This window comes from Tropicimonas sp. (assembly GCF_047971885.1).
GTDB lineage: Bacteria > Pseudomonadota > Alphaproteobacteria > Rhodobacterales > Rhodobacteraceae > Tropicimonas.
Genome location: NZ_JBKEAE010000019.1, coordinates 1 through 42140, shown reverse-complemented (window position 1 = coordinate 42140; position 42140 = coordinate 1). Strand labels below are relative to the sequence as shown.

General features: G+C 65.0%; 36 protein-coding genes and 1 pseudogene. 20 read left to right on the top strand and 17 right to left on the bottom strand.

Annotated features, from left to right (window positions below; all coding sequences use genetic code 11):
* Positions 1-1015 (top strand): dihydroxyacetone kinase subunit DhaK (locus ACK5IR_RS02100; protein WP_416925426.1); only part of this gene is annotated, 1015 nt, incomplete at its 5' end.
* 56 nt (positions 1016-1071) lie between these two features.
* On the opposite strand, the gene ACK5IR_RS02095 is transcribed toward ACK5IR_RS02100, so the two are convergent.
* From ACK5IR_RS02095 to ACK5IR_RS02070, 6 genes are read right to left on the bottom strand one after another with little or no spacing between them, the layout of a single operon-like run.
* Complete coding sequence (locus ACK5IR_RS02095) at positions 1072-1920, bottom strand: ROK family protein (protein ID WP_416925424.1); 849 nt, start codon at positions 1918-1920, stop codon at positions 1072-1074.
* Positions 1913-2590, bottom strand: a complete 678-nt coding sequence (locus tag ACK5IR_RS02090; protein WP_416925422.1) for an N-acetylmannosamine-6-phosphate 2-epimerase — start codon at positions 2588-2590, stop codon at positions 1913-1915. The genes ACK5IR_RS02095 and ACK5IR_RS02090 overlap by 8 nt, the downstream gene beginning before the upstream one ends.
* Entirely contained in the window at positions 2587-3861 is a 1275-nt protein-coding gene (locus tag ACK5IR_RS02085; RefSeq protein WP_416925420.1) for a TRAP transporter large permease, read from the bottom strand. The genes ACK5IR_RS02090 and ACK5IR_RS02085 overlap by 4 nt, the downstream gene beginning before the upstream one ends.
* On the bottom strand, positions 3858-4343 hold the full coding sequence (locus tag ACK5IR_RS02080) for a TRAP transporter small permease (protein ID WP_416925418.1): 486 nt from the start codon (positions 4341-4343) through the stop codon (positions 3858-3860). Before ACK5IR_RS02080 ends, ACK5IR_RS02085 begins: the two co-directional genes overlap by 4 nt.
* A 52-nt stretch (positions 4344-4395) precedes the next feature.
* Complete coding sequence (locus tag ACK5IR_RS02075) at positions 4396-5352, bottom strand: sialic acid TRAP transporter substrate-binding protein SiaP (RefSeq protein ID WP_416925416.1); 957 nt, start codon at positions 5350-5352, stop codon at positions 4396-4398.
* The gene (locus ACK5IR_RS02070) at positions 5349-6092 is read right to left on the bottom strand and encodes an FCD domain-containing protein (RefSeq protein ID WP_416925414.1); all 744 of its coding nucleotides are present in this window, start codon (positions 6090-6092) and stop codon (positions 5349-5351) included. The genes ACK5IR_RS02075 and ACK5IR_RS02070 overlap by 4 nt, the downstream gene beginning before the upstream one ends.
* A gap of 111 nt (positions 6093-6203) precedes the next feature.
* On the opposite strand from ACK5IR_RS02070, the gene ACK5IR_RS02065 reads away from it, so the two are divergent.
* The 8 genes from ACK5IR_RS02065 to ACK5IR_RS02030 all read left to right on the top strand — a co-directional run bounded on the left by ACK5IR_RS02065 (position 6204) and on the right by ACK5IR_RS02030 (position 18372).
* Entirely contained in the window at positions 6204-7094 is an 891-nt protein-coding gene (locus ACK5IR_RS02065; protein ID WP_416925412.1) for a dihydrodipicolinate synthase family protein, read from the top strand.
* Between the two features lie 197 nt (positions 7095-7291).
* Positions 7292-8872 carry an FGGY-family carbohydrate kinase gene (locus ACK5IR_RS02060; RefSeq protein ID WP_416925410.1) on the top strand — a complete coding sequence of 527 codons (1581 nt, stop codon included), beginning with the start codon at positions 7292-7294 and terminating at the stop codon, positions 8870-8872.
* Entirely contained in the window at positions 8862-10379 is a 1518-nt protein-coding gene (locus tag ACK5IR_RS02055) for a glycerol-3-phosphate dehydrogenase (RefSeq protein ID WP_416925408.1), read from the top strand. The genes ACK5IR_RS02060 and ACK5IR_RS02055 overlap by 11 nt, the downstream gene beginning before the upstream one ends.
* 9 nt (positions 10380-10388) lie before the next feature.
* On the top strand, positions 10389-11324 hold the full coding sequence (locus ACK5IR_RS02050; RefSeq protein ID WP_416925406.1) for a sugar phosphate isomerase/epimerase family protein: 936 nt from the start codon (positions 10389-10391) through the stop codon (positions 11322-11324).
* A gap of 363 nt (positions 11325-11687) precedes the next feature.
* A complete protein-coding gene (gene dgcN, locus ACK5IR_RS02045) occupies positions 11688-12689 on the top strand; it encodes an N-acetyltransferase DgcN (protein ID WP_416925404.1) in 1002 nt (333 codons plus the stop codon).
* 4 nt (positions 12690-12693) lie between these two features.
* Entirely contained in the window at positions 12694-13659 is a 966-nt protein-coding gene (dgcA, locus tag ACK5IR_RS02040) for an N-acetyl-D-Glu racemase DgcA (protein ID WP_416925402.1), read from the top strand.
* Between the two features lie 26 nt (positions 13660-13685).
* A complete protein-coding gene (locus ACK5IR_RS02035) occupies positions 13686-14546 on the top strand; it encodes a D-amino-acid transaminase (protein ID WP_416925400.1) in 861 nt (286 codons plus the stop codon).
* Between the two features lie 502 nt (positions 14547-15048).
* On the top strand, positions 15049-18372 hold the full coding sequence (locus tag ACK5IR_RS02030) for an autotransporter outer membrane beta-barrel domain-containing protein (protein WP_416925398.1): 3324 nt from the start codon (positions 15049-15051) through the stop codon (positions 18370-18372).
* A gap of 116 nt (positions 18373-18488) precedes the next feature.
* On the opposite strand, the gene ACK5IR_RS02025 is transcribed toward ACK5IR_RS02030, so the two are convergent.
* Complete coding sequence (locus ACK5IR_RS02025) at positions 18489-19292, bottom strand: undecaprenyl-diphosphate phosphatase (protein WP_416925396.1); 804 nt, start codon at positions 19290-19292, stop codon at positions 18489-18491.
* 220 nt (positions 19293-19512) lie between these two features.
* Between ACK5IR_RS02025 and ACK5IR_RS02020 the strand changes: the two genes are divergently transcribed.
* The 8 genes from ACK5IR_RS02020 to ACK5IR_RS01985 all read left to right on the top strand — a co-directional run bounded on the left by ACK5IR_RS02020 (position 19513) and on the right by ACK5IR_RS01985 (position 30065).
* The gene (locus ACK5IR_RS02020; protein WP_416925394.1) at positions 19513-20949 is read left to right on the top strand and encodes an NAD(P)-dependent oxidoreductase; all 1437 of its coding nucleotides are present in this window, start codon (positions 19513-19515) and stop codon (positions 20947-20949) included.
* Between the two features lie 73 nt (positions 20950-21022).
* A complete protein-coding gene (locus tag ACK5IR_RS02015) occupies positions 21023-21757 on the top strand; it encodes a hypothetical protein (protein WP_416925392.1) in 735 nt (244 codons plus the stop codon).
* A 123-nt stretch (positions 21758-21880) separates the two neighbouring features.
* Complete coding sequence (gene gltB / locus ACK5IR_RS02010; RefSeq protein ID WP_416925390.1) at positions 21881-26419, top strand: glutamate synthase large subunit; 4539 nt, start codon at positions 21881-21883, stop codon at positions 26417-26419.
* Between the two features lie 177 nt (positions 26420-26596).
* Positions 26597-27130, top strand: a complete 534-nt coding sequence (locus tag ACK5IR_RS02005; protein WP_416925388.1) for a DUF1269 domain-containing protein — start codon at positions 26597-26599, stop codon at positions 27128-27130.
* 242 nt (positions 27131-27372) lie between these two features.
* Positions 27373-28014 (top strand): monofunctional biosynthetic peptidoglycan transglycosylase, encoded by a 642-nt coding sequence (gene mtgA, locus ACK5IR_RS02000; protein ID WP_416925386.1) that lies wholly within the window; start codon positions 27373-27375, stop codon positions 28012-28014.
* A 58-nt stretch (positions 28015-28072) separates the two neighbouring features.
* Positions 28073-28738: a glutathione S-transferase family protein gene (locus tag ACK5IR_RS01995; protein ID WP_416925384.1), complete on the top strand. Its 666-nt coding sequence runs from the start codon at positions 28073-28075 to the stop codon at positions 28736-28738.
* A gap of 15 nt (positions 28739-28753) precedes the next feature.
* Positions 28754-29782, top strand: coding sequence for a tRNA epoxyqueuosine(34) reductase QueG (gene queG / locus ACK5IR_RS01990; RefSeq protein ID WP_416925382.1), 1029 nt, complete (start codon positions 28754-28756; stop codon positions 29780-29782).
* A gap of 85 nt (positions 29783-29867) precedes the next feature.
* Positions 29868-30065 carry a hypothetical protein gene (locus ACK5IR_RS01985; RefSeq protein WP_416925380.1) on the top strand — a complete coding sequence of 66 codons (198 nt, stop codon included), beginning with the start codon at positions 29868-29870 and terminating at the stop codon, positions 30063-30065.
* 72 nt (positions 30066-30137) lie between these two features.
* Here ACK5IR_RS01985 and ACK5IR_RS01980 read toward each other — a convergent pair whose 3' ends face one another.
* Together ACK5IR_RS01980 and ACK5IR_RS01975 are read right to left on the bottom strand one after the other, a co-directional pair.
* Positions 30138-30608, bottom strand: a complete 471-nt coding sequence (locus ACK5IR_RS01980) for a hypothetical protein (protein WP_416925378.1) — start codon at positions 30606-30608, stop codon at positions 30138-30140.
* Between the two features lie 51 nt (positions 30609-30659).
* Positions 30660-31529, bottom strand: a pseudogene (locus ACK5IR_RS01975) (branched-chain amino acid aminotransferase).
* Positions 31530-31686: 157 nt separating this feature from the next.
* Here ACK5IR_RS01975 and ACK5IR_RS01970 point away from each other — a divergent pair.
* Together ACK5IR_RS01970 and ACK5IR_RS01965 are read left to right on the top strand one after the other, a co-directional pair.
* A complete protein-coding gene (locus ACK5IR_RS01970; RefSeq protein ID WP_416925376.1) occupies positions 31687-32196 on the top strand; it encodes a MarR family winged helix-turn-helix transcriptional regulator in 510 nt (169 codons plus the stop codon).
* Positions 32193-32912: a response regulator gene (locus tag ACK5IR_RS01965; RefSeq protein WP_416925374.1), complete on the top strand. Its 720-nt coding sequence runs from the start codon at positions 32193-32195 to the stop codon at positions 32910-32912. Before ACK5IR_RS01970 ends, ACK5IR_RS01965 begins: the two co-directional genes overlap by 4 nt.
* 420 nt (positions 32913-33332) lie before the next feature.
* Here the strand turns inward: ACK5IR_RS01965 and ACK5IR_RS01960 are convergent, their stop codons facing one another.
* From ACK5IR_RS01960 to ACK5IR_RS01945, 4 genes are all read right to left on the bottom strand, one after another.
* Complete coding sequence (locus ACK5IR_RS01960) at positions 33333-34214, bottom strand: sugar phosphate isomerase/epimerase family protein (protein ID WP_416925372.1); 882 nt, start codon at positions 34212-34214, stop codon at positions 33333-33335.
* A 24-nt stretch (positions 34215-34238) separates the two neighbouring features.
* Entirely contained in the window at positions 34239-35201 is a 963-nt protein-coding gene (locus ACK5IR_RS01955) for an ABC transporter permease (RefSeq protein WP_416925370.1), read from the bottom strand.
* On the bottom strand, positions 35191-36702 hold the full coding sequence (locus ACK5IR_RS01950; protein WP_416925368.1) for a sugar ABC transporter ATP-binding protein: 1512 nt from the start codon (positions 36700-36702) through the stop codon (positions 35191-35193). Before ACK5IR_RS01950 ends, ACK5IR_RS01955 begins: the two co-directional genes overlap by 11 nt.
* A gap of 143 nt (positions 36703-36845) precedes the next feature.
* Positions 36846-37793, bottom strand: a complete 948-nt coding sequence (locus tag ACK5IR_RS01945) for a substrate-binding domain-containing protein (protein WP_416925366.1) — start codon at positions 37791-37793, stop codon at positions 36846-36848.
* Between the two features lie 171 nt (positions 37794-37964).
* Here ACK5IR_RS01945 and ACK5IR_RS01940 point away from each other — a divergent pair, with 171 nt between their 5' ends.
* Positions 37965-38513, top strand: a complete 549-nt coding sequence (locus ACK5IR_RS01940) for an SIS domain-containing protein (protein WP_416925364.1) — start codon at positions 37965-37967, stop codon at positions 38511-38513.
* 40 nt (positions 38514-38553) lie between these two features.
* On the opposite strand, the gene ACK5IR_RS01935 is transcribed toward ACK5IR_RS01940, so the two are convergent.
* The 4 genes from ACK5IR_RS01935 to cysP form a co-directional block, all read right to left on the bottom strand.
* Entirely contained in the window at positions 38554-39288 is a 735-nt protein-coding gene (locus ACK5IR_RS01935; RefSeq protein ID WP_416925362.1) for an ABC transporter ATP-binding protein, read from the bottom strand.
* The gene (gene cysW / locus ACK5IR_RS01930) at positions 39285-40112 is read right to left on the bottom strand and encodes a sulfate ABC transporter permease subunit CysW (RefSeq protein ID WP_416925360.1); all 828 of its coding nucleotides are present in this window, start codon (positions 40110-40112) and stop codon (positions 39285-39287) included. Before cysW ends, ACK5IR_RS01935 begins: the two co-directional genes overlap by 4 nt.
* A 3-nt stretch (positions 40113-40115) precedes the next feature.
* A complete protein-coding gene (gene cysT, locus ACK5IR_RS01925; protein WP_416925358.1) occupies positions 40116-40961 on the bottom strand; it encodes a sulfate ABC transporter permease subunit CysT in 846 nt (281 codons plus the stop codon).
* A 75-nt stretch (positions 40962-41036) separates the two neighbouring features.
* A complete protein-coding gene (cysP, locus tag ACK5IR_RS01920; RefSeq protein WP_416925356.1) occupies positions 41037-42059 on the bottom strand; it encodes a thiosulfate ABC transporter substrate-binding protein CysP in 1023 nt (340 codons plus the stop codon).
* Positions 42060-42140: the final 81 nt, after the last annotated feature.

Below are 42140 nucleotides of genomic sequence, written 5' to 3'. Positions count from 1 at the left end.
GGATCGCTCGCTGGTCAAGAAGTTCCTCAACAACCCCGAGGATGCGCTCGACGAGGCGCTCGAAGGCGCGGTGATGGAACTGGCCGCGCATGTCGTGCCGATCCGCGGGTCCAACCGGGCGCTGGTTGCGCGCGACGGGCCAAGGGCGGGAAAGGTCGGTCTGGTCGTCGGCGGCGGCGCCGGTCACGACCCGTATTTTCTGGGCTATGTCGGGCGCGGGATGGCCGATGCCGTTGCGGTCGGCAATATATTCGCCTCGCCACCGCCCGGTCCGATCCTCGAATGCACGCGCGCGGCGGATGGCGGGGCGGGGGTTCTGCACGTTTTCGGCAATTACTCGGGCGATATCCTGAATTTCGAAATGGCGGCCGAGATCGCGCAGACCGAGGGGATCGCGGTCCGGTCGGTGATCACCACCGACGATATCGCCTCGTCGCGGGTCGAAGACCGCGAAGGGCGCCGGGGGGTCGCGGGCAACATATTCGTTTTCAAGATTGCCGGCGCGGCCTGTGACCGCATGCTGCCGATAGACCGGGTCGAGGCGCTGACCCGCAAGGCGAATGCCTGTACCTTTACCATGGGCGTGGCGTTGGAGCCCTGTTCGATGCCCGAAACCCGGCGGCCGCTTTTCGTGCTGGGGGCGGACGAGATGGAGGTCGGCGTCGGCGTGCACGGCGAGCCCGGCATCGCCCGCCAGCCGCTGGTCAGCGCCGACGATACCGCCGATGTCATGATCGACCGGATCCTTGCCGAGATGGACCCCGCACCGGGGGCGCAAATCGCCCTGCTGGTCAATTCGCTGGGCGCGACGCCGTTGATGGAGCTTTACATCGTCGCCAGACGGGTTCGTCACCGGCTGAGGGCGCGGGGTGTCAGCGTCGCCAGAAGCTGGGTTGGCCGCTACTGCACCTCGCTGGACATGTCCGGCGTTTCGATCTCGATGATGCTGCTCGATGCCGAACTGACCGAGCTTCTGGATCACCCCAGCGACACGGCAGCCTTTCGGGTCGGCTGACCGTCACGGCAAGGCAGTATGCGGGGTTATTGCCGTCGGGAGCTTCGCCGCTGCCGTCAGCCACCAGGGATCGCACCCAGAAGTGCGCTGTTCTGGCCCAGTGTCGCGGGTACCAGCGGTACCCGGAACAGGGAAGGCTCCCTGTCCAGATGGGCCGATACGCGCGGCAGATATCCCGCCGCCAGACCGACGCTCCCGCCAACCGCGATACGGTCGAGCCCGAAGATGGCGTTCAGATCCGCGCAGAGCCGGGCGATCGCCATCGCCGAGCGGTCGATTGCCGCAAGCGCCCTGACAGAGCGCGAGGCGAAGGCTTCCCTGGAATCTCCGGTTCCGGCCAGCCGCGCGATGGCGCGTCCCGAGGCGATGGATTCGACCGTTCCAGTCCGGCCCGAGCCGCAGCAGGCATCGCCATGCGGGCTGGAGAGGAAACCGACATGTCCGGCCAGTCCGTTGCGGCTGTTCAGCAGGCGGCCGTCCAGCACTACCCCGCCGCCGACCCCCGTCGAAACGGTGAGATAGGCGAAATGACCGGCGCCTGCCCCGGCGCCGAGCGTGGCTTCGGCCAGCGCGGCCGCGGCGGCATCGTTCATGAGGCTGACATTCCGGCCGAAGCTGGTGCGCAGGATGCCCAGCAGCGGCTCGCCGCCAATTTGCGGCAGGGTTTCGGAATTGACGGCGTACCAGTTTCCCGCCGCATCGACGCGGCCGGAAACCGCAACCCCGAGCCTGTCGTCCCTTCGGAACCCCATTTGGCCGAGATGCCGCGCCAGAATGTCGATCTGTTCCGAAATCCCGGCAAGCCGGTCGGTCGGAAACTGCAGGCGCGCCTCGATCCGGCCGGCGGCGATGCGCGCCAGCGCGGTTTTGGTGCCGCCCAGATCGACCGCGAAACCGTCAGTCATCGCTACCCCGCACGGCATCTGCGAACCAGCGGGTGACCATCTCCAGCCGCGTCAGCGCGCTGCCGACCGTGACTGCATCGGCGCCGGCCCCGATCGCCTGCGCGGCAAGGTCGGGCGTGTTGAACCGGCCCTCGGCCATCACGAAACCGCCCAGCTTGCGGAACCGGCGGATCAGGTCCAGATCCGGGCGTTCATCGGCGCGCGCCGTCTCGCTGGTATAGCCCGACAGGGTGGTGCCGATGATCGCCGCGCCGCGTTTCAGCGCCTCCTGTCCGTCGGCGAATGTGGCGCAATCGGCCATCGCGATTGCTCCGCCGGCGATGATCGCCGCGAGGATATCGTCGCGCGGGTCGGTGCGCGGGCGCGGTGTTGCGTCATAGGCGACGATATCGGCACCGGCCGCGATCAGATCGTTCACGTCCCCGACCGTGACGGTGATGCGCACGGGGCTGCCGGGGATGTCGCGCTTGACGATGCCGATGATCGGAACATCGACCAGCGGGCGTGCTCTGCGCAGGTTGCCGACGCCCTCGACCCGCAGGCCCGCCGCGCCACCGGCGACCGACGCCTGCGCCATCGCGGCGACAATTTCGGGCCGGTCCATCGGGCCGCCGTCGACCGGCTGGCACGAGGCGATCAGCCTGCCGCGCAACCGGCCGAGCACCTTCATTTCATCAGCCCCGGCAGGCCGGTGGCGAGGATCGGGAAGGCGCAGACAAGCAGCAGCACGACGAATGGCGGGATCAGCCAGGGCAGGATTGCCCGGGCGAGTTTCTGGAACGGGATGCCGCCGACCTGCGCGACGACAAACAACGCCATCCCCATCGGCGGCGTCAGGATCGAGATCATCAGGTTCAGCACCACAATGATGCCGAAGTGAATGGGGTCGATGCCGAATCCCATGGCGATGGGAACCAGGATCGGAACGACGATCAGCAGGATCACCAGCGATTCGATGAACATGCCGAGCACGAAGATCATCAGGTTGACCGCGATCAGGAAACTGACCGGACCGTCGGCAATCGACAGGAACATCGTGGCGATCTGCTGCGGTGCCTGTTCGCGCGCCAGCACGTATCCCAGCAGCGAGACGCCGGCGATGATCGTGGCGATGCTGGCCGAGGTCGCCGTGGTCTCATAGACGGCATCCCACAACCGGCGCAGGGTCAGTTCGCGATAGAAGATCACGTCGATCACGACGGCATAGAGAACCGTCACCGCAGCCGCCTCGGTCGGCGAGAACCATCCGCTGAAGATGCCGCCCACGATCACCGCGGGGGTGAGCAGTGCGGGAAAGGAACGCACGAACAGGCGGGCGAGTTCGCGAAGCCCGGGCCACGGATCGCGCGGATAATCGCGGCGCAGCGCAATCGCATATACCATCACCATGAGCGAGAACGCGCACAGTACACCCGGCACCACCCCGCCCAGAAACAGCTTTCCGATCGAAGTGTTGGAAATGACACCATAGAGCACCATGGTGATCGACGGTGGCACCAGCGGACCGATCATCGAGGATGCCGCGGTCACCGAGCCGGCGAATTCGTCGTCGTAGCCCGCCTTGCGCATCGCCTCGATTTCCATCTTGCCCAGTCCGCCGGCGTCGGCGAGCGCCGAGCCTGACATGCCCGAGAAAAAGAGGCTGGCCAGAACGTTCACATGCCCCAGTCCGCCCCGGATGTGACCGACACAGGCGCGGGCGAAACCGAACAGCAGGTTGGTGATGCCCGCCCCGTTCAGGATCGCGGCGGCGAGGATGAACAACGGAACGGCGAGCAGCGGAAAGCTGTTCAGCCCGTCGATCATGCGCGACAGCGCAAAGGCAAGGCCCATGCCGGACCAGTAGAAATAACCCATCGAGACGAAGATCATCGCCACTCCGATGGGCACACCGACCAGCACCAGCAGCAGCCAGCCGATCGCTATGACGGCAAGGGTCATTGCGCGACCTCCGTTTCGGCGGAATCGTTGCGATAGCCGATGCCGGCGATACGGCGGAAGATGCGGTTCGCGATCAGGATCATGGCGACGAAACCCGAGGCGTAGAGAACCGCATCGCTCACCGGAAGGGTGACGGCCTCGTTCGACCAGGTTCGCACGATTGTCTTCCAGCCGATCCACACCAGATCGAGGACGATGCCGAGATAGACGATGTCTATCGCGGTGAACACGGCGAGCCGCGCCCGGCGGCGCAGGGTTTCGACCAGAAATCCCATGCGAAGCTGGCTGTCGGTGCGCTCCACCTCGGCGATGCCGATCATTGCCATCCACACCCAGAGCCAGCGCGCCGCCTCCTCGGTCCAGACCGGGCCGGTAAAGAGTGGCGTCCTGCCGAATATCTGGATCATCAGCACGACGAACAGCGCGATGAAAAAGACCGATGCCACGGTCCCTTCGGGACTGTATTTGCGAAGGGGTTTCAATTGGCCGCTCCCTGCAATGGGGCCGGGGGCAGGGCCCCCGGACGAGAACCTGTTACCTGGCCGTGACCGCCGCGATGGCACCCTCGCCGAATTCCGCTTCGAGCGTGTCGTAATAAGGCTGCATGGCGGCCCTGAACGGCGCGAGATCGGGATGGGTGATGGTCAGCCCCCGCTCCTCGAACGCCCTGACCAGTTCTTCCTCGCCGCGTTGCAGAAGCTCGTCGTTCATGGCGCCGCCGGCCTGAAGCGCAGTGGCGACCCACTCCTTCTCCTGATTGGACAGGCCGTCCCATGTGACCTTGCCGATCAGAACCGCCGACGAGGCAACGAAATGGCTGGTCATGGCGACCGAGCTTTGCACCTCGTAGAATTTCTGGGCATCGATGGTTGTCAGCGGATTTTCCTGCGCGTCGACCTGGCTGGTCTGAAGCGCCAGATAGACCTCGGGGAAGGCCACGGGCGCCGGCGTTGCGCCAACCGCTTCGGCATAGGCGATCAGGAACGGAACGTTGGGGGTGCGCAGGCGCAGGCCCTTCATGTCGTCGATCGAGTTGATCGGCTTGTTCGCCGTGGTCTGGCGCGTGCCGTAATACCAGACGTCGAGGACGTGGATTCCCTTGTCCTCGAACTTCTTTGCCATCTCCTGCCCCCAGGGGCCGGCGACGATCTCCTTGAGCTGGGGATAGTCGCTCACCACATAGGGCGCGCCGATCAGCTTCAGTTCGGGAATGGTATAGGACATGTCCGGATAGCCGGTGATGACCATGTCGAGCTCGCCGGCCTGCGCCTGCTGCACCATCGCCTTGAAATCGCCCAGCGTGGCGGACGGGAAGAGCTTGACCGTCATCTCGCCGCCCGAGATTTCGCCAAGCTTGCTGGCGAATTCCGCCGCGCCCTTGTAGACCGGCGTCGCCTCGTTGTCCTGCGTGCCCAGGGTCAGTTCGCGCGCCTCGGCAATTGTTGCCATGGCCAGCGCGGCAGCACCCGCCAGAAGGGTCTTCGTCATCATTGGTTTTTCCTCCTTGTTTGTCGTGTTTGCGGCACGTCGCCGGGCCGCGTCATGATCAGCCGCGCGCGGTACGACCGTTCAAGGTGATGGTCCATCACATCGGCTGCGGTTGCCGCGTCGCCATTCAGGACCGCGTCGTATATGGCGCGGTGTTCGCCGTGGGCCGTGGCATTGTGCCGGGCGGGTTCGTCGACAGCCGGCTGCTGGGCAAGCAACCCCGTGACGAACATGTCGTGAAGCGCCAGGAGAACCGGATTGCCGATGATCGAGACGAGCGCCCGGTGAAACGCGATGTCCGTCTGTGCAAAATGCGGCGTTCCTATCGCGGCCTCGTTCTCGTCCAGGGCGTCGCGCAATCTGGCGATCTGAATGCGATCCCCCCGCAGCGCGGCGTCGCGCGCGGCGCCGGTTTCGATGAACTGACGCATCTGCTCCAGATGGGCGCCGGCTTCGGCATTACCCAGAAGATCGCGGATATGGCCTGCGGCCGAATGGAGAATGGTCTGAAGCGACGGGCGCGCCGCTCGCGGCCTGCGCCCGCCGCCCGCTTTCAGGAAACCCTGCATCTGCATCAGCGCCAGCGCCTCGCGGACCGTCGGGCGCGAGGCTTCGAAACGATCGCACAACTCGCGCTCGGGCGGCAGGGTGTGATCCACCGGGATCGTGCCGTCGCGAATCTCGGCGATCAGGGTTTCTGCAATGACATTCGGCATGCGCGTCGACGGCGTCGGTTCGGTCACAACGCCCTCCTCTGGCGTGTTTGCCGGTTATTTTGGTAATACCAGAAATTGCTCTTGTCAAACAGAAATGGCGGCTTATTCTGGTCGGGCAGCGCGCCTCGGGGGATCGCCATGACCAGACAACTTGCCGGAATGTATGCGGCCCTCATGACGGGGCTAAAGGACGATGGAAGTTTCAGCCCCGAGCGCCAGCGCGCGCTCGACGGATACGTTCTGCGCCAGGGTCTGACCGGTCTCTACGTCGGTGGCAGCAGCGGGGAATCGGGCCTTCTGGATACCGAGGAACTGCTGGAGCAGCAGCGCATCGTGGCGGACGACGCCAGGGGCGCCACCCTGATCGCGCATGTCGGTGCGCCGTCGCTGCGCGATTCGATCCGGCTGGCAAGAAACGCGGCTGCACTCGGATATTCCGGGCTGTCGGCGCTTCCGCCCCATTCCTATCCCTTTTCGGACGAGGAGATCCTCGCCTATTATTCCGACCTGCAATCGGCGACCGACCTGCCGCTGATCGTTTACGAGGTCCCGGTGCGCACCGGCCGCCCCATAGGGCTGGAAACGCTGGTGGCAATCATGGAATTGCCGAAGGTCGCCGGGCTGAAATTCACCTCGACCGACATGTTCAAGTTCTCGATGCTGCGTCGCCGGTGCCGGAAATCCACCCTTTTCTTCGGTTTTGACGAAATCTACCTGACCGGGGCGGTGCTGGGGGCGGATGGCGGGATCGGAACCACATACAACCTGCTTGGCCGGCTCTATGCGGCGCTGGACCGGGCGGTGCGCTGCGGCGATCTGGCGGAAGCGCGGCGGTTGCAGGAAATCTCGGCCATCTTTGTCGAGGCGCTGCTGGAAACCGGCGTATTGCCGGGCATGAAGGCGGCGTTCCGGGCTATCGGGATAGACCCGGGCCCGACCCGTGCACCGATGCATATGCGCGTCGACGATGGTGAGGCGCGGATTGCGGCGGCGATTGCCCGGCCCGGCATCGCCGAATGGATCGGGTGAAGACCTGCATGCGCCAACAGGCCCCATGAATAATGCGGTAACTTCCGGATAAAGCGGGAAATACATCTTGCCGCCCGAACCGCACCGTTCTTGACTCGGTGGAAAGCGCATGAACGATGTGGGCGGCAATCACCGTGCAATCCGGAGAGGGTCAGTGGACAGAGGCTTTTGCAACCGAGGTGGTGGGATAATGCACCGTGCCCGGCGCTGACGTTCTGATCGGGATCGATGCCGGAACCTCGGTGATCAAGGCGGTGGCGTTCGATCTGTCGGGGCGGCAGATCGATATCGCCTCGGTCCCGAACCGCTATCATGCGGGGGCGGACGGGTCGGCCACGCAGAACCTGTGGCGGACGTGGGACGATTGCGTGATTGCCCTGTGCGGATTGGGCGAGCGGATCGAAAACCTGGCAGCCCGCGCCGCCGCGCTGTCGGTCACCGCGCAGGGCGATGGTACATGGCTGGTCGGCCGCGACGGCCCGGTCTGCGATGCATGGCTGTGGCTGGATGCGCGGGCCGCCCCCACCGTGGCGCGGATCGCGGCGAGCGCTGCCGAACGCGGCCGTTTCGAGGCGACGGGAACGGGGCTGAACACCTGTCAGCAGGGCAGCCAGATGGCGCATATGGACGTTCACATGCCGGAGTTGCTCGACCGGGCCGAGGTGGCGCTGCACTGCAAGGACTGGCTCTATCTCAATCTTACCGGGGTACGGGCGACCGACCCCTCGGAGGCGAGCTTCACCTTCGGGAATTTTCGCAACCGACGCTACGACGATAGTGTCATCGGCGCCCTTGGGCTGGGCCATCGCCGCGCCCTGTTGCCCGATATCGTCGACGGCACACAGACCACCCATCCGCTGACCGAAAGCGCGGCCCGCCAGACCGGATTGCGGGCGGGAACGCCTGTCAGCCTCGGCTATGTCGACATGGTGATGACGGCGCTCGGCGCAGGGGTTCACGGGGGCGGGGCGGGCGATGTCGCCTGTTCGACGGTCGGCTCGACGGGGGTGCACCTGCGCGCCGCGCGTGCGGGGGATGTGCATCTGAACGACCAGGGAACCGGCTACGTGATCTGCCTGCCGGTTCCCGGAATGGTGACGCAGGTTCAGACCAACATGGCGGCGACGCTGAATCTCGACTGGGTGCTGGGGCTGGCTGCCGGGGTTCTCGCCGATTTTGGCCGGCCGGCGACCCATGGCGACCTGATCGCCCGTATCGACGGGTGGCTGGCGCGATCCGGGCCGGGCCAGATCGTCTATCATCCCTATATCTCGGAAGCGGGCGAGCGGGGCCCGTTCGTCAACGCCGAGGCCCGGGCGGGTTTCGTCGGCCTTTCGGCGGCGCATCGGTATCCCGATCTGGTTCGCGCCGTGGCCGAGGGGCTGGGCATGGCGATGCGCGATTGCTATGCCGCGATGGGGCCGTTGCCGTCGGAGTTGCGGCTGACCGGCGGGGCCGCGCGCTCGCCGGGTCTTCGTGCCATTCTCGCCGCTGCGCTGAACGCGCCGGTGCGCGTGTCGCGGCGCGACGAGGCCGGAGCCGCCGGCGCGGCGATGATGGCGGCAGTGGCGATCGGGGCCTGTCGCGACATGGAAAGCTGCATCGCCGAATGGGTGACGCCCCTGCTCGGCGAAGCCGAATCGCCCGACCCCGATCTTGTGGTGGCATACGAACGGTTGTTTCCGGCCTTCGTAAAATCGCGGCAGGCGCTGCCTTCGGCGTGGCGCATGCTGGCCAATGTCCGCCCGGCCCCGGAAGGAGACAGAAATGACAACTGACGGCGAAACGTTCGATCTTTTTGTTATTGGCGGTGGCATCAACGGGGCCGGTTTCGCGCGCGACGCCGCCGGACGCGGTCTCAGCGTCGTTCTGTGTGAAAAGGACGATCTGGCCGAGGGCACCTCGTCGCGCTCCGGCAAGCTGGTTCATGGCGGCCTGCGCTATCTGGAATACTACGAGTTCCGGCTGGTGCGCGAGGCGCTGATCGAGCGCGAGGTGCTGCTGCGCGCCGCCCCGCATATCATCTGGCCGATGCGTTTCGTCCTGCCGCACAGCCCGCAGGATCGCCCGGCATGGTTCATCCGGCTGGGCCTGTTTCTCTACGATCACCTCGGCGGCCGCGAGAAGCTGCCGGGCACCCGCACGCTGAACCTGCGCCGCGACCCGGAGGGGGCGCCGCTTCTCGATCAATATACCAAGGGTTTCGAATATTCCGACTGCTGGGTCGACGATGCGCGGCTGGTGGTGCTGAACGCGGTCGATGCCGCCGAACGCGGTGCGGTGGTGCTGACCCGCAGCCCGTGTGTATCGGCCCGCCGCGAGGGCGGTACCTGGACGGTGGAGGTACGGAACGGGGCGACGGGCGGGGCGCGAACCTTCCGTGCCCGCTGTCTGGTCAATTGCGCCGGGCCATGGGTCGGCGATGTCATCAATCGGATCGAGGGGGCCAAGACCAGTCGCAGGGTCCGTCTGGTCAAGGGCAGCCATGTCATCGTTCCCAGGTTCTGGCCGGGCAACAACGCCTATCTGTTTCAGAACGACGACAGGCGGGTGATCTTCATCAACCCCTACGAAGGCGACATGGCGCTGATCGGCACCACCGATATCGCCTATGAGGGCCGCCCCGGGGACGTGGAGGCTGACGAGGCCGAGGTCGAATACCTGCTGGCTGCGGTGAACCGCTATTTCAAGGAGAAGCTGCGGCGCGGGGACGTGCTGCACAGCTTCTCGGGTGTGCGGCCGCTGTTCGACGACGGCAAGGGCAACCCGTCGGCGGTCACGCGTGACTATGTGTTCGACCTCGACCGGAGCGGCGGGGCCCCGCTGCTCAACGTGTTCGGCGGCAAGATCACCACCTATCGCGAGCTTGCCGAACGCGGGATGCACCGGCTGGCGGAGTTCTTTCCCGGCATGAAGGGCGACTGGACCGGAACCGCGCCGCTGCCGGGCGGCGACATGCCGGATGCCGACTACCAGACCTTCTCCAACCTGCTGCGAGAGCGCTATCCGTGGATGCCGCGCAAGCTGGTCCAGCACTACGGCCATCTCTACGGCACGCGCATCGGCGATGTGGTGGCCGGAGCGACTTCGGTGGCGGGGCTGGGGCGGCATTTCGGCGCGCAGTTCTACGAGGCCGAGGCACGCTATCTGGTGAACAGGGAATGGGCGCTGCGCCCGGCGGATATCCTGCTGCGCCGTACCAAGCACTACCTGCACCTGACCGACGACGAACGCGCCGCCTTCGAGGCGTGGTTCGACCGCTCCGGCCTCGTCGCCGCCGCCTGAGGACCTGCGATGCCCCTGACCCTGTCTCTGAACACCAACCCGCTGGTCAACCGCTTTGCCGATCCGGACGATCTGATCGATACGGTGGCGCGCGACCTGCGTATCCGCGACCTGCAACTGACCCACGAATTCATCAACCCGTCCTGGCCCGCGCCGGTAATCCGGCGGCTGACGCGACGGATGCGCTCGGCCCTTGAACGGACCGGTGTCCGTGTGACCAGTGGCATGACCGGGCCCTACGGGCGGCTCAATCACTTCGGCCATCCCGATCGCGACGTGCGGCGCTACCATGTGGACTGGTTCAGGACCTTCGCCGACATCATCGCCGATCTGGGCGGGGTATCGGTGGGTACGCAATTCGCGATCTTCACCTACCGGGATTTCGACGATCCCGCCCGCAGAGAGGAGATGATACGGATTGCCATCGACTGCTGGGCCGAGGTGGCCGAACACGCCCGCGCCGCCGGGCTGGACCATGTCTTCTGGGAGCCGATGAGCGTGGGGCGCGAATTCGGCGAGACAATCGCCGCCTGCATGGCCCTGCAGGACAGGCTGACAGCAGCGGACATGGCGGTGCCGATGTGGATGATGGCCGATATCGACCATGGCGATGTGACCAGTGCCAACCCCGACGATCACGATCCCTATGTCTGGGCACGGACGGTGCCCGGGGTCAGCCCCATCATCCACATAAAGCAATCGCTGATGGACAAGGGCGGCCACCGCCCCTTTACCGCCGAGTTCAACGCGCGGGGCCGCATCCACCCCGAACCCCTGCTGGCCGCCCTTGCCGAAGGCGGTGCGACCGACAACGAAATCTGTCTCGAACTCAGCTTCAGGGAACGCGAGCCGAACGACAGGCAGGTCATTCCGCAGATCGCCGAAAGCGTCGCATTCTGGGCACCCCATATCGACACCGGCGCGGGCGGGTTGCATGTAATCTGATACCAGCGGCGAAATGGGCGCCCCGCTCGTGAGAGTCGGTTTTGCGGAAGAAGCTGCCGGCGACTGAAGCGCAAGTCGCGCCGGCGCATGGCCGGGGCAGGCGCTCCGCCCTTTGGCCTTGTTCCGCGCCCGGTTGCCCTTCCTGGCCGGAGTTCTCTGGGGGCTTTGCCTCGGGAATCATCCGGCGCAAACGCCGCATTGGCCGTTTTCAATCTGCATAAAAGCTGAGCATCGTCGAATGTGTTCGATTTTATAATGAAATCTCAGGAAATTTTCCCGATTCCCTCTTATTGGGTCAGCAACTCTGACAATTCTTGTTTGCGGCGTCATGTTAGCGTTCGCCCGATCAAGGAGATGCACCCGATGATAAAGACCCCCTACCTGCTTTTTCTGGGCGATGCGCCGGACCAGCTTGCCGCCAAGGTGGCGCAGGGCATCAGGGACTGGCGCCCCGAATTCGCCATCGGCCAGTACCGGATGGAGGGCTGCCGGGCCGACATGGGCCTGCCCGACATGACGCTGTCCGAAGCGCGCGATGCCGGGGCCGAGACGCTGGTGATTGGTGTGGCCAACCGCGGCGGGGTGATCTCGCCCGAGTGGCGCCATGTTCTGGCCGAGGCGCTGCTGTTGGGGTTCGACCTCGCCTCGGGTCTGCACAGCCTGTTGCGGGACGAGCCCGAACTGGCCGCGATCGCCAGCGCCGAAAGGCGCCTTCTGCACGACGTGCGGGTTCCGCCGGTAAGATATCCCATCGCCAATGGCGTGAAACGCAGCGGCAAGCGCTGCCTTGCGGTCGGCACCGATTGTTCGGTCGGCAAGATGTATACCGCGCTGGCGATGGATGCCGAGATGCGGACGCGCGGCATGAAGGCAACCTTTCGCGCCACCGGGCAGACCGGCATTCTTATCACCGGCGACGGCGTGCCGCTCGACGCGGTGATCGCCGATTTCATGGCCGGTTCGATCGAATGGCTGACGCCCGACAACGACCCCGACCACTGGGACCTGATCGAGGGTCAGGGAAGCCTGTTTCACGCCTCGTATTCGGGCGTTACCATGGCGCTGATCCACGGCGGGCAGCCCGACGCGCTGATCCTGTGCCACGAGCCGACCCGTGCCCATATGCGCGGCCTGCCGGATTATGCATTGCCGACGCTGGAGGAATTGCGCGATCTTTCGCTGACCCTGGCCCGACGGGTCAACCCGGCGGCAAAGGTGGTCGGCATTTCGCTGAATACCCATCACCTGAGCGATGCCGACGCCGCGGCCTGTGTGGCCGAAACCGAGGCGCGGATGGGGCTTCCGGCGGTCGACCCGTTCCGTCATGGTGCGGCCAGGCTGGTGGACGCGCTGGAAGGGATGTGAGGCGATGAAACTGACGGTGACGCGCGACGCGTTCAGGTTCGCGCAGGCTTTCACCATCTCGCGCGGGTCGCGAACCGTGGCGCAGGTGCTGACCGTGGCAGTCGAACAGGGTGGCGCAACCGGGCGCGGCGAATGCGTGCCCTACGCGCGCTATGGCGAATCGCTCGACAGCGTGACCGCGCAGATCGAGGGCCTGCCGCCGGCATTCACCCGCGCTGACCTGCAACGCCTGCTTCCGGCCGGTGCGGCGCGGAACGCGGTGGATTGCGCGCTGTGGGATCTGGAGGCGAAACAGCGCCGAAAGCGGGTCTGGGAACTGGCGGGCCTGCCTGCGCCGGTGCCACTGGTCACCGCCTATACGCTGTCGCTCGATACGCCCGCGGCGATGCGCGCCAGCGCTGCGGCCAACGCGCACCGGCCGTTGCTGAAGATCAAGCTTGGCACGCCCGACGACATGCCCCGGCTCGAAGCTGTTCGCGCCGGAGCGCCGGAATCGCGGATCATCGTCGATGCCAACGAGGGCTGGACGGCCGGGGTTTATGCCGATCTGGCGCCACATCTCGAACGGCTCGGGGTTGCGATGGTGGAACAGCCGCTGCCCGCCGGGCAGGACGAGGCGCTGGCGGAGTGTGCCCGGCCGGTACCGGTCTGCGCCGACGAATCGGTGCACGACCGGGGCTCGCTGCCCGGTCTTGCCGGCAAGTACGACCTGATCAACATCAAGCTCGACAAGACCGGCGGCCTGACCGAGGCGCTGGCCCTCCGGTCTGCGGCCGGGGCGGCGGGTTTCGGCATCATGGTCGGCTGCATGGCGGCATCGTCGCTGGCGATGGCGCCGGCGGTACTGGTTGCGCAGGGTGCGGCCGTCACAGACCTTGACGGCCCGCTGCTGCTGGCCGAAGACCGGGCGACACCTCTGGTCTACGACGGTGCAGGCGTTCACCCGCCGTCGCCCGACCTCTGGGGATAGTGGCGCGGACAGGAAGGAACTGCCAGATGAGCCGGATCGTATATGTCAACGGGGAATACCTGCCGGAAGAAGAGGCGAAGGTATCGGTCTTCGACCGCGGCTTCCTTTTTGCCGACGGGGTTTACGAGGTCACATCGGTCCTCGGCGGCAAGCTGATCGATTTCGACGGCCATTTCCGCCGTCTGCAACGTTCGCTGAGCGAACTGGACATGCAGGCCCCCGAGGTGCTCGGCGAGCTGCTGGAGATTCATCGCGAACTGGTGGCCCGCAACGAGATCGGGGACGGGCTGATCTATCTCCAGATCACCCGCGGTGCCCCGGGTGACCGCGATTTCGCCTTTCCGCCCGAAGGAACCGCACCGACCGTGGTGCTGTTCACCCAGTCCAAGCCGGGCCTTGCCGACAGCCCGCAGGCGAGGGCCGGCGTCAGGGTGATCTCGATCGAGGATATCCGCTGGGGCCGGCGCGACATCAAGACGGTGCAGCTTCTCTATCCGTCGATGGGCAAGATGATGGCGAAAAAGGCCGGTGCCGACGACGCCTGGATGATCGAGGACGGATTCGTGACCGAAGGAACCTCGAACAACGCCTATATCGTCAGGGGCGGCAGGATCATCACCCGCAACCTCGGAACCGAGATTCTGCACGGGATCACCCGTGCCGCGGTGCTGCGTTTCGCACGCGAGGCGCAGATGACGGTCGAGGAACGCCCCTTCACCATCGACGAGGCAAGGGAAGCCGACGAGGCGTTCTTCACCTCGGCCTCGGCTTTCGTGATGCCGGTGGTCGAGATCGACGGCGCGGTACTGGGCAATGGCACGCCCGGCCCGGTGGCCACACGCCTGCGCGAGATCTATCTCGACGAAAGCCGCAAGACGGCGGTCTGAAATCGGCCCATCCCGGCCGATTGTCCGTCATTGCGCCACAATTGCGATATCGCATTCGATTCGGCACAGCGCCAGCAACATCATCACTCAGGCGCCGCAGATTTGTGCATCGGCCGGGATGTGCCGGTGCTGACAGCGCCACTTGTGGCAGGTTTGGTGCATTTCCTGCGGAAAGCGCACGCCGCGTAACCAATCGGAAACCCGAATCAGTATCAGCTGTGAGAATCTGTCCGGGAGTGGAGGAATCGTGACGCGTGTCAGGTCCGAAGCCAGTTCACTGGCGATTCGCTTTTGCGCGTGCCTATCGAATTGTGTTTTCGAAAAGTCAACTGTGGATATTCGGGTATTCAGGTTCTCGACGGATGCACTATAACGACGCGCGGATAAGTGTCTGATTTGACTTGGATCAAATGTATCCAGATGTTTTCGCGGTCAACTACGGCCCCGGCCGTGATCGTCGGAAAAGCGCTTGCTGCGAAACCTATGAGAGGAGCCTGGTGAAATGCTGAACATGGTGGGAACGGCCCGTAAGTTTCGCCGTAAACGCAGCCGTGGTCTGAACTCGGCAAGGTCGGTTCTGCTGCTGTCCACGGCCATGCTCGCGCTGCCGCTCGTTTCGGGCGGCGATTTCGGTGCCGCATGGGCGGCCTGCTCGGACAGCGCCTCCGGGAACCCGGCCGCGCGGGCGTCGGGCGGCGACAGTTGCACCGCGTCGCTGTCGTCCTACACCGGCACCGGCAACAATTCCGTGCTGCGCGCCCGGGATGCCGGCAGCCTGCTCACCGTCACCGCCGCCGACGTGAACGTCACCAGCGCCCTCGGCGGCGCTGGCGTGACAGCCGCCGCCGGAGCCTCGATCGACGTCGAGGGCAACCTGACGGTCACGTCAACGGGAGGTGGCGTCGGCGTTCATGCCTCGGGCAACGCACAGTCCGCGACCGATCCCGACAGCTATGTCACGGTGGCGGGGAATCTCGCCGTCACCACATCCGGTGCAAGCTCCCACGGGATCAATGCCCACGACAACGGCAAGGTCCTTGTCGGCTCGCCGGACACGACAGGGCTCGATGTGGCAAACAGCACCTCGATACTGATTTCCCCGACATCGACGGTCACCATCACGACAAGCGGGGATCAGGCACATGGCATGTATGCCCGGACCCAGCATGGCGACAGCAACAACTCCAGCCTGATTTCCTTTGGGGCGGGAACCACGGTCGAAACGACCGGCGACAGTGCCGAAGGGGTCTATGCCACCGTTCAGGCCGGTACCGGATCGTCGAGCATCACGATGAGCGGCGGGTCGGTTTCGACCGACGGCCTTGATTCGGACGGTCTGGTCGCGCTCGCCGACAACGGAAGCATCTTCTCGACCACCCACGGCAGTTCGACGGTAACAATGAGCGACGGCAGGATCACCACCGGCGGGGACGGCTCGGCCGGTATCGTCGCGCAGACCGATCTCAGCTTCGGCGGTTCGTCGGAAGGCAATGCCACGGTCTATCATCAGGGTGGCTCCATCGAAACGACGGGGGGCGAGGGCTCCGGGTTCGGCTACCAGGGGTCCTACGGCATTCTCGCCTATGTGCCCGGTGTGGGCGATGCGCATGTCGAACAGGGCGACGGGGCGTCGATTACGACAAGCGGCGACGGAAGCCACGGCGTTCTGCTGGCTGTCAACAGCGGCGACGGAACCTTCATCCAGTCGGAAGGCGGTTCGATAGCTGCAACCGGAAGCGGTGCCGACGGGGTTGCCGCCGATTCCGTGTCTGGCGCGAACCTTGTCGATGTCGCCGGCACGATCTCTGGCGGAACCGGCGACGCGGCCGGCATCTCCACCTGGACGGCGGCGGGACAACTCAGCGAGATCAACATCCGGGACGGCGCACAGATCGATGCGCTGTCGGGTCAGGCAGTGCTGAACAACGAAGGGAATTCCGAAGTTCTGGTCGAGGACGGCGCGACCGTCGCCGGCTCGGTTCAGCTTGCCGACGGCACCGACAACCTGATCATCGACGGCGCCGACATGTCGCAAATGACCCTGCTCGACGGTGGTGACGATCTGACATCCGGTGACGGCTGGATCGACACGCTGCAACTGCTTGGCGTTTCCGCCGCGCTGCAGGGTGCCAATCTCGCGAATTGGGAGAATATTGTCGTCGACGGCGGCACCGTCACCATCACCGATGGCACCCTTGCGACGGGGAGCGAGGCCGATAGCGGGCTGACCATCCGCGGCGGCGGCACGTTCGACGCCGGCAACGGTATCGACCTGACGGGGAACGTGACGATCGAAACGGCCGGAACCTTCGCCGGGACCGGCGGCGGATCGGGAACCTATGCGATCAGCGGCAATCTGGTGAACGGCGGGCTGCTGACGACAAGCGACGGCGCGGCGGGCGACAGGGTAAACGTGGGCGGAAACTACACCGGCGGCGGCACTCTCAAGGTCGATTCGGTTCTTGGCGACGACAGTTCAGCCTCCGACAGGCTGGTGATCGCCGGCAACAGCACCGGCCAGACCGGTGTGATCGTGACCCCTTCGGCGCGGCCGGGCGGGGTGACGGTTGTCGGGATTCCGGTGGTGACGGTCGAGGGGACCTCGGACGAAGAGGATTTCGTTCTCATCGAGGGCGATTTCACCAATACGGCGGGCAACGAATCGCTCATCGGCGGGGCCTACGCCTATACGCTTCAGGAGGGGGAAGACGGAACCTGGTATCTGGCATCGACCGAAATTCCGGTTGTCCCGGTTGACCCGACAGGTCCGACCGACCCGACGGATCCCACGGACCCGACCGATCCGGATGATCCGGACGACCTGATCAAGGATTCCGGCTCCGGAACCGGCCCCGTGTACCAGCCCGGCGCGCCGGTCTACGAGAACCTTCCGCTGGTGCTGCAGGCGCTGAACCGTCTGCCCACGCTCTACCAGAGGGTCGGCGCGCGCCATCAGAGCCAGTTGGGAATGGGCCCGGTGGATACTCCGCAGGATGCCATCACCGACAAGATGTGGGCGCGGCTCGCGGGCGACTACCTGCACATCGACGGCTCCTCCACCACTTCGAGCGAGGCGAAGCTGCGCAGCTACAAGCTCCAGTTCGGTGCCGATTTCGCGCATGACGACGAGCCGTTCATCCTTGGGATCAACGGCTATGTCGGTGGCGCCTCGGCAATGATCGACTCGCCCTATGGCGATGGCGACATCGACACCCGCGGCTACGGGATCGGCGTCACCGGCACCTGGTATTTCGAGAACAACGCCTATCTCGACCTTCAGGCACAATACAGCCTGTTCGACAGCGACCTGTCCTCGGACGTGCTGGGCGATCTGAAGAACGGCGTCGACGGCTACGGTCTGGCGTTCTCGATCGAGGCCGGGCGCACCTGGACCGACCTCGCTTGGCTGCGGGGCTGGGATCTGACCCCGCAGGCGCAACTGGTCTATTCGCGGGTGAGCTTCGACGACTTCACCGGCCCGCATGACGAGAAGGTTTCGCTGAAGGACGATGACAGCCTGCGCCTCAGGCTCGGCGTCTCGGTCGACCGGGTGCGTGCCGACGACCGTGCCGGACGGTGGTCACACATCTACGGGCTGGCGAATCTCTATTACGAGTTTCTCGATCCTGCCGTCGTCTCGGTCAGCGGAACCGACCTGTCGGTCGAAACCAACCGCGCCTGGGCAGAACTGGCCGCCGGCGGCAACTACACCTGGGAAGACGGGAAATACGCCGTCTATGGCGAGTTGGGCTATCTCTTCGGGCTTGAGGACCCGGGCGATCAGCACGGTCTTCAGGCAACCGTCGGCTTCCGCATGAGATTCTGACCTGCGCGTCTGCGCGCGGATCGGACGGGGAGGCACCATGGCGCCTCCCCGTTTTCTTTCGACGTGCGGTCGGGCAGCGTCGTGACCCGGCAACCGATGGCGATCCGTCAGCCGATTCAGCCATAGGCGATCATCAGCAGCACGACACCCAGTATCACCCGATAGATCACATAGGGTGTGAAACTGACGGATTGCAGCAGACGCATCATCAGCGTCAGCGCAAGAAGCGCCGAGACAAAGGCAAAGGCGGCGGCGATCGAGGCGTCGCGCATCATCGACCAGTCGCCCTCATGCGCCACCCTGATACCGAGCAACGCACCCGATGCGACGATGGTCGGGATCGACATCAGCATCGACAGGCGCGCCGCGTCCGGACGCCTGTATCCGAGCAACCGGGCGCCGGTGATGGTGGCGCCCGAGCGCGAAGTGCCCGGAATCAGCGCCACCGCCTGCCAGAGCCCCATGATCACCGCATCCCGCAACGTCCAGTCGCCGGTCTCCCGAACCTCGGCGCCCTTCTGATCCGCCCAGTAGAGGACGACGCCGAATATCAGCATCGTCCATCCGATCACCGCGATGCTGCGCATCCGCTCCTCAAGCCCGGTCACCGCCAGTATGAAGCCCGCGATCACAACCGGGATCGTCGCCACGCCCAGCAGGAAGGCGAGCTTCGCACCGGGGGTATCGGTCCTGCCGCGCAGAAGCCGCGGAATCCCCCGCAGCGCCAGCGCGACATCGCTGCGGAAATAGAGCACCACTGCAAACAGCGTGCCGACATGGACGGCAACGTCGATGGCCAGCCCCTGATCCTCCATGCCCGTCAGACTGGGCAGCAGGATCAGGTGCGCCGACGAGGAAACCGGCAGAAATTCGGTGAGTCCCTGAAGTATCGCAACAAGCAGCAAATGAAACAGCGACATGAAAATTGGCTCCGGCGGTGATTCCGGCGCGCATCCTAGTCAGTTGGCAACCGTTGAAAAGTACGCATATTCAGGCAATATTACTGACCTTGTTTCCAGAGAAACACTACCGCTGAATTCAAGGGAAGCGAAAATTTCTGTATTTAGGTCACAGTTTATGACTTTATTTCCCCGGAAAGGGGCGTTAAGCAGCGCGGGCGGAGTGACGGAGGCAAAGCCAGTGGCCAAACAGCGGATGCTCAAATTCGTAACCGTGGGCAAGGAAATGCCCGAAAAGCGCGATGCCGGTCAGAGGGCTGCGGATTTTCGCGAAATCTATGGCGAATTTGCCGCTGCGAAAGCGGCCGAACAGGCAAGCCGGTGCAGCCAGTGCGGCGTGCCCTACTGCCAGTCGCACTGCCCGCTGCACAACAACATTCCGGACTGGTTGCGTCTGACCGCCGAGGGGCGGCTCGAGGAAGCCTACCGGACCAGCCAGCACACCAATACCCTGCCCGAAATCTGCGGCCGGATCTGCCCGCAGGACAGGCTGTGCGAGGGCAATTGCGTGATCGAGCAGGCCGGCCACGGCACCGTCACCATCGGCGCGGTCGAGAAGTACCTGACCGACACCGCGTGGGAAGAAGGCTGGGTCGAACCGATCGCCCCGTCGCACGAACGGGCCGAAAGCGTGGGAATCATCGGGGCCGGCCCGGGCGGGCTGGCGGCAGCCGACATGCTGCGGCGGGCAGGCGTGCAGGTGACCGTGTACGACCGCTACGACCGCGCCGGCGGGCTGCTGACCTATGGTATCCCCGGCTTCAAGCTGGAAAAGGACATCGTGCTGCGCCGGGTCGGACACCTTGAAGAGGGCGGCGTGAGCTTTGTGCTGGAATGCAACGTCGGCGAGGATATCCCGTTCGGGGAAATCCGCGCCAGGCACGATGCGGTGCTGATCGCCACCGGCGTCTACAAGAGCCGCGACCTGCAGGGTCCGGGTTCCGGCGCCAGGGGAATCGTGCGCGCGATCGACTATCTTACCGCATCGAACCGCAAGAACCTAGGCGATGCGGTGCCCGAATACGACAACGGCGAACTGAACGCGGCAGGGCGCCGCGTGGTTGTGATCGGCGGCGGCGACACGGCGATGGACTGCGTGCGTACCGCAATCCGTCAGGGGGCGAAAAGCGTGAAGTGCCTCTATCGTCGCGACCGCGCCAACATGCCGGGATCGCAGCGCGAGGTACAGAACGCCGAGGAAGAGGGCGTGATCTTCGAATGGCTCACCGCACCGCGCGGTTTTGCCGGCGAACCGGTCAGCGGGGTCATGGTACAGAAGATGCGCCTTGGCGCGCCCGATGCGTCGGGGCGGCAGCGGCCGGAGGTGATCGAGGGTGCGGATTATGTCGAACCCGCCGATCTGGTGATCAAGGCGCTCGGATTCGAGCCCGAGGAGATTCCCGCCCTGTGGAACGTGCCCGAGCTCGAGGTGACCCGCTGGGGAACCATCAAGGCCGATTTCCGCAGCCACGAAACCTCGCTTCCCGGCGTTTTCGCGGTGGGCGACATCGTGCGCGGCGCCAGCCTCGTCGTCTGGGCGATCCGCGATGGCCGCGAGGCGGCGCAGTCGATCCTGGCGCGGTTTGGCGCGGACGGGCTCGATATTGCCGCGGAATAGAATGTGCCCGACAACGGCCCGCAAGGCGCCGTGTGAAGACGACAGGACCTCGGGCAAAGCAGGGGAATGGCGAATGACCAGCAGACTCCGTATGTGGACATTGGCGGGTGCGCTTGCGGCAGGCGCCGCAACACCCGCGCTGGCGGGCAAGATCGTGGTGCCCGAGGGATGCGAGGCCTTTCTCTCGGTGCAGATGAAGGAATGCGGCGTGTCGCATTACTGGCGCTGCAACGAGGGGCCGGAGGGAGCCGTCTGGGAGGTTCACTACGATGCCGACGGCGCCTTTTCGATGTCGGTCTATTCGGCCGAGTTCCAGTGGCTCGACAGCCGCTATTTCGCCGACGGAACGCGCGAGCATCTGGTGGAGGAAGGCCCCGATCCGGCCAGCCTGAGCGAGCTTCTGGATACCGGGCGCGACACCTACGCCTTTGTCATCCGCGAGACCGGACCGAACGGCGCGCGTGACGTGGTGCATCAGGGCTACGACCGGTTGACCGGCCGGACGGTGACCATAGACGGAACCGAGCTTCTCGAAACCGAATTCGCCTCGACCGCGATGGACGCGGAAAGCGGCGAGACCGTCTACGAAGTGTTCGGCAACCAGTTCGTTCTGGCCGACGAGCGGCTGTTCTTTCTCGGCCCCGACACATTCCGTCAGGATGGCGAGGAGCGCGAGAACGATGCCAGCCCTCTGCTGTTCATTCGCCCGGGAGAGACAAACTTCGGCGATACGATGCCGCAGTTCGGCTGCGAGGGCGCGGAAGAGATCGTCTTCCGGCCCGCCCCGGCCGCCGCGGCGCGGCCATGATCCCGCCGGGCGCGCGTTCGCCCGCTGCACCGGCCAGCGAAACATGCGTCTGCCCGCGCTTCGTGCCGGCGGATGAAACAGGAACCCGGGGCGGCTTCGCCTCGACCGCAACGGAGTGACGCGATGACCAAGTACGATCAGGCCTGGGTGGCGGCGGAAACGGCCAGGCGCGTGTGGATGGAGCAGAACGGGCTTTACAGCGAGGCGGAAGAGCATTCCTCCTGCGGGGTCGGGCTTGTGGTGTCGATCGACGGCTCGAAAAGCCGCAACGTGGTCGAATCGGGCATTCAGGCGCTCAAGGCGGTATGGCACCGTGGCGCGGTCGATGCCGACGGCAAGACCGGCGACGGGGCGGGCATCCATGTCCAGATCCCGGTGCCCTTCTTCTACGACCAGATCCATCGCACCGGACACGAACCCGACACGGACCAGCTGATCGCGGTGGGCCAGATATTCCTGCCCCGGGTCGATTTCGGGGCACAGGAAACCTGCCGGACCATCGTCGAGACCGAGGTCCTGCGCATGGGCTACTATATCTACGGGTGGCGCCACGTTCCGGTGAACATCGACGTTCTGGGCGAGAAGGCCAACGCCACCCGCCCCGAGATCGAACAGATCCTGATCTCGAACATCAAGGGCGTGGACGAAGACACGTTCGAGCGCGAGCTTTACGTCATCCGCCGCAGGATCGAGAAAGCCGCCGCCGCTGCCCGCGTGCCCGATTTCTACGTCTGCTCGCTGTCGTGCCGGTCGATCATCTACAAGGGCATGATGCTGGCCGAACAGGTCGCCGTTTTCTATCCCGACTTGCAGGACGAACGCTTCGAAAGCGCCTTCGCGATCTATCACCAGCGCTATTCGACCAACACCTTCCCGCGCTGGTGGCTGGCGCAGCCCTTCCGGATGCTGGCCCACAACGGCGAGATCAATACCCTGAAGGGCAATACCAACTGGATGAAAAGTCACGAGATCCGGATGGCGCATGCCACGTTCGGGGATTACGCGGAAGATATCAAGCCGATCATCCCGCAGGGGTCCTCGGATTCGGCGGCGCTGGATTCGGTGTTCGAGGTGCTGGTGCGCGCCGGACGATCCGCGCCGATGGCCAAGACGATGCTGGTGCCCGAAAGCTGGTCGTTGCAGGCGGTGGAACTGCCGCAGGCCTGGCGCGACATGTATTCCTACGTCAACTCGGTGATGGAGCCATGGGATGGGCCTGCCGCGCTTGCCATGACCGACGGCCGCTGGGTCTGTGGCGGGCTCGATCGCAACGGCCTGCGCCCGATGCGCTACGTGATCTCGGGCGACGGTCTGCTGATCGCCGGCTCCGAGGTCGGCATGGTGCCGACCGACGAACGGACCGTGATCGAGAAGGGCGCGTTGGGCCCGGGACAGATGATCGCCGTCGACATGGCCGAGGGCAGGCTCTATCGCGACACCGAGATCAAGGACCGGCTCGCCGCCTCGCAGCCTTTTGGCGAATGGGTGGGCAAGATCGCCGAGCTTGACGAGGCCCTCGCGCGGACGGCGGAAAAGCCGATGTTTTCCGGCGCCGAACTGCGCAAGCGGCAGATCGCGGCGGGCTATACGGTGGAAGAACTCGAACAGATCCTGGCGCCGATGGCCGAGGACGGCAAGGAGGCCCTGGCCTCGATGGGCGACGATACGCCCTCGGCGGTCCTGTCCGAGAAATACCGCCCGCTCAGCCATTTCTTCCGGCAGAATTTCAGCCAGGTGACCAACCCGCCGATCGACTCCCTGCGCGAATACCGCGTGATGAGCCTCAAGACGCGGTTCGGCAACCTCAAGAACGTGCTCGACGAGGATTCGAGCCAGACCGAGATCATCATTCTCGACAGCCCGTTTGTCGGCAACGCGCAGTTCGATAAGCTGGTGGAATCGTTCAACGCGCCGATGGTCGAGATCGACTGCACATTTGCCGCCGACCGCCATCACAACGCGCTTGGCGAGGCGCTGGAACGCATCCGTGCCGAAGCCGAGGATGCGGTGCGCTCCGGCGCCGGCCATATCGTTCTGACCGATCACCATCAGGGGCCCGGCAAGGTTCCGATGCCGATGATACTGGCCACCAGCGCGGTCCATTCGTGGCTCACCCGCAAGGGGTTGCGGACCTTCTGCTCGCTCAACGTGCGCTCGGCGGAATGTATCGACCCGCATTACTTCGCAGTACTGATCGGCTGTGGCGCGACGGTGGTCAACGCCTATCTGGCCGAGGATTCGCTGGCCGACCGGATCGAGCGCGGGCTGCTCGACGGAACGCTCAGCGATGCGGTGCGCAACTACCGCAACGCGATCGACGCCGGTCTGCTGAAGATCATGTCCAAGATGGGCATCTCGATCGTCTCGTCCTACCGGGGTGGGCTGAACTTCGAGGCGGTGGGGCTTTCGCGGGCGTTGGTGGCCGAGTATTTCCCCGGCATGATCAGCCGCATTTCCGGCATCGGCATCCTCGGCATTCAGCGCAAGGTCGAGAGGGTTCACGAGCAGGGGTGGGCCTCGGAGCGGAACGTGCTGCCCATCGGCGGGTTCTACAAGGCGCGGCGCAGCGGCGAGACCCATGCCTGGGGCGCCCAGAACATGCACATGATGCAGTCGGCCTGCGATCAGGGCTCGTTCGAATTGTGGAAGCGCTATTCCAGGCTGATGCAGGCCAATCCGCCGATCCACCTGCGCGACCTGCTGGACCTCAGGCCGCTGGGCCGGCCCGTACCGCTGGAAGAGGTGGAATCCATCACCTCGATCCGCAAGCGGTTCGTCACGCCCGGCATGTCGCTCGGTGCGCTCAGCCCCGAGGCGCACAAGGCGCTCAACGTAGCGATGAACCGGATCGGCGCCAAATCGGATTCCGGCGAAGGCGGCGAGGATCCGGCGCATTTCGTGCCCGAACCCAATGGCGACAATCCCTCGGCCAAGATCAAGCAGGTGGCATCAGGCCGGTTCGGGGTGACCGCCGAATACCTCAACCATTGCGAGGAGCTTGAGATCAAGGTGGCGCAGGGCGCCAAGCCCGGCGAGGGCGGCCAGCTTCCGGGCATGAAGGTAACGAAACTGATCGCCCGCCTGCGCCATTCGACGCCGGGGGTGACGCTGATCTCGCCGCCGCCGCATCACGACATCTATTCGATCGAGGATCTGGCGCAGCTGATCTATGACCTCAAGCAGATCAATCCGCGCGCCAAGGTGACGGTGAAGCTGGTCGCCTCGTCCGGTGTCGGCACCATCGCGGCGGGCGTTGCCAAGGCCAAGGCCGACGTGATCCTGATCTCGGGGCATAACGGCGGCACCGGCGCCTCGCCCGCGACCTCGATCAAATATGTCGGCCTGCCGTGGGAGATGGGCCTGACCGAGGCGCATCAGGTCCTGGCGATGAACAAGCTGCGCGACAGGGTAACGCTGCGCACCGATGGCGGGCTGCGCACCGGCCGCGATATCGTGATCGCCGCCATGCTCGGGGCCGAGGAATTCGGCATCGGCACCGCGGCGCTGATCGCCATGGGCTGCATCATGGTGCGGCAGTGCCAGTCGAACACCTGCCCGGTGGGCGTGTGTACCCAGGACGAAAAGCTCCGCGCCAAGTTCACCGGCACGGCGGACAAGGTGGTCAACCTGATCACCTTCTATGCCCAGGAGGTGCGCGAGATTCTGGCCGAACTGGGCGCGCGCAGCATTGACGAGGTGATCGGCCGCACCGATCTGCTCAGGCAGGTCAGCCGCGGTAACGATTATCTCGACGATCTCGACCTGAACCCGCTGCTGATCTCGGTCGATGGCGCGCAGGAGATCGTCTACGACACCGCCAAGCCGCGCAACGTGGTGCCCGACACGCTCGATGCGCAGATCGTCAAGGATGCCGACCGCTTCCTGAAGGACGGCGAGAAGATGCAGCTTTCCTATGCGGTGCAGAATACCCAGCGGACGATCGGCACCCGCACGTCGAGCCATATCGTGCAGCGGTTCGGCATGCGCAACGCGCTTCAGCCCGACCACCTGACGGTAAAGCTGACCGGTTCGGCCGGTCAGTCGCTGGGCGCCTTCGGCGCGCCGGGGCTGAAGCTCGAAGTGGCCGGGGATGCCAACGATTACGTGGGCAAGGGTCTGTCGGGGGCAACGATCGTCGTCCGCCCGCCGATGAATTCGCCGCTCAGGGCCGACGAGAACACCATCATCGGCAACACGGTGCTCTACGGCGCCACCGATGGGTACCTGTTCGCCGCCGGGCGGGCGGGCGAACGCTTTGCGGTGCGCAATTCGGGTGCGAAGGTGGTGATCGAGGGCTGCGGCTCCAACGGCTGCGAATACATGACCGGCGGTGTCGCGGTGATCCTCGGCCGGATTGGTGCGAACTTCGGCGCCGGGATGACCGGCGGGATGGCTTATCTCTATGACCCGGCCGGTACATCGGCGGTGCTGATCAACCGCGAGACGCTGGTGATCAATCCGGTCGGCCACCCGCATTGGGAGGCCGAACTGAAAGAACTGATCGGGCGCCACGCGCGCGAGACCGGCTCGGTCAAGGCCGCCGATATCCTGCAGCACTGGGAGGTGGAACTGCCGAACTTCCTCCAGATCTGCCCGAAAGAGATGCTGGCGCATATTCCACAGCCGCTGACCCTCGATAACGGGGCCATTCCGGCCGAATGACCCGGCGCCATCCGGCTGCGACAAATCGGATATGGCAGAACTTCTTCAGGGCTGCCCCTTGCCGGGCGGCCCGAACATGTTGTTTCCTTATGGGGCGTCGCGCGCGAATCCCTCACCGGTACGCGCGTGGCGGCGTCTGTGGGCTGGCGGCGGCCAGAGGAAAACAAGGAGGTATCAATGTCTGACCTGGTAGTGGTGACCTTTCCGGATGCAACGTCGGCTTTCGAGCTGCGCACCGAACTCTATAAACTTCAGAAGGAATACCTGATCGACATGGACGACGCCGTGGTCGTCACCCGGAACGAGAACGGCAGGATCAAGCTGCACCAGTCCACCAGCCTGACCGCACTGGGGGCTGTCGGCGGTTCGTTCTGGGGACTGCTGATCGGCATGCTGTTCTTCAACCCGCTGCTCGGCATGGCGGTCGGTGCCGGTTCAGGGGCAATTTCCGGCGCGCTCAGCGATATCGGCATCGACGACAACTTCATGCGCGATCTGGGCGACAAGCTCCAGGGCAGCCAGTCGGCCCTGTTCGTGCTGGTGCGCAGCGCAACCACCGACAAGGTTGTGGCCGAACTCAAACCCTTCGCCGACAAGGGCGGCAAGATCACCAAGACCTCGCTCAGCGCCGACGACGAAAAGAAACTGCGCGACGCCATCGAAGCGCATACGCCGCCCGAGGCTTCGGCGGTCACACCTCCGGCGTCGTAATCCGCCGACCGGTTCCGGGTGCCTTTACGGCCACCCGGACCGGCTTTTGCGGCCCGGGCGGAGTATTCGTACCGGGCCGTTTCCCGGCCGTGCCCGCATTCGTTCGATGCGGGCGCGCCGCGCGAAGCGGCTTGACGCGGCAGCATTGCGCGCGGCATGAGGTGCGCGTGGCACGAACGAGCAGCAAACAGACGAAGAAAACGGCGAACGCCGTCACCGCACGATCCGCGCGCAGGTGGATCTTGCGGTTGCTTCTGGCGCCCGTGGTGCTGCTGATGGCGCTCATCGCCCTCTATCGCTGGGTCGATCCGCCGATCACCCACACCATGTGGGCCGAACAACGCCGGCTGGGCCGGATCGAACGGCAGTGGACCCCGCTCGACTACATGTCCGAAGCCGCGCCACGTGCCGTCGTCGCGGCAGAGGATGCCAACTTCTGCCTGCACTGGGGTTTCGACATGGATGCGATCCGCACCGCGATCGACGCCGGCGCCAACCGTGGCGCCTCGACCCTGACACAGCAGACGGTGAAGAACGTCTTCCTCTGGCAGGGGCGCAGCTGGCCGCGCAAGGCGCTGGAGGCGCTGATCACCCCGGTGGTCGAAATCGCCTGGCCGAAACGCCGGATACTCGAGATCTACCTGAACGTCGCCGAGACGGGCGAGGGGGTTTTCGGCATGGAGGCGGCGGCGCGGCATTATTTCGGCGTCGGATCGGTCGGGCTGAGCCAGACCCAGGCATCGCGCATCGCCGCCGCCCTGCCCGACCCAAAGACGCGCAACCCTGCCAACCCGAGCCAGTGGCTGCGCAGGCGTGCCGCGTCGATCTCGGACGGGGCGGCGACAATCGCCGCCGACGGGCGGGTGAATTGTTTCGAGGATTGAAAACCGGCGCGCATCGCGCGAAACAGGGAAAAATTCCCGAGCAGAGACGCAATTGCAAATGAACAGGCTCTACCACGTTCCCCTCTCGCCCTTTTGCCGGAAGGTCAGGCTGGTTCTGGCCGAAAAGAAGATCGAGGTCGAACTGGTCGAGGAACGATACTGGGAGCAGGACCCGGATTTCCTGCGCCGCAATCCCGCAGGCAAGGTGCCGGTGTTGCGGATGAACGACCGGATCATGGCCGAAAGCCAGGCGATCTGCGAATATCTGGAAGAGAAATACCCCGCGCCGCCACTCTTCCCCCGCGACCCCGAGGGTCGCTATGAGGTGCGCCGGCTGTGCGGCTGGTTCGACGACAAGTTCCACCGCGAGGTCACGGCGAACCTGCTCTACGAGCGGGTGAACAAGAAACTCACCAAGCAGGGCTATCCCGAGAGCCAGAACGTCAAGGCGGGCGCGCGGGCGATCAAGTATCACCTCGATTACATGTCCTGGCTGCTCGACCAGCGGCGCTGGCTGGCCGGCGACGCGATGAGCCTGGCGGATTTTGCGGCGGCGGCCCATGTCTCGGCGCTGGATTACATCTCCGATGTCGACTGGAACCGCAGCCCGAATGTCAAGGACTGGTATGCCAAGATCAAGTCGCGCCCGGCCTTTCGCGGCCTTCTGGCCGATCAGGTGCCCGGATTTCCGCCGTCGCGGCAATATGCCGATCTCGATTTCTGAGCGGCGCGCGGCCCGATGAGGCGGCTGAAACAACGGCTGGAGGAACAGGCGCGGGCCGAAGGCTTCGCCGCGATGCGGATCTGCACGCCCGGCGCGATCCCGCATGTTCCCGGCCGGCTGGGCGAATTCGTCGCGCGGGATTATCATGGCCAGATGGGCTGGATGGCCGAACGCATGGTCTGGCGCGGCAACCCGGAAGCGCTCTGGCCCGAGGCACGCGCGGTGATCGTGCTGGCCGAAAGCTACAGCCCCGAAAGCGACCCGCGCGCGCTTCAGGCACGCCGCGATCACGGGGCGGTTTCGGTCTACGCGCGTGGCCGGGACTATCACGATATCGTCAAGAAGCGCCTGAAACGGCTGGCGCGCTGGCTGATCGCGGAAGCCGGCGGCGAGGTGAAGGTCTTTGTCGATACCGCCCCGGTGGCCGAAAAGCCGCTGGGGCAGGCATCCGGTCTTGGCTGGCAGGGCAAGCATACCAATCTGGTGAGCCGCAACCTCGGCAACTGGTTCTTCATCGGCTCCGTCTTCACCACGCTCGCACTGGAACCCGATACGGCAGAGGTCGATCACTGCGGCTCCTGCCGGGCCTGTCTCGACGCCTGCCCGACTGCCGCCTTTCCCGCGCCTTACAGGCTGGATGCACGGCGCTGCATCTCCTATCTGACAATCGAGCATCACGGTCCGGTTGATGAGGCGCTGCGCGACAGGCTCGGTAACCGCATCTACGGCTGCGACGATTGCCTTGCCGCCTGCCCGTGGAACAAGTTCGCCGTCGCAGCGAGCGATATCCGCTATGCCGCGCGCGACGATCTGAACGCCCCGCCACTGGCCGAACTGGCAGCACTGGACGATACCGGGTTCCGCGCCCGTTTTTCCGGCAGCCCGATAAAACGCATCGGACGCAACCGGTTCGTGCGCAACGTGCTCTACGCAATCGGAAATTCCGCCGATCCCTCGCTCCTGCCGGTCGCCCGCCGCCTTGCCGCCGATGCGGATCCAGCCGTTGCCGACGCCGCCCGCTGGGCCATTGCCAGACTTGCCTAAAATTGAGGCGGCGGCGGCCATTTCGGGATCGCCGGAATCGGGCTATAGTGCGGATCCCGACGCCGGACGACCGAAGGAGGAGGCCATGTCCAAGCATATTCTGGATCGCGAACGCCGCCGCAAATCGACGCGGGTTGTGCCCTATAACGGCGTTACACGCAGAATCGCCCCCGAAGGGTCCAACCCTACGGTTCTGGCGCTGATGCGGCGCTCCAAGGGGACGAGGAACGCATCGCTGCGCAACGACGCCTTTCTGAGGATCGACCGCGGCTATACCGCCTGACGCGATACCGGCGAGTCCGATCCCGGCCGGCGAGCGGTCAGACCGCGCGGAAACGGGCAAGGATGGCGGGTATCACCATCTGTGCCGAAGTGCCGGCCGGGCGGGTTCGCCTACCAGCGAGAGCGCCTGCATCGTGTCGTGAACCCCGCGCGCCGCATCTTCTGCCCCGAAGGGTCCGAAGCTATTTCGTCCGACCGAATAGGTGATGGCGGTAGGATCGTCGCCCGATCCGGTAGCGATCCGGATGTCAATCTCGACATTTTTCATCGCAAAGGCGGCGCGCACCCGGCGTTCCAGCAACTCGGCCTGCCTCCGCCTCAGCGGTGTATCCCCGGCCCGGATCAGGGCCTTCGCCCTGGGCGTGCCGGAATATCCCTCGCTTGTTTCCAGCCGTTCGACCGTGAGGGCAAGCGGCTGGAATGTCGGATCGCCGGTCAGCCGGTACCAGCCCAACGCCAGCGCCGCCGGTGTGGTGATGGCCGCAACAAGCAGGATCAGCAATATGGACTGGCGTTGCGGCCGGGACTGGCGGGCGTCTGACATGCCGCCATTCTGCCGCCGCTTCGCCAATATCCGGTTAAGGGCGCCGCTCGGTCAGGCCCGTACCAGCTTTTCGTAGGACTGGGCGATGTCGCGCGTCAGCGCACCCACTTCGAAGTTGTAGCTACCGATCTGGCCGACCGGTGTGACCTCGGCCGCCGTGCCGGTGAGCCAGCATTGCTGGAAGCCCTCCATCTCCTCGGGCATGATGTGCCGTTCATGTACCGTGATGCCCTTTTCGCGCAGCATGCCGATAACGGTCTGGCGGGTGAACCCGTTCAGGAAGCAATCCGGCAGCGGCGTGTGCACTTCGCCATCCCTGACGAAGAAGACATTGGCGCCCGTCGCCTCGGCGACATAGCCGCGATAATCGAAGAACATCGCGTCCGAACATCCCCTCGCCTCGGCAGCGTGCTTGGACATGGTGCAGATCATGTACAGCCCGGCGGCCTTGGCCGCGGTGGGAATGGTCTCGGGGCTGGGGCGTTTCCACTTCGCGATGTCGAGTTTCGCCCCCTTCATCTAGGCGTCGCCGTAATAGGCACCCCATTCCCAGCCGGCCACTGCCATGCGGATCGGGTTGCGGGCGGCGCTGACCCCCATGTCGAGCCCGGCGGCGCGGAAGGCGACGACACGGACATAGGCATCGGTCCAGCCATTCGCCCGCAGCATGTCGTATTTCGCCTTCTCGATCTCCTCGACCGAATAGGGGATCGGCATGTCGAGCAGTTCACCCGAGCGCTGCAGCCGCTCGGAATGATCGACCCCCCTGAAGATCCTGCCGTTGTAGCAGCGCTCGCCCTCGAACACCGACGAGGCGTAATGCAGCGCATGGGTCAGGATATGCACATTGGCCGAACGCCACGGCACAAGTTCCCCGTCCATCCAGATGAAGCCATCCCGATCGTCATACGCAGCCGCCATCTTATCCACTCCTGATCCGGTTTTCACATGTTGCGCAAATTATGTCCAAAACGGACGCAAAGTTGCGTAAATTCTGATCGGAGCTACCAGTTACCCCTAGCAATGTCAACAAGACTGACATAAAATGTGAAGCACGAACGACGACACGAGGCCGAAGATGCCGGACGGACCGAGCAGCGGGCAGCGGGGCGAGGCACTGCTGTTTCTGACCGACGAACAGTTGCGCAAGGGGATCGAGGCGATGTTCTTCGCCTACAAGGGATTCACCTCCGACCCCGACCGGATACTGGAGGAACGCGGCTACGGACGGGCGCATCACCGGGCCGTCCATTTCATCCATCGCTCGCACGGGACGACGGTCAACAACCTGCTGGCGATACTCGGGGTGACCAAGCAATCGCTCAACCGGGTACTCAGGACGTTGATCGACGACGGGCTGGTCGAAAGCCGCGTGGGCAGCAGGGACAAGCGCGAGCGGCATCTTTTCCTGACCGACAGCGGCCGCGAGTTGGAGCGCGCGCTGAGCGACGTGCAACAGGCGCGGGTGCGCGACGCCTTTCGCAGCGCCGGCCCCGGTGCGGTGGCCGGTTTCCGCACCGTGCTCGAGGCGATGATGGACCCCGAGATGCGGCTCCGCTACCAGCAGCTTACGGAGGGCGGCCAATGAACGAGGCCTCCCGGGCGGCTGATGTCGTCGCGCATCTGCTCATCGTCGACGATGACGAGCGTATCCGGACGCTGCTGCAGCGGTTCCTGATCCGGCACGGATTTCTGGTCAGCACGGCGCGCGACGCGGCACACGCCCGGCGCCTGCTGGCCGGGCTGGAGTTCGATCTTGTCGTGCTCGACGTGATGATGCCGGGCGAAGACGGCATTGCGCTGACCGCAGCCCTGCGCCGGACGCTCCGGACACCGATCCTGCTGCTGACCGCGCGCGGCGAGACGGCCGACCGTATCGCCGGGCTGGAGGCCGGGGCCGACGATTATCTGGCCAAGCCCTTCGAACCCAAGGAACTGCTGTTGCGGATCAATGCCATCCTGCGGCGCATTCCGGCCGAGGAACGGATCGTGCCGGGGCCGAAGGTGCTCTATCTCGGGCCGTTCCGCTACGAGGTCGAGAAGGGGGAGCTTTGGCGCGGCGATGAACCCGTGCGGCTGACGGCCACCGAATCGCAGCTGATGCGGCTCTTCGCTGCCCGGCCGGGCGAGCCGATCAACCGTACCCGGCTTGTCGAGGATCTGGGCCGCGACGGCGATCAGGCGCAGGAGCGCGCAGTGGACGTGCAGATCACCCGCCTGCGGCGCAAGATCGAGGCCGATCCGAAACAGCCGCGCTACCTGCAAACCGTGCGTGGTGCCGGCTACATGCTCGCGCCGGATTGACCGCGTCGAACCCGAACATCCGTCCGGCGGTTCATGCCAACAGCCACAGAACCGACCGTTCGCGATGTCGGTGGTGCGGACGAAGCTGCCGTTCTCCCTTTGCCCGGAACAGCCGCGCAAGCGGCCCGGGCGGCGCCCGTCCGCCCCCTCGGGCGGGCGCCTTGAGACCTCATCGCGCGCACGAACGTTGGAGGTTCGCGGCCGGCATGAAGTGAAGACCACAAGCGCTGCGCGCCCACCCGGCAGACGGGCACCGCCCTCGGTCATGCCAGTTGATTACCGTCACAATGGGCTCGATGCCGCTTTTCGCAGGCGAGTTCGAGTCGTTCGTCAATACCGTAGGTGACTACCGAACAACGATCTTTCCGGCATCTTGTTCCGTCGGGCAGAGGTGGCGCGGCGTTAGCGCGATCTCCCGGGTCAGGCGGCGCGCAGCAGGTCCAGCGCGGCTTTCATGTCGGACAGCACCACCGCGTCGGGTTCTTCGAACGGATAGATGATTTCGAGAAAGAAGGTCTGATCCGTCAGGTCGTGGCGCTTCCAGAAGTCGGCCAGAACGGCCGGGGTGACGATGCCGTCGCGGGTGAAGTTCCAGTGCCGGTCGTAAAGACCGTCGGTCTGCTGGATGTGGAAGGCGGCGACGTTCTCTCCGCAGGTGCGCATCCAGTGGTCCATGTCGGCATCCGCGCCGAAAAGCGGCGAGAAAAGCGCATGCCCCCAGTCGACGCACAGACGCACCGGCACATCGGTCGCGCCGTCGAGGTCGGACATCATCCGCCGCGCGTCCGCGGCCGACGACGGGAACTCGGTGGCCAGTGGCACCGGCTCGACAAGCAGCATCGACAGGCCGCGTTCCCGTGCGTGGCGCGAAAGCGCAACATAGCGCTCCAGTGCCTCCTTGTAGATTTCCTCGCGTCGGAGCGGGTCGATCGCGTCGTCGGCGCTGTAGGAGCCGAAGGGCATGCCGGTTGCGGGCACCTCCATCGCCGCCGTCATGTCGATGGCACGGCGCAGGTGTTCGCTGCCCAGTTCGCGAAGCTCGGGCGTGGGGGCGAGCAGGTGGTTGTAGGTATAGGAGGCCAGCCCGCCGAAGGTGCTTTCGATGGTGACGCCCGCCCGGGCGAATGCGCGGGCGTAGTCGCGGGCGATCGCGTCACGCGGAAACTCGGGCCAGCCGGGATCGACCAGATCCCAGGTGAACTGCACGTAGCGCGTATCCAGATCGCCGGCCACCATTGCCGCCAGCCGCTCGCCTCCCAGCCAGCGCTTGATTGCAAAGGAAAGGTTCAGCCCGAGTTTCATGATTTGTCCTCCGGAATTGCACCGCTAGCCGTTGTTGCGGAAATAGCGCCGCGAGATCGAGTCGAACGAGATCGCCAGCACGACGATCAGACCGCTCACCACGCCCTGCCAATAGGGAGAGACGCCGAAGAGAACGATGATGTTCTCGATCACCGCGATGATGGCCGCGCCGAATATCGCGCCGACCGGTGTCCCGACGCCGCCCGTCGTTGCGACGCCGCCGATCACCGACGCGGCGATGGGCGGCAGCACCCAGGTTTCGCCGATCGACGGTTGCGCGGTGCCAAGGCGCGTCACCATCAGCAGACCGGCCAGCGCGGCCAGCGCCCCGGCGATGGTGAAGACGAGCACGCGGATGCGGTCCACCCGGATCCCGAGCATGCGCGCGGCGGCCTTGTTGTCGCCGATGGCATAGATGTAGCGGCCGAAGGGTGTCTTGAGGATGGCGAAGGAGGCGATCAGCAGGACAACCAGCATGATGACGAAGGGCACCGGCACCCCGAGCAGGTTGCCCCGCCCGAGAAACTGGATTTCCTTGGGGATATTGGTGATCGCCACGCCCTTGGTCAGAACCAGGTTGATGCCGCCGAAAATGCCCGCCGAACCGATGGTCAGCACCAGCGAGTGCAGTTGCAGCGCCGTGACCATGAACCCGTTGAAAAAACCCAGCGCCGCCCCGAGCCCCAGACCGCAGAGCATCGAAAACCAGGGGTTGAGCCCCATGTCGACCATCAGCATTCCGGTGACGACACCGCACAGCCCGCCGATGACGCCGAGCGAAAGATCGAGCTCGCCCAGGATCATCAGCATGGACTGGCCGATGGTGATCAGCCCGACAAACGCCAGCGACCGCGCGACAACCGTCATGTTGTAGGAGGTCAGGAAATAGGGCGACACGACCGCCGACACGACGAAAATCGCGATCAGCGCGAAGAACACGCCCGCAAGCTGATTCCGGAATAGCGCGGTAAACGAGCTAGGCTGCATTGTTGGTGTTCTCCGATCCGAATAGCGCGCCGACGAGCGTTTCGTTGCTGGTACTGGCGTTGTCGAAAACTCCGGTGACCCTGCCGGAATACATGGTGACGATACGGTTGGCGCATTTGCGCAGTTCATCCATCTCGGACGAAACCAGGATGATCCCGACGCCGCGTTCCGCCAGCGATTTCATGATGCGGTAGATCTCGGCCTTGGTGCGCACATCGATCCCCTTGGTCGGCTCGTCGAAGATCAGCACCGCCGGATCGGTCGCCATCGCGCGGCCGATGATCGCCTTCTGCTGGTTTCCGCCCGACAGGTGCGAAATCTGCTGTGCCATGCCGGCGGCCTTGATGTCATAAAGCCGGATGATGTCGGCGACGCGAAGGCGCTCGTCTCTCAGCGAGATGCCCAGCCGGCCGGTGATCTGCGACAGGATCGAGATCCCGATGTTCTCGCGCAGGCTGAGTTGCGGCAATATTCCGTGCAGCTTGCGTTCGTCCGAGAGATAGAGCAGGCCGGCGGCGACCGACCGGCTGGTATCGCCGAGCGGGAATGGCCCGCCCTTCAGGTGCACGGTGCCGGATTTGCCCTTCAGATAGCCGAAGATCGTCTGCATGACCTCGGACCGTCCGGCCCCCATGAGCCCGGCGAAACCCAGGATCTCGCCGCGCCGGAGTTCGAAGGAAACGTCCGCGAACGCGTCGCCGGTCAGGTGTTCGACCTGAAGAAGCAGCTCGGGCGGCCCGTCGGTCGGGCCGGCATCCGGCCGGAAATGCTCGTCGAGCGCCAGTTCGGCGCCCGACATGGCGCGGATGAGATCGCGCTCGGTGATGTCGGCGATCCGGCCTTCGGCAACCTTCTCGCCGTTGCGCAGGACGGTGTAGTCGTCGCCGATACCCAGCACCTCGTCGATCTTGTGCGAGATGAAGATGATCGCATGGCCGCTGTCGCGAAAATCCCGGATGATGTTCAGCACGCGGTCGATTTCGGCCGAGGTCAGAGACGAGGTCGGCTCGTCGAGGATCAGCACCCGCATGTCCCTGTTGACCGAGGCCCGGGCGATCTGAAGCAGTTGCTGTTCCGGCACGGAGACCCTGCGGACGAGGTCGCCCGGCCGCGCCGAGATGGCGAAACGGTCGAGATAGGGTTGCGCGATGCGTTCGAGTTGCCGCTTGCTGACGATTCCGCCGGAAACGCCGGAGCGTTCGTAGGGAATGAACAGGTTTTCGGCCACCGACAGGTTGGGAAAGAGGTTCAGTTCCTGCGGCACATAGGCGACATAGCGATGAAGCTCCGGGTGTTCCGCCGCGTCCTGCCCGTCGATCAGGACCCTGCCGCGACTTGGGCTGTAGGCTCCGGTGATCAGCTTCACAAGGGTCGATTTTCCGGCGCCGTTCTCGCCGGCCAGAACGTGGACGCGCCCGAGTTCGAGCTTCAGCGCGACATCGTTCAACGCCCGCACGCCGGGAAAGTCGCGCCCCAGATTCTCGACTTCAAGAAAAGCCATAATTCCGCTGCTCCATGGTTGGCGGAATCTCCGCGATATCGGCTGATTGCCGGTGTCCGGGTTCCCGGGTGGTATCGGAAGGCCGCCCGCCACGCCGACCCGCAGCACCCGCATCGGCGGCCGCTGCGGGCGACGGTCATGCCCTATTCGCCGACATTGTCCCTGGTCAGGACGGCGATGCCGGTGTCGAAGTACTTGGGCGCCTCGATCCCGACGGCCTGCTGCCACATCGCCATTACCGACCAGTAGCCCTGCATTTCGGGCTTGGTGGAGGACGAACTGTCCGCAACGCCGTCGCGGATGAGCTGTTTCATTTCGGCCAGGTTGTCGAGCCCGACCAGCAGCACCTCGCCGACCTTGCCGGCTTCCTGGATGGCCTGGCCGATGCCGATGGGGCCGGCTGCATCACAGGCGACCCATCCCTTGAGGTTGGGATTGGCCTGCATGATCGCGGCGGCCTGTTTCTGTGCCGTCTCGATGCTGTCGTTGTCGATGCCGGTCGCGACCACGGTGATATCGGGATAGGAATCGAAGGTCTTCTGGTGGCATTCGGCGCGAATCGCATGGTTCGGCGCCGTCGGCACGCCCATCATGATGGCGACCTCGCCTTCCCCGCCGAGCAGTTCCGCCAGCCTGTGCGCCGCGATCTCGGCCTGCTCGCAGAAATCGTTGCCGATCGAGGTCAGGTCCATCCCCTCGGGCGGGACGGAATCGAAGATCGTTACGGGGATTCCCTGCCCCAGCGCCTCTTCCAGCGAGGCGCGGTTGCCGCTGGCATCGAGAAGGTCGATCGCGATGCCATCGGGGCGCGTGGCGATCGAGCTTTCGATGATCTGGTTCTGCTGAACCACATCGGCCTGCTGCGGCGCGCTGTAGTCGATCTGGACCTTCGAGCCGGTTTGCGCCTCGATGACGGCGGCCGCCTGCTTGGCGCCGTCGTTCACCAGATCGAACCACGGGTGAACGACCTTGGGTATGACGACAAAGCGATAGCTGTCCTTCTTGGTCATGCCGGGCATGTCCTGAGCCGGGACCATGGCGGGCAGCGCCACGGCGGCAGCCGCCAGCAGTGCGAGCGGAACTTTCTTCATTGTCTACCTCCTTGTTGGGATGCGGCCCCTGAGGGCGGGCGTCTCCTCCAGACGTCCTGCGGCACATCTGCAAAACCGAACGTATCTGATGTAAATTACAGAATACAAGTGATTCTTTCACCCGGTACCACATGCGGGGAACCTGCCCGCGGCCAATGACGGAGGATGCCAATGAATGCCTATCGCGAAGCGCTCGACGAACTTGCCGGGGTCTTCGACCTGATCGACGACGATGCTGTCGACCGGGCGGTTTCGACAATCGCCGATGCCCGGCGGATCGCCGTCCATGGTGTCGGCCGCGAAGGGTTGCAGATGAGGGGGCTGGCAATGCGCCTATTTCATCTCGGGCTCGACGTTTCCGTGGTCGGCGACATGACGACCCCGCCCGTCGGGCCGGGAGATCTGCTGCTGGTATCGGCCGGGCCGGGCAATTTCTCGACCGTGGCGGCGTTGATGGGCACCGCGGCTGCGGCAGGTGCGAAAACGCTCTGCGTCACCGCCCGGCCGGATGGCGCCTGCCCGCAATCGGCGGATCAGGTGCTGGTCATCCCGGCGCAGACCATGGCCGACGATACGGGAGCGGTCACCTCGGTGCTGCCGATGGGATCGCTCTACGAGGCGGCACAGAACATCCTGTTCGAATGCATGATACTGAGGCTTCGCGACAGGCTCGGGATCGGTGCCGAGCAGATGCGAAGCCGGCACACCAACCTCGAATGACGCCGGAACCCGCGAGACCGGGGATATCCGGTTGCGCCGCCTATCGCTCCAGCACATCGACACCGAGGAAGTCGGCCACGAAAGACGTCGCCGGGGCGCTGCGGAGCGCCTGCGGAGTGTCGAACTGCTCGATCCGGCCGTGATTCATCACCGCCACCCTGTCCGCCAGCGCCCAGGCCTCGGACTGGTCGTGGGTGACGAGGATCGCCGAAACGCCGACCTTTTTCTGCAACCGGCGCACAGAGCCGCGCAATGATTGCCGCACCTTGGCGTCGAGCGCCGAAAACGGCTCGTCGAGCAGCAGAAGGCGGGGATCGATGGCCAGCGCGCGGGCCATGGCGACGCGCTGGCGCTGACCGCCGGACAATTGTGCTGGATAGCGGTCGTCGAGGTCGGGCATCTCGATCAGGTCGAGCAGTTCGCCCACCTTTCGTGCCCGCGCAGCCCGGCCGGGGCGGCGCGCACGCGGCAGGACCCTGAGGCCGAACCCGATGTTGTCGGCAACCGTCATGTGGCGGAAAAGGGCGTAGGACTGAAAGACCATGCCGAAGCGCCGCTCGCCCGCCGGCAGGCGGGTAATGTCCTCGCCGTCGATGGCAAGCTGGCCGGTGTCCGGCGGAATGAGACCCGCGACGATGTTGAGCAGCGTCGTCTTGCCCGATCCGGACGGGCCGAGCAGGGCGACGAACTCGCCCTTTCCGACCGAAAGCGAAACGTCTTCGAGGACCTGCTGATCCCCGAAAGACTTGGAAATGCCGTGAACCTCGAAACTCATCGCTGGCCTCCGACCTCGGGGTGTACCGTGGCGATCACGCTGCGCAGCGCCAGCGTGACCAGCGCAAGCGACGCCAGCACCGTTGCGGCGGCGAAGGCGCCGGTCGTGTTGTAATCGTTATAGAGAAGCTCGACCTGCAACGGCAGCGTCATGGTGCGCCCGCGCACCGCGCCCGAAACGACCGAGACCGCGCCGAATTCGCCCATCGCGCGGGCCGTGGCAAGGATTGCACCGTGCAGAAGCGCCCACAGGATGTTGGGAAAGGTCACGTGGCGAAAAATCTGCCAGCCGTTCGCGCCAAGCGTCAGCGCGGCTTTCTCTTCGTCTTCACCGGTTACCTGGAGCACCGGCAGCACCTCGCGCATCACGAAGGGGCAGGTGACGAATAGCGAGACGAGCACGATGCCGGTCAGGTTGAACATCAGTTGCACGCCCTCGCGCATCAGCGGCGCGCCGACCGGCCCGTAGGCGCCATAGATCAGCAGGAAGCAGAGCCCCGCGATCACCGGCGAGACGGCAAAGGGGATCTCGATCAGGATGAGCAATGCGCGCCGGCCGGGAAAGCGGAACCGGGCGATCGCCCAGGCCGCCGCGATGCCGAAGACGATATTGATCGGCAGTACGATCAGCGCCGTCAGCACCGTCATCCAGATCGCGTGCAGCGTTTCGGGCTCGGTGATGGCGCCCCACCAGGCGGCGGTGCCGTCCCCCAGAGCACGGGCGACGATCGCGGCGACGGGGGCGGCGATCGCGACCAGCGCAAAGGCCACCGCAAGACCGATCAGCGCGCGTTGACGAAAAGACAGGGAGGCGCCGCCGGGCATCGCTCAGGCTCCCTGCTCGAACCGGCGATAGAGCCGCGTATGGGCGACGTTGATCGCAACCAGCAGAACCAGCGACAGGCCGAGCATCGTGCCGGCGATCGCGGCGGCGGCAGGGTAATCGAACTCGTCGAGCCGGATCATGATGAGAAGCGAGGCGATTTCGGTCTTGAAGGGCAGGTTTCCGGCGATGAAGATCACCGCGCCGAACTCTCCCAGCGAGCGGACGAAGGACAGGCCCGTGCCGGTCAGGATGCCGGGCATCAGGTGGGGCAGGATCACGCGGGTGAAGATCTGCCCGTCGCCTGCGCCGAGCGTGCGCGCGGCGGCCTCTTCCACGGGGTCGAGTTCCTCGATCAGCGGCTGGATGGCGCGCACCGCAAACGGGATCGAGGTAAAGGCCATGGCGATGACGATCCCCCACCAGGTATAGGCAGGTACAAGCCCGAACGGCGCGAGCAGCCTGCCGATCCAGCCATCCCCGGCATAGAGCGCGACCAGCGCGATGCCGGCCACCGATGTCGGCAATGCGAAGGGCAGGTCGATCAGCGCGTCGAGCAGCCGGCGCCCGGCAAAGCGGTAGCGGGAGATTACCCATGCCAGCAAAAGCCCGCCCGCCGCATTGATCGCCGTTGCGGCGGCGGCGGCGGCGATCGTTACCCGCAGCGAGGCCAGCACGCGCGGATCGCCCATCACGCGCAGGTAATCGGCAAGACCGAGCTGGGCAAATTGCCAGCCGAGCCCGAACAGCGGCAGCAGCACGATCAGGGTGACGAACAGCAGGGTGATGCCCAGTGTCAGCCCGAGACCGGGAAGCGGGGAACGGCGGCGCGTGGATAGTGCAGCGAGCATCGGACGACCACAAGACAGATCGCCGCCGGATCGCCATGGACCCGGCGGCGCGCATTGGGATGTAATGGCGCGGTATCAGTTCGCGAGGAGCCTGTCGAGTACGCCGCCCGACGCGAAATGGGTTTCCATCGCCTTGTCCCATCCGCCGAACACGTCCTCGACCTTCACCAGCGTGACCTCTGGGAAATCGGCAGCATGGGCGGCGACCACTTCGGGGTCATGGACGCGATTGTTGAAGGAGGCAAGAATTTCCTGACCTTCGCTGCCGTAGAGGAATTCGAGATAACCCTGTGCGACATTGGCGGTTCCGCGCGCGTCCGCGATACGGTCGACCACGGCGACGGGAAACTCGGCCAGCAGCGAAAGCGAGGGCACAACCCGGTCATAGGCGCCGTCGGCCTCGGCCTTGCGGATATTCTCGACCTCGGCCTCGAAAGTGATGAGAACGTCGCCGATGCCACGCTCGACAAAGGTCGTGGTGGCGCCGCGGCCGCCGGTATCGAACACCGCGACATTGGCCAGCAGCTTGTCGACAAAGGCCTGCGCCGCCTCGTCGTCGCCGTTGTTGCCGGCCAGTGCATAGGCATAGGCGGCAAGATAGGTATAGCGCCCGTTGCCCGAGGTCTTGGGATTGGGAAAGACGATCTGCACATCATCGCGGATCAGGTCGTCCCAGTCCTCGATCCCCTTGGGATTGCCGCCGCGAACCATGAAGGCGGGAAGCGAATAATAGGGGGAGGCGTTGTTGGGAAATTCGTCACGCCAGTTCGCGGAGACGAAGCCCGCATCGGCAAGCACCTGCACGTCGGTCACCTGGTTGAAGGTGACCAGATCGGCCTGAAGGCCCTGGAGGATGGCACGCGCCTGCTTGGACGATCCGGCATGGCTCTGGTTGACGGTCAGATCGTCGCCCGTTTCGGCATTCCATTGTGCGATGAAGGCCGGGTTGATCCGGGCGTAAAGCTCGCGCGCGATATCGTAGGAGACATTGAGAATCTCGACCTGTTCGGCCCGCGCGGGCAGCGTGGCGGCCGCCATGGCGAGGGTTGCGGCGACGATGGCCGAATGGCGGAAAGGTCTGGGCAGAAAGCGGAGCATCGGGGCTTCCTCGTGCGGATGAAGACTTGAGGCGTTAAGTGGCAAACCTGATGGCGGGTGCAACCCGCGCGGAACGAAAAA

Excerpts from the sequence above, each read along its gene's own strand:
- ACK5IR_RS01955 (WP_416925370.1), bottom strand. The coding sequence starts at position 35,201 with ATGCAGCCTAGCTCGTTTACCGCGCTATTCCGGAATCAGCTTGCGGGC.
- ACK5IR_RS01950 (WP_416925368.1), bottom strand. The coding sequence starts at position 36,702 with ATGGCTTTTCTTGAAGTCGAGAATCTGGGGCGCGACTTTCCCGGCGTG.
- cysT (WP_416925358.1), bottom strand. The coding sequence starts at position 40,961 with ATGCTCGCTGCACTATCCACGCGCCGCCGTTCCCCGCTTCCCGGTCTC.
- ACK5IR_RS01940 (WP_416925364.1), top strand. The coding sequence starts at position 37,965 with ATGAATGCCTATCGCGAAGCGCTCGACGAACTTGCCGGGGTCTTCGAC.
- ACK5IR_RS02030 (WP_416925398.1), top strand. The coding sequence starts at position 15,049 with ATGCTGAACATGGTGGGAACGGCCCGTAAGTTTCGCCGTAAACGCAGC.
- ACK5IR_RS01960 (WP_416925372.1), bottom strand. The coding sequence starts at position 34,214 with ATGAAACTCGGGCTGAACCTTTCCTTTGCAATCAAGCGCTGGCTGGGA.
- queG (WP_416925382.1), top strand. The coding sequence starts at position 28,754 with ATGAGGCGGCTGAAACAACGGCTGGAGGAACAGGCGCGGGCCGAAGGC.
- cysW (WP_416925360.1), bottom strand. The coding sequence starts at position 40,112 with ATGCCCGGCGGCGCCTCCCTGTCTTTTCGTCAACGCGCGCTGATCGGT.
- ACK5IR_RS02035 (WP_416925400.1), top strand. The coding sequence starts at position 13,686 with ATGAGCCGGATCGTATATGTCAACGGGGAATACCTGCCGGAAGAAGAG.
- ACK5IR_RS02005 (WP_416925388.1), top strand. The coding sequence starts at position 26,597 with ATGTCTGACCTGGTAGTGGTGACCTTTCCGGATGCAACGTCGGCTTTC.
- ACK5IR_RS01935 (WP_416925362.1), bottom strand. The coding sequence starts at position 39,288 with ATGAGTTTCGAGGTTCACGGCATTTCCAAGTCTTTCGGGGATCAGCAG.
- ACK5IR_RS02075 (WP_416925416.1), bottom strand. The coding sequence starts at position 5,352 with ATGATGACGAAGACCCTTCTGGCGGGTGCTGCCGCGCTGGCCATGGCA.
- ACK5IR_RS02015 (WP_416925392.1), top strand. The coding sequence starts at position 21,023 with ATGACCAGCAGACTCCGTATGTGGACATTGGCGGGTGCGCTTGCGGCA.
- ACK5IR_RS02085 (WP_416925420.1), bottom strand. The coding sequence starts at position 3,861 with ATGACCCTTGCCGTCATAGCGATCGGCTGGCTGCTGCTGGTGCTGGTC.
- ACK5IR_RS02090 (WP_416925422.1), bottom strand. The coding sequence starts at position 2,590 with ATGAAGGTGCTCGGCCGGTTGCGCGGCAGGCTGATCGCCTCGTGCCAG.
- ACK5IR_RS01980 (WP_416925378.1), bottom strand. The coding sequence starts at position 30,608 with ATGTCAGACGCCCGCCAGTCCCGGCCGCAACGCCAGTCCATATTGCTG.
- ACK5IR_RS01985 (WP_416925380.1), top strand. The coding sequence starts at position 29,868 with ATGTCCAAGCATATTCTGGATCGCGAACGCCGCCGCAAATCGACGCGG.
- ACK5IR_RS01965 (WP_416925374.1), top strand. The coding sequence starts at position 32,193 with ATGAACGAGGCCTCCCGGGCGGCTGATGTCGTCGCGCATCTGCTCATC.
- ACK5IR_RS02050 (WP_416925406.1), top strand. The coding sequence starts at position 10,389 with ATGCCCCTGACCCTGTCTCTGAACACCAACCCGCTGGTCAACCGCTTT.
- ACK5IR_RS02055 (WP_416925408.1), top strand. The coding sequence starts at position 8,862 with ATGACAACTGACGGCGAAACGTTCGATCTTTTTGTTATTGGCGGTGGC.
- ACK5IR_RS01945 (WP_416925366.1), bottom strand. The coding sequence starts at position 37,793 with ATGAAGAAAGTTCCGCTCGCACTGCTGGCGGCTGCCGCCGTGGCGCTG.
- cysP (WP_416925356.1), bottom strand. The coding sequence starts at position 42,059 with ATGCTCCGCTTTCTGCCCAGACCTTTCCGCCATTCGGCCATCGTCGCC.
- ACK5IR_RS01970 (WP_416925376.1), top strand. The coding sequence starts at position 31,687 with ATGCCGGACGGACCGAGCAGCGGGCAGCGGGGCGAGGCACTGCTGTTT.
- dgcA (WP_416925402.1), top strand. The coding sequence starts at position 12,694 with ATGAAACTGACGGTGACGCGCGACGCGTTCAGGTTCGCGCAGGCTTTC.
- ACK5IR_RS02025 (WP_416925396.1), bottom strand. The coding sequence starts at position 19,292 with ATGTCGCTGTTTCATTTGCTGCTTGTTGCGATACTTCAGGGACTCACC.
- dgcN (WP_416925404.1), top strand. The coding sequence starts at position 11,688 with ATGATAAAGACCCCCTACCTGCTTTTTCTGGGCGATGCGCCGGACCAG.
- ACK5IR_RS02065 (WP_416925412.1), top strand. The coding sequence starts at position 6,204 with ATGACCAGACAACTTGCCGGAATGTATGCGGCCCTCATGACGGGGCTA.
- ACK5IR_RS01995 (WP_416925384.1), top strand. The coding sequence starts at position 28,073 with ATGAACAGGCTCTACCACGTTCCCCTCTCGCCCTTTTGCCGGAAGGTC.
- gltB (WP_416925390.1), top strand. The coding sequence starts at position 21,881 with ATGACCAAGTACGATCAGGCCTGGGTGGCGGCGGAAACGGCCAGGCGC.
- ACK5IR_RS02095 (WP_416925424.1), bottom strand. The coding sequence starts at position 1,920 with ATGACTGACGGTTTCGCGGTCGATCTGGGCGGCACCAAAACCGCGCTG.